Origin of the sequence: Bacillus sp. FSL W8-0770 (assembly GCF_038008705.1) — a bacterium.
GTDB classification, from domain to species: domain Bacteria; phylum Bacillota; class Bacilli; order Bacillales; family Bacillaceae_G; genus Bacillus_A; species Bacillus_A cereus.
Genome location: NZ_JBBOZR010000001.1, coordinates 4,870,687 through 4,928,357, shown reverse-complemented (window position 1 = coordinate 4,928,357; position 57,671 = coordinate 4,870,687). Strand labels below are relative to the sequence as shown.

Sequence of the window (57,671 nt, the reverse complement as noted above, 5' to 3'; positions counted from 1 at the left end):
AAGGAGCGACATCACTTCATAGTGGTATGGAGTTATTAGCACAAGGTGAAAAAACGTTACAATCAGGAATTAGTGAATTAAGTGCTGGTACAAATGAATGGGTGAATGGAAATGAAAAACTTGCTGAAGGGCAAGCGAAAGCGGACAATGCGGCAAATAGTGTAAAACAACAATTAGAAGAGTACGTGAAAAATCATCCGGAAGTGCAGCAAGATCCCGCTTTTCAAAAAATTGTTGCTACGTCTAATGGACTAGCTAAAGCAACAAGTACTTTAAATAATAGTCAACAACAATTGACACAAGGTGCGAAGAAGCTAACTGATGGTCAACATAAGATTGAAGAAGGCATGAATACATTCGGAGTTAAGTTAAATGAAGCTACTGCTGGAACGAAAAAGATAGCAGATGGTGCATCGAATTTGGCTGATGGATTTACGAAGTGGGGAAATGGATTTACATCATTGCAAGAAGGTGTAAACCAGCTTGCGAGTGGTGGAACGGAGCTGAATAACGGTGCTAGTAAATTAACAAATGGACTTGTTAAACTTGATGATGGTGCGAAAGAACTTTCTACGAAATTAGGAGAGGGCGCAGAGAAGATAGCGGATGTTCGTAATGATGATGCACGCAATACGATGTTCTCAGAGCCAGTTCAGTTAGTGAAGTCAACAGTTTCTGACGTTCCTAACTACGGCTCAGGCATTGCACCATATTTCTTATCACTTGCATTTTATGTTGGCGGAATTATGGCATCGAATATTTTACCTCTTGGCCGCAGACAAAACATGAAGGTAAGCGGAACGGTACATTTTATTAATAAACTAGGATTGGTATATTTAATTGGACTTATTCAAGCTCTACTCGTAGATGTAGTTGTGCTAGGTGTTATGAAATTAGAAGTCGCAAGTGTGCCACTCTTTGTTTTATCAAGTATTGTTATTTCCTTTACGTTTATGACATTTATTCTTATGCTAGTAACAGTATTTGGTCTTGTTGGAAAGTTCTTAGCGGTAACGCTTCTTGTCCTGCAATTAGCGACGAGCGGAGGTACTTTCCCAGGAGAATTAAACATAGCTGTTCTTAGCAAAATTGGACAGTTTCTCCCAATGTCTCATTCTCTTAGAGGATTACAAGATGTTATCTCTTTAGGAGATTGGTCGCAATTACAAATGCAAATTTTAATATTGTTATGTTATCTCGTTGTTGCCGGTGGAATTGCTTGGGTCACGAGCCATATACAGCATAGAGAAACGAATGCAGAACAAGTTTCTTAAAATGAAATAAGCTATCCGATTTTTTCGGATAGCTTATTTTTTATTTGCGTTCCATTACTGCAAAGTAATTATTTTCATTATCAGCAAAGTTGAATGCTCTACCAGTAGGTAAATCTACAACCTGTCCAACTGTGACATTTTTCTCAGAAAGATCTTTATATAGACGGTCTAAGTCATTTGAGAAGAACATAAGTGAAGGCGTATTTAGGTTTAGTTCAGGTTGCATCTTCGCGATTAACGCTTTATCGTGAAGGACGATGCTTGTTCCTGCTTCTTTCGCCGGTGCAATTTCAATCCAGCGGAATCCGTTTCCGTTATTTTCTTCCGCAATGATTTGGAACCCTACTTTTTCTGTCCAAAATTGTACTGTTTCGTCTTGGTTATTTACATATAGCATAATTTGTCCAACTTGATTAATCATAGGTGTCTCTCGCTTTCTTTTTATATGCGTATTATTATATCAAATATATGGCTTGAATAGTTTTTTATGATTTTTTCGTAATACAACCTTCGTCCATTTCATCTTTGTTGTAGGAGAAGGCCCTGTAATCCAAGTATGAAATGGTATTGTGCTACAAATGACCATTGTTGAAATAGAGATAATGGCCGTTAACACAAATAGTAATAGGGCATATAATATAGTATTTTCTTGCAGTGTGAATAAGGAAAGAAGTTTTGTGCATAGTTGCAAGAAGAATAAATGAGCTAAATAAGCACCATACGTGTAATTACCAATGAAACGTAACGTTTTATATAAGAAACCACGACGCTGTACTATCATAATAGATAACACATACAGTATGATAATTTCGCATACGATATATAAAAACATAGATGGTTTTAAATAGGTAGAAACAGTTAAATGAATAGAGTTTGCTCCGTAAAAACTAAACAACTCATAATTGATGAATAAAAATAAGATGAAAAATAATATTGTTATAAGCGGGATATGTTTCATGACGAATAGACGCCAAGTTTTTAGTGCTACAGCGGCAATGCCGCCCATAACGAAATAGAATGAGTAGAATAGAAATGATCGATCTGTATAATGTAAAATTGTTGAACTTGTTAATTTTTCTCCATTAAAAATATAGTGAGAAGAGAACCACATTAATAGAAAATATAGGCAAGCGAAAAAGGTCATATATTTATATATGTCTTTTTTATTTTCTGTTCGTTTTTGAAACCAATAAAAAAGTGTGCATAGTAAAGGGAACAATAAGTGAATTTGGAACATCATAATAACGTACCAAAGATGGGGAGCGGCTGTTCCGAGTAATAAACTTTTTATTCCACTTTGTAATGTAATAAGATCGTTTGTTGTTAATAAGTAAAGAATAGACCAAAAGAAATACGGAATGAGTAAGTGTATCGCTTTTTCGGAAATATATTCTTTATATACTAATTGCTTTGTATAGTGACGAATTAAGTGAAATCCAACGATAAATATGAATGCTGGTGCTGAGAATTTTGCAAGATTAAATAGCATGCCCATAATGAGGGATTGCTCAAGTAAGACATTTCCTTGATTCATTGTATATAATAAGGAACTTTGCAAAACGACAGCGAGAAATGCAATGCTTTGCAAAACTTTAAATTCTGGTGCGCTTTGTGTCATTATTTCCATCTCCTGTTCCATACATGATTATAGTACGGAGAATGGATAATGGATGTGGAATATTTGTGAAGGTTTTAACAAATTTGTGGCGGAATGGATTAACAACAAAGAAAGAGGATGCTCGTTTGGAGCATCCTCTTTGTATTTATTAAGCAAATTTGTTTTTGATCCAGTTCTTACCTTCTACAAGGCGAGCTGTCATTACGGCACAAGCGTTATCTGCTGTTACGTTTAACATCGTTGCAGGAGGATCAATGATTGTACTGATTGCTGCGATAATTGGCAATGCTTCTGGCGGGAAGCCATATAAAGAAACGATTAACATTTCACCAATCATACCGCCGCCTGGAATAGCGCCCATTACTGTTCCTACTAATAGAGAAACAACAAGTGCGATTGCTAATGTTTTCGGTCCTTCGAATTCCATGTTGAAAATACCGAATAAGAAAGCAATTTTTAATACGCCGCCTAAAACAGAGCCGTCTTTATGAAGAGTAGAACCAAGAAGGACAACTGTTTCACGAACGTCTGAAGAAATACCCATTTTCTTTGTTGCTTCTAAGTTTGCTGGAATACTTGCGGCACTACTACAAGTTGCAAGTGATGTAACTGTAGGAGAGACCATGTTCTTCCAAAATACTTGTACACCTTGTTTGCGACCTGCAAGGTATGCATAGAATGTGAAGAATACAAAGAAATAAATGAGAGAAGCAGGATAGTATACCATTGCTGCTCGGAAGTAAGTTCCAAGAAGTTGTGGTCCGAATTCGCCAACTAATGCTGCGAAGTAAGCAGCAAGTCCGATTGGAGCGTAGTACATAATGAAAGATACAACCTTCATTGAAATCTCTGCACCAGCTTGTAGGAATGTAGCAAATGGCTTTCCTTTTTCGCCAACTGCTGAAGTTGCAATCCCCATTAAGATAGAGAAGAAAATAAGAGCTAACATATTTTCACGAGATAGTAACTTCGAGAAGTCAGATACTGTTAAAATACCGACGATTTGATCTGCAACACTAACAGCTTTGCCGGCTTTGTCAGGTTGTGTTAGTTCTAGTACAACACCTTGTGCTGGCGGGAATACTTTCACGACAATAATCATAAAAATAGCAGCTAAAATACTTGTAAATAAGAAAGTCCCAGCCATACTAGACATAATTTTACCGAAACGTTTTAATCCATCCATATTAGCAATAGACGATGCGATGCTAAAGAACACTAGAGGTACAACAATCGTAAACATTAAGTTTAAGAAAATGTCACCAAGCGGCTTTAAAGCAACTGCATCGGCACCCATGAAATAACCAATGAAACCACCAATTAGGATAGAAGATAATAAAATAAGTGGAAAGCGATATGCCTTCATAAATATATCCTCCTATCAATTAAAAAAATCATACTGAATCATTATAGCGAGTTAGGGGCCCCTTTACTAGGAGAATACGGATAAATGGAATAGCGTGAAAATCAAGAAATTTTTGTTTTTAAGCTCGGCATACAGCAGGAAATCTAGACATATATATTTGTAACCTAGTGGTGGCAAGGAGTGCACCATAACTTAGGTAGAGAAAAAGGGGGAGGGAAGCGGGATGAATATTTTACTTTGCTGTGCAGCGGGAATGTCTTCCAGTTTGATTGTTACAAAGATGGAGAAAGCAGCAGAGGCAAGAGGGATAGAAGTAACAATCTGGGCAGTATCAGGTTCTGAAGTGAATAGTCATATTGATAAAGCTGATGTCCTTTTACTTGGACCGCAAGTACGTTATTTATTACCGAAAATGAAAGAACTATGTAAGGATAAAGGGATACCTGTTGATGTCATTCAATCTGTTCATTACGGACTTTGTAATGGAGAAGCTATCTTGCAAGCAGCTTTGTTAATGAAACCATGAGGAGAGTGGGATAGATGATACGGTTTTTAGAGAAGTATGTGATGCCGGTAGCAGGGAAGGTTGCAGAGCAGAGGCATTTACAAGCAATTCGAGATGGAATTATTTTAACGATGCCTTTCTTAATTATTGGATCGTTTTTCCTCATTATTAGTGCACTGCCGATACCGGGATATAACGATTTTATGGCAGGTTTGTTTGGGGAGAATTGGCAGCGAGCTTTAGGGTATCCAGTTAGTGCAACTTTTAATATAATGGCTTTAATAGCTGTTTTTGGAATCGCTTACAGACTTGGAGAGTATTATAAAGTAGATGCTTTAGCATCCGGGGCATTGTCGCTTGTGACGTTTTTACTTGCGACTCCATTTCAAGTTGCATATATTATACCAAGTACAAAAGAAAGTGTACTTGTAGAAGGCGCTATCCCAGCTGCATTAATGGGAAGCCAAGGGTTATTTGTAGCAATGATTATTGCACTTATATCTACTGAACTTTATCGGTTTATTGTACAAAAAAAGATAATTATAAAGATGCCAGAGACAGTTCCACCAGCTGTCACGCGTTCATTTGCAGCACTTGTTCCAGGATTTATTGTTGTAACAGTTATTTGGATTTTACGCTTAATTATAGAAAATACTTCTTTTGGCAGTATCCATAATATTGTAGGACAAATTTTACAGGAACCGCTTAGTGTACTTGGTGCTAGTCTTTGGGGCGCAATAATAGCAGTTATTCTCGTTCATGTTCTTTGGTCTTGTGGAATTCATGGTGCTACTATTGTTGGTGGTGTAATGAGCCCCGTTTGGTTATCGTTAATGGATCAAAACCGAGTTGCTTTTCAAGCTGGGCAAGATGTACCAAATACGATTACGGCACAGTTTTTTGACTTATGGATTTATATGGGCGGTTCTGGTGCAACGCTTGCTCTAGTTGTCGGAATGTTACTATTTGCGCGAAGTCAACAATTAAAAAGTTTAGGGAGATTGTCAATTGCACCTGGTATATTTAATATTAATGAGATGGTAACTTTTGGTATGCCGATTGTGATGAACCCACTTTTACTAATTCCATTTATATTAGTTCCAGTCGTGCTAACAATTGTTTCTTACTTTGCAATGGAATGGGGATGGGTTGCACGTCCGAGTGGGGCCGCTGTACCTTGGACGACACCTATTCTTTTTAGTGGATATTTAGGATCGGGCGGGAAAATTTCAGGTGTTATTTTGCAACTTGTTAACTTTGCGCTAGCATTCTTCATTTATTTACCGTTCTTAAAAATATGGGATAAACAAAAACTGGCGGAAGAAAAGGGGGAGTAAAGAACTACAATGGATACGATAGAGACGAAAGCTTTTCATTTAATCTTGCATGGGGGAAACGCGAGAAGTTGTTCAATGGAAGCAATTGATTGTGCGAAGCGTGGGGAGTTTACAGAAGCTGAAGCTAAATTACAAGAAGCACTAGAGGAATTAAAGGAGGCGCACCGTGTACAAACGGAGCTTATCCAGAAAGAGGCTGGTGGCGAAAAGACCGAAGTTACTCTTTTAATGGTACACGCGCAAGACCATTTAATGAATGCAATTACGGTGAAAGAATTAGCGAGTGAGTTTGTAGAGTTATATAGGAAGATGTCGGTGGATGAATGAACCTTGCTTATGCAAGGTTTTTTTATTTCACTAAATAGTGGGTTAAAATAATGAATTATTTTTCATTGAAAAAGTTTTTTTAGTGTTTTTTCATATTAAACACAACTAGACGACTAAACACTAATCTATTTTCATACAGTTATGTGTTAAAAGCGTGTTGTTTTATAACACACTGTGTGTTTTTTGGACGACACACTAATTGAAAGCGTTAACACACAAAGAAAATGCTCGAAAAAGCACTGATTTTAGTGGTTTTAAAAAGTTGGCACGCTAATTGCATTAATAAATAGCGTAAAGAAAAATAAATAAACATAAATTTTTTATACTACACAAGGGGGATTTTCAAATGAATATTTTATTATGTTGTTCAGCAGGGATGTCTACAAGTTTACTAGTTACAAAAATGGAAGCGGCTGCAAAAGCTCGCGGTCTAGAAGGAAAGATTTGGGCTGTATCTGGGGATGCAGTAAAAAACAATATCGACCAAGCAGATGTGTTATTACTAGGACCACAGGTTCGTTACATGCTCTCTTCAATGAAAACGCTTGCTGACGAGAAAAATGTTGGAATCGACGTTATCAATCCAATGCACTACGGCATGATGAATGGAGAAGCAGTTTTAGATCACGCATTAACACTTAAAAAATAATTAGGGGGGAAGCGAAATGCAAAAGTTTATTGCATTTATGGAGAAATATTTAGTTCCAGTCGCAGGTAGAATTGGATCGCAGCGCCACTTAGTTGCAATCCGTGACGGATTTATCGCAGTTATGCCTCTTATTTTAGTTGGATCATTTGCAGTACTTATAAATAACTTACCAATTGATGCTTTCCAAAACTTTATGAAGGGCACATTTGGTGACGCTTGGAAAGATGTCGGTGGCGGTATGTGGACTGGTTCCTTTGCTATACTCGCCCTCATAGTCGCAGTTGGGATAAGTTACAATTTAGCGAAATCTTACGGCGTCGATGCGTTGTCAGCAGCAATCATTACATTCGGTGCATTAATTATTATTTCTCCGACAACGCCAAAAGAAGGCGGTATTGATTTAGCGTGGACAGGGGCACAAGGTCTATTCGTTTCCATTATAGTGGCTCTTCTTGTAACAGAAGTGTTTAGATTCTTTGTTCAAAGGGATATTACAATTAAAATGCCAGATGGTGTTCCACCGGCAGTAATGAAATCATTCGCAGCGTTAGTTCCAGCATTCGTTATTTTGATTGTAACAGCAGGTATTCAATTAGCTGTGAAACTTGCGGGAACAAGCATTCATAAAATGGTATTTGAAACAATTCAATTACCATTACAAGGTTTAGCGGGTACATTACCAAGTGCAATTATTATTGCTCTACTTATTCACGTATTATGGTTCTTCGGATTACATGGTCCAAATATTATTGGGGGGATTATTGACCCAATCTATTTACCAGCATTAGAGAAAAATATGAAATTATTTAATGATGGTATGTCTGCATATGACGTACCGCATATCTTCACAAAACCATTCTTTGATGTATACGTATATATCGGGGGATCGGGTGCAACGTTAGCATTCTTAGTGGCAGTAATGCTTGTAGCGAAAAGTGCGCAGCTTCGCGGTGTAGGCCGTGTATCTATCGGTCCTGGTTTCTTTAATATTAACGAACCAGTTATTTTCGGTACGCCAATTGTATTAAACCCAACGTTAATTATCCCGTTCGTACTTACACCAGTTGTATTAGTTATTACTTCTTATACAGCAATCACTTTAGGATGGGTACCAAAAACAGTTGCGTTAGTTCCATGGACAATGCCACCAATCTTTAGTGGTTATCTTGTATCGGGCGGAAGCATCGCTGGTGCAGCACTACAAGTGGTGAACTTTGCTATTGCGGTAGTAATTTACTATCCATTCGTATTAATGTGTGACCGTACTTATGTACAGGCTGCAAAAGCTGAAACAAAAGGAAGCGACAATTCAGTATCACTTTAAAAAATATTATTCTGGCGAGTTCCTATAGCTCGTCAGAATAATTACCTTTATATCATGTTCAAAAAGATGAAAAACATCTATATGAACACTAAACTATCATTAATAAATTCATACTTTAATAGACATGTTCAAACTGAAGGGGTATTTAAATCGGTTGAACCTTATAGAGAGGGCGGTAATTATGATGACTACAGCAGAACAAATTCCATTCCAATTGATTTTAAATAGTGGTAACGCACGAAGCTTTGCGATGGAGGCACTTCAATTTGCCAAACAGGGGAAAATGGTAGAAGCAGATGAAGCGATGGTAAAGGCGAAAGAAGCGATTAATGAAGCGCATCATTTCCAAACAGAGCTCATACAATCAGAAGCAAGAGGAGAAAAAACAGAGGTTAGTGTTCTTTTAATTCACGCACAAGATCATTTAATGAATGCGATTACAGTGAAAGAATTAGCAGCAGAGTTTATCGATCTTTATAAAAAGCTTGAAGCGAAAGGGGAATAAAGCATGACTGGAATTAAAATTGCTACAATCGGCGGTGGATCTAGTTATACACCAGAGTTAATTGAAGGATTTATTAAGCGTTATGATGAGCTTCCTGTTCGTGAAATTTGGTTAGTAGATATTGAGGCAGGAAAAGAAAAGTTGGAAATAGTTGGTAACTTAGCGAAACGTATGGTGAAAAAATCAGGTTTACCAATCGAGGTACATTTAACACTTGATCGCCGTGAGGCATTAAAAGATGCAGACTTCGTAACAACACAACTTCGCGTTGGTTTATTAGAAGCACGTGCAAAAGATGAAGCAATCCCATTAAAATATGATGTAATCGGTCAGGAAACAAATGGTCCTGGTGGTTTATTTAAAGCGTTGAGAACGATTCCTGTTATTTTAGATATTTGTAAAGATATGGAGGAGCTCTGTCCGAATGCATGGTTAATTAACTTTGCAAATCCAGCTGGTATGGTAACAGAGGCAGTTCTTCGTTATACAAATATTCAAAGAGTAGTTGGTCTATGTAACGTTCCAATCGGAATTCGTATGGGTCTTGCAAGATTACTTGAAGTAGATGCGAGTCGTGTTCACGTTGATTTCGCAGGTTTAAATCATATGGTATACGGACTAGATGTATACTTAGATGGCGTAAGTGTAATGGACCGTGTGTTAGAGCTTGTGACAGATCCAGAAAAACAAATTACGATGGAAAATATCGCAGCGCTTAACTGGGAGCCAGACTTTATTCGAGGACTTCGTGCGATTCCATGTCCATACCATCGTTACTACTACAAAACACGTGAAATGTTAGAAGAAGAAAAAGAAGCTTCTGTTGAAAAAGGTACACGTGCAGAAGTAGTAAAACAATTAGAAAATGATTTATTTGAGTTATATAAAGACCCGAATTTAGATATTAAACCACCACAATTAGAAAAACGTGGCGGAGCTTATTATAGTGATGCAGCATGTAGCTTAATTACGTCTATTTACAATAATAAAGGTGATATCCAGCCTGTTAATACACGAAACAACGGAACAATTGCAAGCTTACCACATGATTCAGCTGTTGAAGTGAACTGTATTATTACGAAAGAAGGCCCAAAACCAATTGCAGTTGGAGATCTTCCAGTACCAGTTCGCGGTTTAGTACAACAAATTAAATCATTCGAGCGCACAACAATTGAAGCTGCTGTTACAGGGGATTATCATAAGGCGCTGCTTGCTATGACAATCAATCCGCTTGTACCATCAGATAAAGTTGCAAAACAAATTTTAGATGAAATGTTGGAAGCACATAAAGAGTATCTTCCACAGTTCTTTAAAAAGGTAGAGAAGTAAAAGCGGCGCTATTTAGCCCGCTTTTTTTATTCTATTAGGAGGTATTATGATGATTAAGTTAATTGTAAATGCAGATGATTTCGGTCTTACAGAAGGTACAAATTACGGCATTATTGATGGTCATATAAATGGACTTGTAAATTCAACGACGATGATGATGAATATGCCAGGAACAGAGCATGCGGTACGCTTAGCGAAAGAGTATAACCTACTCGGAGTAGGCGTACATCTCGTATTAACAGCAGGGGAGCCACTTCTTGGAGACGTACCATCACTTGTAGGTAGCGACGGATCGTTTCATAAACAAAGTGTTGTAAGGGAAGGGAATATAAATCCAGAAGAAGTTGAGAGAGAGTGGACTGCTCAAATTGAGAAATTCCTATCTTACGGATTAACACCAACTCATTTAGATAGTCATCATCATGTACACGGATTACCGATCTTACACGATGTTCTTGAGAGATTAGCAGCTAAATATAATGTTCCAATTCGTCGTTGTGGGGAAGATAGAGCGGTGCATCCATTTTCTGATGTATTTTACAGTGACTTTTATGCGGATGGTGTGACGGAAGATTACTTTGTGAAGTTAAAAGAAAGAGTACAAGGTGAACAAACGGTAGAAATTATGGTTCATCCAGCTTATATTGATCCAGAGCTTGTGAAGCGTTCTTCTTACGTAATGGATCGTGTGAAGGAATTGCGTATTTTAACAGAGAGTGAGTTGCCTGAAGGGATAGAACTTGTGAAGTTTTAATAGAAAAACGACGGCTACATCATGCCGTCGTTTTTTATTTACAAAATGGATAGAATATATCCGCCAAAAGCTCCAAGTATAACGATAACCCAAGGTGGTGTTTTCCAAAAAGCTAGTAAGCAAAAAAGAAGCGAAGCGAAAACGAAATCTGAAGCATTTATAATTGTACTCGTCCAAATGGGATCGTAAAAAGCGGCAATTAAAATACCGACAACAGCGGCATTGACTCCAAGTAGTGCGCCTTGTATGAATGATATTTTTCTCACGCTGTTCCAAAATGGTAAAACACCAATAACGAGTAAGAAAGCAGGGAGGAAAATTGCAATTGTTGCGATTGTTGCCCCAAGCGTCCCGTTTAACACTGCTCCTATATAAGAGGCGAATGTAAATAGTGGTCCTGGTACTGCTTGTGTTAATCCGTATCCAGCTAGGAACTGTTCTTTCGTCATCATGCCGTTTTGTACGAACTCACCTTCAAGAAGGGGCAGCACGACGTGTCCTCCTCCAAATACAAGTGCGCCAGAGCGATAGAAACTATCAAATAAAGCGATGTAATAAGAGAACGGCCTTAATATTGGTAGCAGTAGTAATAGTCCAAAGAATAAGACGAGGCAAGAAACTGCTATCTTTTTTGAAATAGGTACTCTTATATTTTGAGATTGGCTAATTGGTTGGTTGCGATATAAAAACCAACCGATAAAGCCACATATTATAATAAGGATGACTTGTGTCCAACTACTTGGCCATAATAAGGCGATTGCGGCAGTTACAATCGCAATCGTTGCACGATTTCGATCTGGAGTTAACTTTCGCGCCATTCCCCATATGGCATGAGCGACAATAGCGACTGCTACAAGTTTTAGTCCATGAATCCAGCCAGCACTTCCAAGATCGAACTGATTAAGGAATGAGGCGAAGAAAACTAAAACAAGGACAGACGGTAAAGTGAATCCAATCCATGAAATAATAGCTCCTAATAGACCGCCCCGTAATAATCCAACCCCCATACCGACTTGACTGCTGGCAGGACCGGGAAGGAATTGACATAGTGCTACTAAATCTCCATAGCTTCGTTCATCCATCCATTTTCTTTTTTGCACGTATTCGTGGTGGAAATAACCAAGATGAGCGACAGGACCGCCGAATGAAGTAAGTCCTAATTTAAATGAGACGAGAAAAATCTCTAATAATGTGTGAAAGGTGTATTTGTTTTTTTTCAAAATAACCTCCTAGAATGTTTTTGCTATGTGCATTATACAAGAAGTGGTAAAGCAAAAGGAACAAATCTAATGTAAAGATTTTGTGAATCTTTTCTTTGTAATTAAAATTGAAAAAGTCATAAATGATTATGTCTAAACCATAAAGTAGTAGAAGTAGTGCTGGGAAATTTATATAAGGAGAATGCCTTATGACAACACATTTCTTTGCCAGGTTAACAGGTAAGAGGGAAGTGCCTCCTGTAAATACAGAAGCTTTTGGGGTAGCAGAGTTTATTTTTAGTGATGATTTAACGAAATTGCATTACAGAGTAATACTAAAAAATATAGAAAAGGTTACATCGTGTCAAATTCATTTAGGGAAGTCTACTCAAATTGGTCCTGTTGTTTTATATTTGTATGGTCCACTGGAGCAAGGGATTAGCTTGAACGAGGGAAGTATTACTGGTGTAGTGAATGTGGAGGATTTTGAGGGACCTTTACAAGGGAAATCATTTGTACATTTACTTCAAGAAATTATTCAAGCAAATGTATATGTTAATGTCCATACGAAATCACAAAAAAGAGGAGAAATAAGAGGGCGAGTTAGAAAAGTAAAGAAATAGAGGAAAAGGCTGTCCATATGTTGGAACAGCCTTTTCTCATTATATAAGGTGCTAGTTTTAGCAATTATTGTCGGTAAATCGATATATTTTGAAAATCGCTGATATAATCTGAGTTGCGCCGATATATTTTGAAAATCGCTGATATAATCTGAGTTACGCCGATATATTTTGAAAATCGCTGATATAATCTGAGTTACGCCGATATATTTTGAAAATCGCTGATATAATCTGAGTTGCGCCGATATATTTTGAAAATCGCTGATATAATCTGAGTTGCGCCGATATATTTTGAAAATCGCTGATATAATCTGGGTTGCGCCGATATATTTTGAAAATCGCTGATATAATCTGAGTTGCGCCGATATATTTCAATAATTGCTGATATAACTCGCGTTACGGTCGATATTTTTAAAAACTGCCTCGATTAATTTTTCACAGGTTGATTTTTAATAAAGAAGTCCATAACGTAAAATACTTCGTCATCTGGTATTTGTATTTCAAATGTATTTTCAATTGGTTGCAACGCTTTTTTTACTTTCATATACATCCAGTACTCATCTTGTCTTCTTTTCTCTTTATCAGGGTGAGGAAGAAGGCTTTCTCCTTTTTGAAGACGGTCAACCATACAGCTCATATGCAGAATAACACCCATTAAGCTATCAGGAGTTAGCTGTAAGGAAATTAATTCTTGGATTGTATTTAATGCGTAACGAATTGTTTTGATTAGTAATGCTCCATCGTTACGCTGCATTTGTTGTTCAAGAATATCCGCCATTTTTGCATATGTTTCTTCATACGTAATTAATTCTTGAATGGGCTGAATCGCTGTGTAGTTTACGATGTCTTGGAAATGATATGTTAAGCATGGTACTTGCACATCGAAATTCGTGACGATACAAATGATGTTACGCTCTTTTTTTATGTTCTCAATCATTTTCGTTAAATCTTTTTCATGGACGATACTAATCGGAATAATTTCAATTAAGTCTTTATCAAATCGTAAATAGTTCTCTAACATTTTTTGAATAGCTAAAGCACTTCCTTCACCAGTTAAGCAAGCTGTTAAAATAACAGATTTCATTGGAGAGAGAGGTTTTTTCTTTTCTTCTTGTACGTTTAAGTAAAATGGTGTTAAATTTTTTACTGTTTCATACAGCGCATCTAATGAATAACCGAGCTGAGCTTTTCGAGCTGCTTCTAGTGCGTGTGGTGTGCTCGTCATCGAGAGAACACGTACAGGAATTTTGAATTCCGTTTCTAATATGTCACCGATATAAGCAAGTGAACCCATATCAACAAGTAAGAGAAGCCCATTTACATTTTGTAGTGTTTTCATATACACTTTCACACGTTCCAAGAAATCTTTCGGTGATTCGTGTAACGGCATATCAATACCGGTTACTTCCTCAATGCCGAGAAGTTCGTTTGCAACGTTTGCCATTTCAGTTGCGATGCCATTACCGTGTGCTAATATTAATACTTTTACTTCTGTTTGTGAGGCAGGAATTGGATCAACAACGAAGAACATTGTTAAAAAGCCAGCTTCATCAATAGGCATTGTTATTTGTAATTCTTCCTCCAGTAGTTGAATGCATTGCATAGCTACGGAAAAAGCTTCTTTATATTTCGTACGAATTTGATTTAATTGTGGGTGATGTATTTGTTTTCCGCTTTGTAAACGTTGTAGAGTTGTCTGTACATGTAAACTTAAAGCGAGAAATACTTTTTCATCAAACGTCTTAGATAAATGCTTTTCAGCAAGTTCCGCTATTTTTTCACATACGGAAACGATATTACGATCCACAATTTTAAAAACATTTTCATGGCTTGTTTTTTTTGATATTTGGTTAAAATATTGTACGAAAAAGCTTTGAACATCATTTTCTATTAGTAATTCTAATTCTTCCTCTTCAATACCACGTGCTTGAAGTTCTTCGTATTTATAATCAATATAATCGTAAATAGAAGAGCGTTTTTCATCTTCTGTTTTATGATTACTCCAACCTTCCTCACCTGTAAATACAAATGTTTCATTTGGTATTTGGTATAAGTGACGGCTCTTCCTTTCAATGAACAACCCTTCTTTCATATACCAAGGTAAATCTGTACTTGAAACATAGACAGAATCACGTTTCTTTGTGACCAAATCAGAATAGGCTTTCGCACAGGCAATTTGAACATCTGTTTTTAATTGACCAATGTTATTGGGACAATTGTAAAAGACGAAAGCACGCATTGCATTTGGGCTAACGTGAATGTCTTTTCGTAGACGAATTGCTTCATTTGTGAAAAATAGCTGTAGTAAAGCAAAGCGCTCTTTATGTGTACGCTCACGAAGTGGTGGCAGCGTAACAGTCATTGGTATACGTCTTGTAAATGTTTTTAATAAAAATGAATTTGGTTCTTCTGTTGTTGCAGTAATGATTAATACTTGTGCTTTACGTTCGTTCTCTGTTTCTCCAAGGCGGCGGTATACTCCGCGGTCAATAAAGGTGAAAAGCATTTCTTGTCCCTCTGGAGGCAGGCGATGTACTTCATCTAAGAAAAGAATTCCTTCATGTGCTTTTTCAATTAACCCTTTTTGATCACTTGCTCCTGTATAAGCTCCTTTTTTAATCCCAAATAATTGCCCGAGTAGTAGCTGTGGATTATTTGCGTAATCAGCACAGTTAAAGACGATAAATGGTGCATCTTTGGGAAGCTGTTCAACTTCAATTGCATATTCGTGCATTAAAGAAGCAAACATAGACTTTCCGACCCCTGTTTCTCCCAGTAGTAAAGTATGCATACCGTTTGGAGGATAGAGAATAGAAGCTTTCGCTTTTTCAATTGCAATTTTAAGGCTCGTATTTTCAATTGCAAATGTATCTAATGAAGTTATGTCTTTTGAATGCGTTTCCAACGAAGTGTTCGTTTCTATGTAAAAACGAACAGGTCGCGTATTTGTTTTTAATAAACGTTTATCTTTTACAAGTTTGTTTAAATCGCTACTTACATTGGCACGATCTAGTTGCAGAAATGTAGCGAGTTCTGATGCGGTTACACCTTCTGTATAATTGCCTTTTTGTATTGCGTTAAAAATGAGATTTATTCGTTTCATTTCTATTCACCTCGAAACTTCATCACTATTTAAAATTTTACACAAAAATGGGAAGGGTGGGAAGAGAAAAATAAAACAGCTTTAGCACATAGGCACTAAAGCTGTTACAATCTTGTGTCTTTCCAAAAATTCACCTTGAGATGAGAAGAAGGATTATAGGGAAGAAGTTTGTATCCTTGTGACTGTAAATAATCAATTACTTTTGGCAGTATTTGTACGGTTACACTCGAATCATGCATTAAAATGACTTCGACTTGTTCATCACTTTGATTACGTACTCTTTCGAGTATGGCAGAAGGATTGTCATAGCTTTTCCAGTCGTATGTATCGATCGTCCAATCCCACATTTTATACTGGGCCGATACAAGTGCGTCACGGTAATTCTTTTTTAAGTAAGGCATACTACCATATGGAACGCGAACGAGATGTGTATTTAATTTCGTAACTTGCTGGACAATGCTTTGTGTTTGCTCCATTTCTGCAATTAAAGTGGAAGGGTCACCAGTGTAAAGGCGTTTTACATCATGTGACATGCTGTGGAGCCCGATATAATGTCCTTCTTTAATTAATCGTTGCATCGTTTTTGTGTAATGTGGCACTTTTCCGCCAATAACAAAGAAAGTTGCTTTTCCGTTCTTTTCTTTTAAGATGTTTAAAATTTGTGTAGTATATTTGTTTGGCCCGTCATCAAATGTTAAGTACGCAATTTTTTGTGTAGGAGAAGTTGTTTCAGTATTTGGATGATATTCAGCAGGAATAACAGTTGTTGCTTCAGTATTAGATGATACGTACATAGTAATCGTTAAAAATAAAATAATACATTGAAATACTCGCTTGATCATAACATTCACCCTCAGTTTGACAATCAAGATGTAAAAAAGAAAACTTGATACTTTTCTTATTATGTATATCTTTCTCCAATAGAGGAACTCTCAAACAATCTATATTTTGGAAATATAAAATGAGAATAAAAAATAGCATCCTCTTATAAGAAAGAGGATGCTATTTGAATATTTCATAATTGAAAAGGCTATACTACAATTAGTCTTCTCGTTTTTTCACTTTTTTATAAAAGGAAATGATTGGTTTGTAGCGTTCATGTACAAGCCCGATTATTTCAGCGATGATTTCTGTGAAGAAAATCAAAGCGAAAAGAAGAATAATGGATAGCCATAACGTTGCACTAGTGAAAATAATGGCATTTACACTAAAGAAAATACCGAATGCGTATATAATTAGTACCGTTTTGCGATGAGAGAACCCCATTGCAAGTAAGCGGTGATGTAAATGCGATTTATCTGGTGCTGAAATAGGTTTTTTATTTACGATACGACGGATGATTGCAAATATCGTATCAAATATAGGTACACCTAAAATGATAATTGGAACGATAAAACTGAATAACGTTACACTTTTGTATAATCCAAGTAACGATATAACAGAAATACAGTATCCTAAAAATAGTGCTCCTGTATCTCCCATGAAAATTTTTGCTGGATGGAAGTTGTAGAATAAAAATCCAATTGTACTTGCTAATATAATTAATGCGAGTGGCAATATAATAGCTGTTCCAGTACCCCATGGGCTAGTGAAGGCCATATATGCTAGCGTTGCAAGTACGATAGATGAAATCCCAGCAGATAATCCATCTAAGCCGTCAATTAAGTTGATTGCATTCGTAATACCTACAAGCCAAAATACTGTAATTGGATAAGCAAGCCATCCAAGTTCAGTATCCCCAAGGAATGGGATATATAATACTTGCACTAATAATCCACTTTTTACAATCATAATGGCAACTAACAGTTGTCCACCGAATTTTACTCTCGCAGATAACTCGTACATATCATCTAAAATTCCGATGATTACAATGATAATCGCACCTAGCGTTATCGATAACATTCTTTGTTCATATAAGCCGCCGACAACAAATCCTACTGCTACACCAATAAATATTGCCAACCCGCCAAGACGTGGCATAATCTTTTGGTGCACTTTACGTGCGTTTGGCTTATCTGTCGCTCCTATTTTAAAAGCTAATTTAATAACTAAAGGAGTAACGACGAGTACAGTGATGAAAGATGCCAAAATGGCATAAATCACTTGTGAGTCCATTAATACCCCACCCTTTATAGTCTAACGTAATTTTTTTTGAAAATATATTTATCTGAAAATTATGATGTTTATTTACAGGCTCATAACATATGGTATCACAAAAAGATTAGAATTCAATCTTTTTTTCTTTTTACGGTTAATGGAAGCGGATAGAATATATGACAATTGTATATAGAATGTTGAATCATATAAGAAGGTTAATCTTACTGGGCTTTGGAATGTAACATTTCCTCTTTTTCTTCAATAGTGAATACTTTTATTTCAGTATTATAAGTGTTGCACGTAGAAATGAGTAAGTTTCGTGTTAAAATGTGGGAATTTATCACGCGTGAACTGGCAGCCGGATTCTCACTGATTAAGTTTTACTTTATAGTGCATTTAATTTTACAAAAACTTTAAAAAAAATAAGGGAAGTAATTCATATAATGAAGAAGGAAAAGGGTTTTCTCATTTTTAATATGAGAGGGGGAAGCACAGGGAGAGTTCTATATTTCATATCTTTTCTATTGTAAATTCCTGTGCGAAAAGGAAATGAAAATTACGATAGTAGGTACTGGATATGTTGGATTGATTACAGGAGTAGGATTGGCAAAATTAGGGCATTCAGTTACATGTTTTGATATAGATGATGAAAAAATTGAACGGATAAAACAAGGGGATTTACCTATTTATGAGGCCAGATTACATGAATTAATAAATTATGCATATGAGAATAATGCTTTAACTTTTACATCAAATAAAGAAGAGGCATTTGATGATGTAGAGTTTATATTTATTGCAGTTGGAACACCACCGTTATTAGATGGGACGGCAGATTTAACGTATATTCAGAGTGCTTGTAACGATATTGGATTATATGCGACGAACGATATTATTGTTGTTACGAAAAGTACAGTTCCAGTAGGCACAAATGATGTAATGAAGGGATGGATTGAGGAGAAGTTAAAAGGGAGGCATACAGTACATATCGTATCGAATCCAGAGTTTTTGCGTGAAGGTTCAGGTATTTATGATTTCTTTCATGGAGATCGTATTGTAATTGGAGCGGATAGTAAGGAAGTAGCAAGAAGAGTAGAGAGTTTGTATAGTGAATTATGTTTAGAAACGTATGTTACAGATATTAAAAGTGCAGAGATGATTAAATACGCGTCGAATGCCTTTTTAGCTACAAAGATTAGTTTCATTAATGAAATTTCAAATATATGTGAGAAGGTAGGTGCGAATGTATTGGATGTTGCCAAAGGGATGGGAATGGATAAGAGAATCGGTGCATCTTTTTTAAATGCGGGCATTGGCTACGGAGGATCGTGTTTTCCGAAAGATACGAAAGCGCTGGTGCAAATTGCGGGAAATGTTGCTCATGATTTTCGTTTGTTAAAAGCAGTTATTGAAGTAAATAATAAGCAACAGTTGCTATTGATTGAAAAAGCGAAAAAAGTTATGAACATGAATAAAAAGCGGATTGCAGTTCTTGGCGCATCCTTTAAACCGAATACGGATGATATTAGAGAGGCATCATCTCTTATTATAATAGAAGCATTAATTAATATAGGTGCAGATATTGTTCTTTATGACCCAAAAGCAATTCAATATGTAAAGAATATATTTGGAGATGCTATACAATATAGTAGATGTATAGATGAATCGATTAGAGATGCGAGTGCGGTTTTTATCGTAACAGAATGGGGAGATATTCAAACTTATCCGTTAGAAAAGTACGTACAACTTATGAGGGAGCCTATTTTATTTGATGGGAGAAATTGTTATACTGATGAAGATGTTAAGAAACAAAAGATAGATTATTACTCGGTGGGAAGAAAAAGTATTTGTAATAGAAAAGTTTCTGTTATGCGTTAAAAAGGGATGTACTCATGTATATTTTTATATGTCATAATAGAAGCTGTAATTAGTGAAAGAAAAGAGGCAATCACATGACTGAACGTTTAAAAGTAATGACAATTTTCGGGACACGTCCAGAAGCAATTAAAATGGCACCTCTTGTATTAGAGTTGCAAAAACACCCAGAAAAAATTGAATCGATTGTGACTGTAACAGCACAACATCGCCAAATGTTAGATCAAGTATTAAGTATCTTTGGAATTACGCCAGATTTCGATTTAAATATTATGAAAGACCGCCAAACTTTAATTGATGTTACAACGCGTGGTTTAGAAGGTTTGGATAAAGTAATGAAAGAAGCGAAGCCGGATATTGTACTTGTACATGGTGATACAACAACAACATTTATTGCAAGTTTAGCTGCTTTTTATAATCAAATTCCAGTAGGTCATGTTGAGGCGGGCCTTCGTACGTGGGATAAGTATTCTCCATACCCAGAAGAGATGAATCGTCAATTAACAGGTGTAATGGCGGATCTTCATTTCTCACCGACAGCAAAATCAGCAACGAACTTACAGAAGGAAAATAAAGATGAGTCACGTATTTTCATCACAGGAAATACAGCGATTGACGCGCTACAAACGACTGTAAAAGAAACATATAGTCATCCTGTACTAGAGAAACTTGGAAATGATCGTCTTGTACTTATGACAGCTCACCGCCGTGAAAACTTAGGTGAACCGATGCGTAATATGTTCCGTGCAATTAAGCGTCTTGTTGACAAACATGAAGATGTACAAGTTGTGTACCCTGTTCATATGAACCCTGTTGTTCGTGAAATAGCAAATGAAATTTTAGGTGAACATAACCGTATTCATTTAATTGAGCCGCTAGATGTAATTGATTTCCACAATGTTGCAGCTCGTTCATACTTAATGTTAACGGATTCTGGTGGTGTACAAGAAGAAGCTCCATCACTTGGTGTACCAGTTCTTGTTCTTCGTGATACAACAGAGCGCCCTGAAGGTATTGAAGCAGGTACGCTGAAATTAGCAGGAACAGACGAAGAGACAATCTTTGGTCTTGCTGATGAGCTGTTATCAGATAAAGAAGCTCATGATAAGATGGCGAAAGCATCTAATCCTTACGGTGATGGTCGTGCATCAGAGCGTATTGTAGAAGCAATTTTACAGCACTTTAATAAGTAAATAAAAAAGGCCCAATCGCATAGATTGGGCCTTTTTGTTACGGCTGATTGCGCATAATCCACTCTGCATGAGCATTTGTAGAAGGTGGCGGATCAGTTGGTGTTTTATTTTGGTTTGTTGCTTTTTTTGTTTGTTCGTTAGAATTAGAATTTGAATCAGGACTTGAGTTGTTTTTTGTAGTTGGTTTTTTTGCTTTTTCTCCTAATTCTTTTTCAATTTCGTTACGCACCGTTTCTACACTGATTGGATCTGGAAGGAAGTAATAAATACCACCTATCTTTTTGTCTTCGCCTTCAAGCTTTAACGTTTGCATTGTAGAAGGATCAAATCCAGAAAGTTTATTGTAAAGAGCAAGTCCGTCTGAAATAGGAATGTCGGTTTTTATATATTTTCCAACGACAGCTGTTAAATCTTTAATTTTAAATACAGTAGAGGTGGAGTTTAGCTTTTGGGCAACAGCGGCCAGTAATTGTCTTTGTCTAGCAGCTCGACCATAATCGCCATTTGGATCTTGCTTTCGCATACGGACATAAGCAAGTGCTTCTTCACCGTTTAAGTTTTGCTGTCCTTGCTTAAATTGAATTTTTTTGTAGTAATCCACGTCAGAGCGCTCCCAGAAATCGAAGGGTACGTCAACGGTAACGCCGCCAACAGCATCAACGATACCTTTAAAGCCTTGGAAATCAATTTTAATATAATGGTCTACAGGAACTTTTAGAAAACCTTCTACAGTTTTGATTGCCATTTCCTCTCCACCGTAAGCATGGGCGGCATTAATTTTGTCTTCTTTTCCCTTTCCGACAATCGGAACGCGGCTATCACGAGGAATGCTCATAAGCGAAATCTTTTTAGTTTTCGGATTGACTGTTGCAAACATTAATGAGTCTGTACGACCATTTTGACCATCTGTCGCATAATCTTCTATACCCATAATGAGAATTGTAAAAGGTTCCTTTGTAATTTCTACATCTTCGTTTCTTAAATCCGATTTTTCACGAGTAAAACCACTATACATCCCCATAAGAGAAGAGTAAGAATTTAACACATAAACTCCTATGCTGCCAAATAAAAATGCGAAAATAAGGAAGAAGAAAAGTTTCCTTCTTCGCTTCTTTTTTATTCTGCTATTTTGGAGATGATAATAACGTTCTTCCATATATAATCTCCTTAGTTCGTTAGTTCATTTGTAGGGAAGTAATTCACTACATTAATCTTTGAAGGTGATAAATGGGTTATGCTTAGATAACATCTTGTTCTAAGTACAACATATCTCCTTCTGTAATTGTACATTTCCCGTTTGTTAATTCAATCATCCAATCTGTAAATGCTTGTTTGCCGTCTTCTTCTACATACGTATCAAATGTGACATTTTCTAGATAATGAATATCTTTAATGGCATATTTTGAATTGCGTAATTCATTTTCCACTTTGCCAAGTAATGTGTAATCAATCTCGGTTTGCATCACACGCATTAGTTTTCGCTGGACAACACCGACATGATTAATGCCTTCGCTTGTACACTTTCCATATGCACGAATTAATCCACCTGCGCCAAGTTTAATGCCACCAAAATAGCGTGTTACGACGACGACGGTATCTTTTAGTCCGCGTTTTTTTAGTACCTCTAACATTGGTACGCCAGCTGTACCGCTAGGCTCACCGTCATCATTTGCCTTTTGAATATGATCTTGTTCGCCAATTAAATAAGCGGAACAATTATGTGTTGCATTCCAATGTTGTTTTTTTATTTTTTGTATAAATTCTTGAGCCTCTTCCTCAGTCGTTGCTCGGCTAATATAACAAATAAATCTTGATTTTTGAATGACGATTTCGTGTTCGCCGTAGTCTTTGATTGTTAAATATTGTAATAGCACTTGTGTACGCCCCTATCTATCAAAATGACTAGTACTTTCCATTTTAAAAGCGAGCCTTTTTATATTCAAACATTTTTTCTAAATATGCTGAAGTTTTTGGTGAGTATTTTATCTTTTTGTTGTAATTTGTCGAGATGGTAGGTATAATTTCAACCGGCATTTTCATGTATGGATGCACCATTTGTAGTTTTCGTGTAAAATTAGGAAATAAAACTTTTTATAAGGCAGGTACGAAAATGAAAATAGCTATTGTTACTGATAGTACGGCATATATACCGAAGCAAATTCGTGATGAACTCAATATATATATGATTCCATTAAACGTTGTGTTTGGAACAGAATCTTATCAAGAAGAAGCTGAAATTTCAGCAGATGATTTTTATGTGAAAGTACGTGAACAAGAGGAACTTCCAAAAACTTCTCAACCAGCAATCGGAAAGTTTGTTGAGCTATATGAAGAACTAGCTAAAGATTATGATGCAGTTATTAGTATTCACCTATCAAGTGGAATTAGTGGTACATATCAAACATCAACGACAGCTGGACAGATGGTAGAAGGTATTGATGTATACACGTATGACTCTGAAATTAGTTGTGAAGTACAAGGATTTTATGTGCGTGAAGGTGCAAAGTTAGCAAGTGAAGGAAAGAACCCGAAAGAGATTATCGCTCGTTTTGATGAAATGAAGAAAACGATGGACGCTTATTTTGTAGTTGATGATTTACATCATTTACAACGTGGTGGTCGATTAAATAGCGCGCAAGCTTTCATCGGCAGTCTGTTACAAGTGAAGCCAGTTTTATATTTTAGAGATAAAATCATTATTCCGTTTGAAAAGATTCGTACACGTAAAAAAGCATTAAAACGTATCATTGAAATTTTTGATGAGCAAGCAAGTAAAGGTGTACCTATGGAAGCAGTTATCATTCATGCGCAACGTGAAGAAGAAGCGAATGAATGGAAGAAAGAATTAGAAGCAAAATATCCTCACGTCACAATTCGTACAGGTTATTTTGGAGCTGTAATTGGTACGCACTTAGGTGAAGGTGCATTAGGTCTTGGATGGTATACGAAGTAATAAAGATATAAAAGCTCTCTTTTTAAGAGGGTTTTTTTACGGATATGTTACGTTTAGTTGACAAGTTAATATTTGGAAATGGTAAAATGTACGTAAAATAAAATAATGAGGAAAGTTTTATAACTTACTTTTTACAAGAAACTATATTATAATAGAAGAGAGGTGAAACATATGGAGCATAATTCTTGTTTATGTCCAAAGTTTGAGTCAGCTTTTACTCTGCTTAGTAAGAAGTGGACTGGCTTAATTATTAAATCTTTGCTTGAAGAGTCGAAACGTTTTAGAGAAATCGCAGATATTATCCCAAATATGAGCGATCGTATGTTGTCAGAGCGTTTAAAGGAATTGGAAAGCGAGGGCATTGTAGTTCGTAATGTCTATCCAGAAGTACCAGTTCGAATCGAGTATGGCTTAACTGACAAGGGAAAAGCGTTAGAAAGTGTTATGGATGAGGTCCAAAATTGGGCTGAGAAATGGATGAAGTAGCATTTCATCTGTATTCGTATATTTAATAAAACGTAAGGAATTCCTTACGTTTTTTCTTTGTTTATAGAAGTGAGAAAAGTATATAAATTTCTACACATACATACAAAAATATACGCATTTTGCGCTAGAGCTACATATAATATTACATTTGTTTTACAAAAACGTAACATTAGCAAAAAAAATCCCGAATTATGGTATAAATTTTATAGGTTATATACGGAAAAAGAAAAAAGAAAGCGGTGTAAAAAATAAAATGAAAAAGCTAAAAATGGCATCTTGTGCATTAGTTGCAGGATTAATGTTTTCTGGGCTAACACCAAATGTATTTGCAGAAGATAAAATTTCTGATGTGAAATCACAAATTAACACGCAAAATGACACTTTACATAAACAACAACAAGAACGTGATGAATTACAAAAACAAATGAATGACTTAAACAAAACAATTCAAGGTTTAGATAAATCTGTTCAAGAGAATGCTGCAAAGCTTGATGAAACAATGAAAAAAGTTGCTGATACTGAGCAATTAATTGAAAAGAAAAATAAAGATATTGCAGAATTACAAACAAAGATTGCAAAACGTGAAGAGTTATTAAGAAAGCGTTTAGTTGCACTTCAAGAACAACCAAATACGAACGTTGTAACAGAAGTTCTTGTAAACTCTAAAAACGTTGCAGATTTAGTTGATCGTTTAACTTCTGTTTCTAAAATTCTTGAGTCTGATGAAGATATCATGAAAACACAACAAGAAGACCAAGCTAGTGTAAAAAAAGATGTTGCAACGGTAAAAGAAAAACAAAAAGAATTAAAAGAAGCACAAGCTCAAATTGAAACTGCTAAGAAAGAACTTGACGCTGAAAAAGAGAAAAAAGCAACAGCGGTAAACGATTTAAGCGGTAAAATGGATACAGTTGTAACTTCAATGACAAGTACGGAAGGTCAATTGAAAGAGCTTGAGAAACAAGCATTACAATTACAACGTATTGCCGAAGAAGAAGCACAAGCAAAAGCTGCACAAGAAGCTGCTGCTCAAAAACAAGCAGAGCAAGCTGCTAAAGCTGCGCAAGCTCAACCAGCACAAGCACCTGCAGAGCAAGCTGCACCAGCAAACAATGGTGGACAAGCTCAAAAAGAAGAGCCTAAAAAAGAAGCACCTAAAAAGGAAGAGCCTAAGAAAGAAGAGCCTAAAAAAGAAGCACCTAAACAAGAAGAGAAAAAACCAGCTCCAAATGTGGGTGGCGTAATTGGTAAAGCGCAAAGCTACTTAGGTTTACCATATGTTTGGGGAAGTGCATCTCCATCAAACGGTGGTTTTGACTGTAGTGGATTCATTTCTTACATCTTTGGTGTAGGTCGTCAAGACGTTAGGGGTTACTGGAACTCAGTTTCTAAAGTAGATAGCCCACAACCAGGAGACTTAGTATTCTTCCAAGGTACTTATAAAGCAGGTCCATCTCACATCGGTATTTACGTTGGTAATGGCCAAATGATCCATGCTAGCGATAAAGGAATTGCGTACGGTGATATTAACAGTTCGTATAACAAAAAACATTTCTTAGGATACGGTCGATTCTAGGATTTATAAAAGAATAAAACATGTGTATAAAGTCGATAGCTTACTATTTTATAAGTAGGTTATCGGCTTTTTTAAGTTTTTACGAGATGATGAGAAAGGTTTATAGTAGTGCTGGAGGTGATTGTTGATGCTAGCGGGGAAACAGTTGCTATTAGAAGAACTTTCTTCAGATTTACAGAGGGAATTAAACGATTTGAAAAAGAAGGGAGAGATCGTATGTGTACAAGGTGTAAAAAAGAAGAATTCTAAATATATGTGCCAACGCTGCGGAAATGTAGATCGGCGGCTATTTGCGTCGTTTTTATGTAAAAGGTGCAGTAAAGTGTGCGCATATTGCCGGAAGTGTATAACGATGGGGAGAGTAAGTGAATGTGCTGTACTTGTTCGCGGGATTGCTGAAAGAAAGAGAGAAAAGAATTCAAATTTGTTACAGTGGAACGGGACGTTGTCTACTGGCCAGAATTTGGCGGCGCAAGGGGTTATAGAGGCTATTAAGCAAAAAGAATCATTTTTTATTTGGGCTGTATGCGGGGCTGGGAAAACAGAGATGTTGTTTTACGGAATTAACGAAGCGCTTCAAAAAGGAGAAAGAGTTTGTATCGCAACGCCGAGAACGGATGTTGTTCTGGAATTAGCACCGAGATTGCAAGAAGTATTTCCATATATAAAGGTAGCGGCTTTATATGGAGGGAGTGTGGATAAAGAAAAAGATGCAGTACTAGTCGTTGCGACTACGCATCAATTATTACGTTATTATAGGGCGTTTCATGTCATGGTTGTAGATGAGATAGATGCTTTTCCATATTGTGCAGATCAAATGTTACAGTACGCGGTAAAACAAGCGATGAAAGAAAAAGCGGCGCGTATTTATTTAACTGCGACTCCAGATGAAACGTGGAAGCGAAAACTTAAACAAGGTAAACAAAAAGGTGTTATTGTTTCTGGACGATATCATCGTCATCCTTTGCCAGTTCCTTTATTTTGTTGGTGCGGGAATTGGAAAAAAAACCTCATTCATAAAAGAATTCCTCGAGTTTTACTACAGTGGTTACAAACATACTTAAATAAAAAATTCCCTATTTTTTTATTCGTCCCCCATGTGCGATATATAGAAGAAATAAGCTTGTTGTTAAAACCATTAAACAATCGAATTGAAGGTGTATATGCAGAAGATCCAGGGAGAAAAGAAAAAGTAGCGGCTTTCAGAAAGGGCGAAATCCCATTATTAGTTACAACGACAATTTTAGAGCGAGGCGTAACGGTGAAAAATTTGCAAGTTGCAGTTTTAGGGGCGGAAGAAGAAATATTTTCAGAAAGTGCGCTCGTACAAATCGCGGGCCGAGCAGGGCGGAGCTTTGAAGCACCGTATGGAGAAGTCATTTATTTTCACTATGGCAAGACAGAGGCGATGGTGCGCGCGAAAAAACATATTCAAGGTATGAATAAAAATGCGAAAGAACAAGGATTGATCGATTAATGCATTGTTTACTTTGTGATGAGTGTTTTGTAGAAAAGATTAGTTGGTACACTTTTTTTTGTAAAGTGTCATAGAAAATATATATATGTGATAGATGTGAGCAGAAACTTTCCTATATTATAGGAAAAATTTGCATGGAATGTGGGCGGCCTTTAGAATTTGTTCCTGCCTCATTTCAAGAAGACGGTATTTGTATAGATTGTATAAGGTGGATGAAAGAGGAGGAGTATCGTTCTTTTAAAAACCGTTCGTTATATATGTATGATGATGAGATGAAAGAAATAGTAGCGCAGTTTAAGTTTCGGGGGGATGCAGAGTTAGTGCACATTTTTTATCGTCCTTTTCAAAATTTATTTCAAAAGCATTTTGCCAATGTTTCAACTGTTATCGCTGTTCCGCTTAGTAAGGGAAGGGAAATTGAACGTGGTTTTAATCAAGCTGAGTTATTAGCAACTTGTTTGCCTGTCAAAATTTCTTATCCATCATTAAGAAGAAGGGAAACAGAAAAGCAAAGTAAGAAGACACGTAAAGAAAGGGTGTCAGGAAGCAATCCTTTTTATTTTCAGGGAGAAGAGATGTTTTCTGGGCAACATATTTTACTCGTTGATGACGTGTATACGACAGGGATTACAGTTAGGCAAATCGGAAGTTTGTTATATGAAAGAGGGGCAAGAGAAGTATCTAGTTTGACACTTTGTAGAAGTTAATATGGCAGTGTCGAAAGGGATAATAAAAAGGCGATAAGTCTTCTTTGACTTCATATGTTGTCATTCGTTATAGTCAAAATATGGGGCGAATGCCCTGATTTTTAGAGTGAAGGGAATGGAATGAACATGCAAGGAAGAGTGAAATGGTTCAATGCAGAAAAGGGATTTGGGTTTATTGAGCGTGAAGATGGTGACGATGTATTTGTCCATTTTTCTGCTATTCAACAAGATGGATATAAGTCATTAGAAGAAGGGCAACAAGTAGAGTTTGACATTGTAGATGGAGCACGTGGACCACAAGCAGCTAATGTTGTGAAACTGTAGGGGATATTGTTTTTGGAAGAGAAAGCTGCGTTTGTGGCAACGTTATATATATGTAGTAGAACCTCTTGTTTTTCGCAAGGGGTTTTTGTTATAGGGTAAGTTGTCAAAAAGTTGTTTCTTTTCTGTAACGAATTGTCCACAGAAACATTCGTTATTCACGATGTTAATAGGATAAAATAAAGATAGAAACGATGCATCTTTTCATTTCAACAAAAAACGATAAAAAAATTGCAATTCTACTAATTTTTTTAAAAAAGTTAGAAGGAGTTTTTAAGCCAATGTCGAAATTATAATACATAGGCTTGAAAGGAGGAATTCATCTATGAAATTCAACATTCGTGGTGAAAATATTGAAGTAACTCCAGCATTAAAGGAATATGTAGAGAAAAAACTAAGTAAGTTAGAGCGTTATTTTGATACATTCCCAGAGATTAAAGTTAATTTAAAAGTATACTCTGACAAGCAACGTGTCGAGGTAACAATACCATTTACTGATTTATTACTTCGTGCAGAAGAAACTAATAGCGATATGTACGCTGCTATCGATTTAGTAGTTGATAAAATTGAGCGACAAATTCGTAAACATAAAACAAAAGTAAATCGTAAGTTACGTGAGAAAGGTTCTATGAAAACGAACTTTATCCTTCCAGAAGCAGTAGCTGTTTTGGATGAGGTAGAAGAAGATGAATTAGAACTTGTACGTACAAAACGATTCGATTTAAAACCGATGGACGTTGAAGAGGCAATCCTACAAATGGATATGCTAGGACATAATTTCTTCGTCTTCACAAATGCTGATACAAACGAAACTAATGTTGTATATGGCCGTAAAGATGGGAAATACGGTTTAATCGAAACTAAATAATAATTCGAAAGCGCAGCCGAAATGGCTGCGCTTTTTTTGTATTTTTCGCAGCAAGGTTAAAAAAGTTTTATAAGTAGCCGATTTCATTAAGAAATGATTTTTAGGCGGTATTTCCTCAAAACAGCAGGAGAAAATTCGAAATTTAGAGAGGTGAGTTACTCTTTATTATTTGGAACAAGCATAGGAATATAGCTACCTTTACAAGTAATTCTTTGCTAGGGATATAGTATTGTTTTTAAAAATTTAACGAAATGTTCGCAAGTGTAAAAGTAATATTAAATATTCTGAAATCCATTGAAGGTGTGTTGAGGTGTTGTTACCATAATATTGTATTATATTGATTTTGTTCCTTCAGTGGAAAAATACAATCAATATAATGCTACAAATTATCGGAGGTGCTTTTAGTGGGAATTAAGAAAAAAAGTCGTTTTATGTTTGGATCTGTTTTATCGTTAGGTATTTTAGCTAGTACTTTCGCTTTAACCGAACCGGCTAAGGCTAGTACAAGGGATGACCATGTGAATTTTACCTTTAGACTTTGGAGTCCATATGATTATACTAATGCACGTCCTAAAGAGACGCCTACCTCTATGTATATGCGTGTGAAGAGCAGTGAGAAGGGCGGAGGTTCTTTCAATGTTTGGACAGAAGCAGATAAAAATAAAAATGCAGAAGATAGAAAATGGGTAAATGTTTCAGGTAAGCATGAAGGAACAGTGATACCAGGTAGAACATATATTTTTCAAAATTATGCATATGAAATCCATGGGGAAAATGTGCCTGTGAGATTTGGTGGTTATTCTAGAGAAAATAATGCTTATCCTACTGCTTGGAGTCCTGATAGTGTAAGACCTAGTGGACCTTACATTGAATATTGATTTAGAAATTATTTATTTTATAGTACTAGAAAAAGTCGTATAGTTTCAAATCCGGATTATACGACTTTTCCTGCTATTTCATTTTTAAAATAGGAGGAGCTGTAATGAGGTTTATTTCAAAATATATTTTAGTTTGTTTTTTTATATTGAGTATTAGTTTCTTAGTTTCTTGTCAAAAGAAAGTAGATGAACCTATTGTACATATTGAAGATACTTTAACGGAAAAAGATAATTTGAAAAGTATTGAATTAAAAGGAATTAACAAAAATACTATTTTTGAACAAGTGTTTTTGGAAAGTGAAAATGGTGATGATTTCTTTCAAGGACAAATAGAAAAAAATGATAGTTTAATAGAGGATAAGCTTTCAAATAAAAAATTGAAATTAGGAGTTATACCAGAAAATTATTATGTTTTTTTGACGGGTGTTACGAATAAGAAAAAACCAACGTATCTCTTGGGACGGATTGAACAAACTGATGGAGAAGTAATTCAGTGGAAACAAGAAGTTAAGAGTGTAAAAAGAAAAGGCACAAATGATGTTTATCAGTATGAAGTTGAGTTTCCTAAATTTGAAGGAGAGAGAGCAAATGTTTCTTTTCGTTACATTTGGTTAAATAAAGAAAAGAAATGTTATGGTGTTGCGGATCAATTGTTCATATTAAAAAAGATTTAAATTTAATGGTTTATGGAGGAGCTATAGATGAGTTACTTTTTAGGAAGGATTTTAAAAGGTAGGATGTTTTGGTTGTCTTTATTTATTATGTTAGTAATTGTTATTGCTCAATATATTGCTATGTTTGTGACAACTAAAGGATTTAACGATGCTGGGATTATAAAGGTATCCCCATATTTATCTAATATTTTATATTTTAATAGATTATCGTTTTATAGTGAGTTTTATTTACTTATATTTCCTATGCTTTCCGCAATGGCTGTAGCAGGGATTTATAGAATTGATAAAAATTATGGATTTATTTATCCTGTTATTTCTAAGATGGGAACATGTTATTATTTTAAGCTGCTTTATTTTATTAATTTTATTGTATCTTTTTTTATTATAAGTGTCCCTTTACTATTTAATTTTTATTTATATGTGATGACTTATCCAACAGTTGCTCCGCATCCAATATTAAATTATATGGCTTCTACTGTTTCGCCAACAGCTCAATTTCATATAGTTTATTATAAGTACCCTACTTTATATTTTCTAATGTATGTATTTTTAAATGGTTTATACGGTGCGGTTTTTTCGAGTTTAGCTTTATCAGTTTCGTTTTTTATAAAACGAGTTTATTTTATTTATTTAGTTCCATTTATTTTACATATTTTTTGGCTTGGTATTGGAAAAGGGATTCTCAATCCTAAAGATTATTTAATTAAAGATTTTGGCTTTTTTGAATTACAAATTTTTCTTAGTGTACTGTTATGTATTTGGTTTTGTTCTGTAGTTCTTTATTTACGGGGGAGTAGGAAGCATGTTCTTTTATAATGTTATGAAAGAAACTATAAGGATGAAATATGTTTGGTTAAGTATTCTTTTTGTACTTAATGTTAGTATCATTGGTTGCTTGTTCAATTATTTTGAACCCGGAATTGTAAAAGAGAAAATGAACGAATTGGAAGCTTTGTATAAGGTTATGTCGTTGTATAATTTGTCGACTATATTTATTCCTTTGACAATTGTTTTTTCTGTATATTCTATGTCGAACTTTTTTAGTATTTATGTTGTTTACAGAGTGAATAATGCATTGAAATTAGTTTCTATATATTATTTAAAATTATTCGTTTTTGTTTACTTTTTTGCTGGGAGTATGATTTTACAGTTGTTTTTGATGTCAACTATGATGGCTGTAACTAGTGTTGATGTAAATTATCCATTATTATTTTGCATTCAATTATTTGCGAGTGTTTTTATATGTATGATAAGTGCTTTATTGCAATTATTTTTACCTAGTTTACTTGTAATAATATGTATGATTACTGCTGTTTTATTAGATAGATTTATATTACATGGATTTTTATTTACAAATGCTTTTTATATAAATGTCTTTGAAGATGCTACTGGTTTATTTATACGCTTATTTGGCTGTTTTTTTATCTTTTTTATAAGTGTATGGATTTTATCTAAAAAAAGTTATATTTCTATGAATGATGAGACAGAGGTGGTCTAGTTTACATTATGATCTTATATTATTTGTTAAAAAGAGATTTATATGTAAGGTTTCGAGATTCCATCAAGATAATGGTTTTTTTATTCTTAATTTACGCTATTATTGCAATTGCTTTTTTATACAATCAGCCTCTTAGTAATGGTAAAGAATCTGTATTAGTAGATGTTACCTTTTATCAATTTTTTCATGGAGTAGACTTTGTGGATTTATCTTATTTTTATAAGGAGGGGCGATTTTCTATCCCTTTTTATTGGATATTCTTTCAAATCACTCCTTTGTTGCTTGTAGGGGATTTTGCTTTTTCAGATATTCAACAGAATGGTGTTTATTTATTTCCTCGTGTTAAGAAGAAGCATTTTCTGTGGTTAACGAAAATATTATCTTTGTTTTTTTATATAATTATTATTTGGATTGGTATGTATTTTATTTGGTTTAGCGCTTACTATTTGCTTTCTTTAGGCGAGTATAATTTTTTAAATTTATATAGTCAATTTCCTTATAAGATATTAGGTACTATGCTAATTCAAATAATTATAAGCTTTTTATTAGCTTTGATTTTTGAGTTCTTAACTTTTTATATACCGATAACTATTGTTTTTGTACTAATGTTGTTGTACCTATTTTTGTCTATTTTCTTTCATAGTATTTATTTTTTAGGCTCTTTTGTTATGCCAAATCGTTGGTATTTTGTTGATCACAGTTCAATTCAATTGACTTTAGGTAATAATCAGTCTATTCAATATAATGATTTACTTTTAATGGGAGTAGTAATTGTTGTTGTAATGATTTTATTAGGTAGTTTTTGTTTTAAAAAACTAGATGTGATAGGTGAATAATTTATGGACAATTATATTAAATGTGAATGTATGACGAAAAGATTAAAAGGAAATATTGTGTTAGATAATATTAGTTTGGCAGTAAAAAAAGGCGAATTTTTAGTTTTGAAGGGGCATAATGGCTCTGGTAAAACGATGATTTTACGCGCTATATCAGGGTTAATGCGTTTGAATTCTGGAGTTGTTTATATAGATAATGAAATAATCGGAAAACAAAAGCAATTTCCTGATTCTATGGGAATATTGATTGAATATCCAAGTTTTATTCCAGGGTATACTGGTTTTCAGAATTTGAAATTTTTATCATCGATTAACAATAAAATCTCCGATGAGGAGATTTATAATATTATTCAAAGGGTTGGACTTGATAAAACAGATAAGAGAAAGTATAAAAGATACTCTTTAGGTATGAAACAACGTTTAGGGATAGCGCAAGCTTTAATGGAACAACCAAAATTACTGTTATTAGACGAGCCAACTAATGCTTTAGATAGTGATGGGATAAAAGATGTTTTAGATATTTTGAAAGTAGAAAAAGCCAAGGGAACGACTATTGTTGTAGCCAGTCATGATGTGCATGTTCTAGATAATGAAATGGTAGATCGTATTGTACATGTTAATAATGGAAAGTTGGTAGATTAAGAGTGACGAGAAAACATATCTTAATAAGTATTGGATTGTGTCTGTTGCTATGTATATTTGCTAGTTTATTAAGATTTAAAACATTAAATCTTAATAATGAATCTTATAAAGTGGTAAAAGATGAGTTTTTATCTAATAGAACTTTTGAAGATGGGCAAGGAGTTACGTTTCATGCACTCAATCCTCTTGATCCTACAAAAGTTTATGATCCCTATGAAGACCGTGAAGTAGTGACGTATGTTTTACCTTTAGATATTACAAATACAACAAATCGAGATATTAACTTGCTTAGTAATAAGTCTATTTCCGATACAATGTTTTATTCTAAAATAGGTGAGTTTTATAATTTAATCCCTTATTCAATGGAATTACCTAAAAAATATCAGTTTGATCTTGTAATACCTGCTGGTAAAACAGTACGAGGGTATATAGGGACAAATTATTTTATAGGAGATGACCCTTATGAAAATTATAAAAACTTTTCAAATGAATCAACTAAAGTGAAATTCATTTCTTGTATAAAGGATAAGAAAGGGAAATATCATGAATTAGAAATACCGATAAATTAATAAAATTTATGATTGATACAGCTATATTTTAATGGTGTTTGTAGATCTTGCAACATAACAATATCTTTTAAAGTCGGAGTTTTTTTGTAGGTGTAAGTATCTATGGATGCTGCACCTGCAAAGTTTCCGGCTTTTTGTAATTGTTGATTTAGATTTTATTAAGGAACTTCTGGTAGTCATATTCTTTAAAAGGAAACTTGAAAGAATATGACTTAGATTTAATACGAAATTTGTAACGTGAAATTGAAATAGCGAGACAGAGAAAAGGAACGTAACAAATGAAATAAAAACTTTTTTTGAATATAAGGCCCGACATCTTGCCGATTGTTGTCATAGTTATAAGACAAGTGTTACAATTATCATTAGGTATATACATTTTAGTTTTTTTAATTAGGAGAAAAATTGGCATAACATACATTTGATTTTTATAACGACTGATTGTAATAGAGAAAAAGAAAAACAATCGGAAGTTTTATTTTAATAAAAAGAGGAGCGTATTTCCTATGATCGGTATTTTAAAAAAGGTGTTTGATGTAAATCAACGCCAAATTAAACGTATGCAGAAAACAGTTGAGCAAATTGATGCATTAGAGTCATCTATTAAGCCACTAACTGATGAACAATTAAAAGGAAAGACGCTTGAATTTAAAGAACGTCTAACAAAAGGTGAAACAGTAGATGATCTACTACCTGAAGCTTTTGCGGTTGTTCGCGAAGCGGCAACTCGTGTTCTTGGAATGCGTCCATATGGCGTACAGTTAATGGGTGGTATTGCCTTACATGAAGGGAATATTTCTGAGATGAAAACGGGTGAAGGTAAAACGTTAACATCTACATTACCTGTATATTTAAATGCTTTAACAGGAAAAGGTGTTCATGTTGTTACAGTCAATGAATACTTAGCACAACGTGATGCGAGCGAAATGGGACAACTTCATGAGTTCCTTGGCTTAACGGTAGGAATTAACTTAAATAGTATGTCACGCGAAGAGAAACAAGAAGCTTATGCTGCTGATATTACGTATAGCACAAATAATGAGCTTGGATTCGATTACTTACGTGATAACATGGTTTTATATAAAGAGCAGTGCGTTCAACGTCCACTTCACTTTGCTATTATCGATGAAGTCGATTCTATTTTAGTCGATGAAGCACGTACGCCGCTTATTATTTCAGGACAAGCTCAAAAATCAACAGAGCTATACATGTTTGCAAATGCATTTGTTCGTACGTTAGAAAATGAAAAAGATTATTCATTTGATGTGAAAACGAAAAATGTAATGCTAACAGAAGATGGTATTACGAAAGCAGAGAAAGCTTTCCATATTGAAAACTTATTCGATTTAAAACATGTAGCACTTCTTCACCATATTAATCAGGGACTTCGTGCACACGTTGTTATGCACCGTGATACAGATTATGTTGTACAAGAAGGCGAAATCGTAATTGTAGACCAATTCACTGGTCGTCTTATGAAAGGTCGTCGTTATAGCGAAGGATTACACCAAGCGATTGAAGCAAAAGAAGGTGTAGAAATTCAAAATGAAAGCATGACGCTTGCAACAATTACATTCCAGAACTACTTCCGTATGTATGAAAAATTATCTGGTATGACTGGTACAGCGAAAACAGAGGAAGAGGAATTCCGTAACATTTACAATATGAACGTTATTGTAATTCCGACCAACAAACCGATTATTCGTGACGATCGTGCCGATTTAATCTTTAAATCAATGGAAGGTAAGTTCAATGCTGTTGTTGAGGATATTGTAAATCGTCATAAAAAAGGACAACCTGTTCTTGTAGGTACAGTTGCAATTGAAACTTCAGAGCTTATTTCAAAAATGTTAACGCGTAAAGGTGTACGTCATAACATCTTAAATGCGAAAAACCATGCTCGTGAAGCAGATATCATTGCAGAGGCTGGTATGAAAGGTGCTGTAACAATCGCGACGAACATGGCAGGTCGTGGTACAGATATTAAGCTTGGAGACGATGTGAAAAACGTTGGTTTAGCAGTTATCGGTACAGAGCGTCACGAAAGTCGTCGTATTGATAATCAGTTACGTGGTCGTGCTGGTCGTCAAGGGGACCCTGGTGTTACGCAGTTCTACTTATCGATGGAAGATGAATTAATGCGCCGATTTGGTTCAGATAATATGAAAGCAATGATGGACCGCCTTGGTATGGATGATTCTCAGCCGATTGAAAGTAAAATGGTTTCTCGTGCGGTAGAATCTGCACAAAAACGTGTTGAAGGAAATAACTATGATGCACGTAAGCAGTTACTGCAATATGATGATGTACTTCGTCAACAACGTGAAGTTATTTACAAACAGCGTCAAGAGGTAATGGAGTCTGACAACTTACGCGGCATTATTGAAGGTATGATGAAATCTACAGTAGAACGTGCTGTTGCCCTTCATACACAAGAGGAAATTGAAGAAGATTGGAACATTAAAGGTCTTGTTGACTACTTAAATACAAACCTTCTTCAAGACGGAGATGTAAAAGAAGAAGAATTACGTCGCCTTGCTCCTGAGGAAATGAGCGAACCGATTATCGCGAAATTAATAGAGCGATACAATGAAAAGGAAAAGCTTATGCCAGAAGAGCAAATGCGTGAGTTTGAGAAGGTTGTTGTATTCCGCGTTGTAGATACGAAATGGACAGAGCATATTGATGCGATGGATCACCTTCGTGAAGGTATTCATTTACGTGCTTACGGTCAAATCGATCCACTTCGTGAGTACCAAATGGAAGGGTTCGCGATGTTCGAGTCAATGGTTGCCTCTATTGAAGAGGAAATTTCTCGTTACATTATGAAAGCTGAAATTGAACAAAATTTAGAACGTCAAGAAGTTGTTCAAGGTGAAGCTGTTCATCCTTCTAGCGATGGCGAAGAAGCAAAGAAAAAGCCAGTTGTAAAAGGTGACCAAGTGGGCCGCAACGATTTATGTAAATGTGGTAGCGGTAAAAAATATAAAAACTGCTGTGGTATCGTTCAGTAATATAGGACGGTAGCTTTGGCTGTTTTGCAAACTTTTATATCAAAAATGTATAATTAAGAAGGATTAAACTCTCTCCGTAATAAGTGGAGAGAGTTTCCCTTGTTTTCATACGAAAGTAATAGCAATTACATAGAGGTGAAGGAAATGGAATTAGTAGAAATTAGACAGGAATTAGAGAAAATGGCTAAGCGATTAGCGGCTTTTAGGGGGTCTCTTTGACCTCCCTACTAAGGAGAAACAAATTGCAGAATTAGAAGAAAAAATGATGGGCGCAGGATTTTGGGATGACCAACAAGGCGCACAAGCTGTAATTAATGAAGCGAATGCGTTAAAAGATATGGTTGGAAAGTTCCGTCAGTTAGATGAGACGTTCGAAAATTTAGAAATCACGCATGAGCTTTTAAAAGAAGAGTATGATGAAGATTTACATGAGGAATTAGAATCAGAAGTAAAAGGCTTAATTCAAGAAATGAATGAGTATGAGCTTCAGTTACTATTAAGTGATCCTTATGATAAAAATAATGCGATTTTAGAATTACATCCAGGTGCAGGTGGAACTGAGTCACAAGACTGGGGTTCTATGTTATTACGTATGTACACACGCTGGGCTGAAAAACGTGGATTCAAAGTAGAAACGGTTGATTATTTACCAGGTGATGAAGCTGGTATTAAGAGTGTAACTTTATTAATTAAAGGTCATAACGCTTACGGTTACTTAAAAGCAGAGAAAGGTGTACATCGTCTTGTACGTATTTCACCATTCGATTCTTCAGGGCGCCGTCATACATCGTTCGTATCTTGTGAAGTTGTACCAGAGTTCAATGATGAAGTTGAAATCGAAGTACGTACAGAAGACTTAAAAATTGATACGTACCGAGCAAGTGGAGCTGGTGGGCAGCACGTAAATACGACAGATTCAGCAGTTCGTATTACACATACACCGACAAATACGGTTGTAACATGTCAGTCGGAGCGTTCTCAAATTAAAAACCGTGAGCATGCGATGAAAATGTTAAAAGCGAAATTATATCAAAAGAAACTAGAAGAGCAACAAGCAGAATTAGATGAAATTCGCGGAGAGCAAAAAGAAATCGGATGGGGTAGCCAAATTCGTTCTTACGTATTCCACCCGTATTCTCTTGTAAAAGACCATCGTACAAATACGGAGGTTGGTAACGTACAAGCTGTTATGGATGGAGAGATTGATCCATTTATTGATGCTTACTTACGTTCTCGTATCTAATAAGCGAAAAAAAGCCAACGAAATTGTTGGCGCATGCTGAGGACAATAGAGGATATAAAGAATTTGATTCTATTTTTATAGATGAAGTAAAGAGGAAGAGAAGTTGGAAACGACAACTTCTCTTTTTGATGGGATTATATGTAGATTACAATGCTGTATATTGTTTTGTAAAAAGTAGAGAATAATAAAATAGAGCGGTAATAGGGTAAAGATTTATATAGAACTTTTCTAATTTTTCTTTTAAAAAGGATACTTTATAGAAGTTTTTTAAGTTGTTCACAGAATTGAAACAACTTATGAAAGCTTTATTTTATCAAGGTTCTCACTGTATTTTTGAGGAATATGAAATACACCTTAGTTTTTCTATATAAAGATAATGCTTATAATGAAAATGAGTGTGTTAGGAATAAAAAGAATATCAACAATGGGGAGCGATAGAAGTGAAAAAGAAATTGTTGGCTATTGCGCTAGGGACATCGGTTGTTTTTGCTTTAGGAGCATGCGGAAATAAAGAAGAGAGTAAGTCTTCGAAACAGTCTGCAAGCACAGACAGCGCAGAACAAATTTTCCAAAGAAGTTGTGCGGGATGTCACGCAACAGATTTATCAGGGGCAACTGGACCTGATTTAAGAAAAGTAGGCGGTAAGTACGACGCTGCAGATATTGAAGAGATTATTAAAAAAGGCCGTGGTTCAATGTCACCAGGACTTATTCAAGGTGAAGATGCGAAAAAAGTATCTGAATGGTTAGCTGAACATAAATAAAAAGGTGAAATGGGCGAGTTGATAATATAGTCAGCTCGTTTTCCTTTTTTCTGGTATGTAACATAACTGTAACAAAAATGTATCCAAATTGGAAACCGTTTGATGTTACAATGGGGTTTGTAGAATTTTGCTGAAATATATTACATAGAGTGGTATTGCTTATGAGAAAGCATAAGTAAACTACCTTCAACAAGGATGACTAAATGAAAATGAAGGATGTCTTTTATTTTCAGATGTACAGAAAAGTATTTCGAAAAAAATCATTAAGTATTGGGTGATAAATAATGATAAAAATGACGAATGTTTATAAGGAGTACCCGAATGGTATGAAAGCCATTGCTGGTCTTACAGTTAACATTAAACAAGGTGAATTCGTATACGTAGTTGGACCGAGTGGAGCCGGGAAATCTACATTTATTAAAATGATGTATCGTGAAGAGAAACCATCTACAGGATCTATTAATGTAAATGGACTTACTATCGAAACATTGGCAGAAAGAGACGTTCCGTATTTTCGTCGTCAATTAGGCGTAATTTTCCAAGATTTTAAATTGCTACCTAAATTAACGGTATATGAGAATGTTTCGTTTGCTTTAGAAGTAATTGAAGAAGAACCGGATGCAATTCGTGAGCGTGTAACAGAAGTGCTAGGTCTTGTAGGCCTTGAAGATCGTGCAGACGCACTTCCAAGTGAGCTTTCAGGTGGGGAGCAACAACGTGTGGCTATTGCAAGAGCAATTGTAAATAGACCAAAGGTTGTAATTGCCGATGAGCCAACAGGTAACTTAGATATTGAAACAGCTCTTGATATTATGAATATTTTTACTCGCATTAATGAGCGCGGCACAACGATCGTTATGGCGACGCATAATGCAGATATCGTAAATACAATCCGTCATCGTGTAATCGCGATTGAAGGCGGAAAAATTGTTCGAGATGAGATTGAGGGAGGATACGGATATGAAGGCTAAGACCCTTAGTCGACATTTGCGAGAAGGTGTAAAGAATCTATCACGTAACGGATGGATGACATTTGCTTCTGTTAGTGCAGTAACAGTTACATTATTACTTGTAGGTGTCTTTTTAACAGCGATTATGAATATGAACCATTTTGCCACGAAAGTAGAGCAAGATGTAGAGATTCGTGTACACATTGATCCAGCTGCAAAAGAAGCGGATCAAAAGAAATTAGAAGAAGATATGAGTAAGATTGCAAAAGTAGATTCTATTAAATATTCTTCTAAAGAAGAAGAGTTAAAACGTTTAATTAAAAGCTTAGGTGATAGTGGAAAAACGTTTGAGTTATTTGAACAAGATAACCCACTTAAAAACGTATTCGTTGTAAAAGCAAAAGAACCAACCGATACAGCGACAATCGCGAAGAAGGTTGAAAAAATGCAGTTTGTTAGTAATGTTCAGTACGGAAAAGGACAAGTTGAACGATTATTTGATACTGTAAAAACTGGTCGTAACATTGGGATTGCGTTAATTGCTGGTCTTTTATTCACAGCGATGTTCTTAATCTCTAATACAATTAAAATTACAATTTATGCTCGTAGTACAGAAATTGAAATTATGAAACTTGTTGGTGCAACAAACTGGTTTATTCGTTGGCCATTCTTGCTAGAGGGATTATTCTTAGGAGTATTAGGATCAATTATTCCAATTGGCCTAATTCTAATTACGTATAATTCGTTGCAAGGTGTGTTTAATGAAAAACTTGGCGGAACAATTTTCGAGCTTCTACCATACAGTCCGTTCGTATTCCAATTAGCTGGTTTACTAGTGTTAATCGGTGCTTTAATCGGTATGTGGGGAAGTGTAATGTCAATTCGTCGCTTCTTAAAAGTATAAAAAGTTGCAAACATAATTCGTACAAGCTTATCATATAGTAGAAATAGGTAAAGGCATCACACACTGTGTGATGCCTTTTGCTACACCACCTGTGTGTTTTGGAAAGGGGAATTCCGCATTGAAACGTAGAGTTGCAATTATTGGAATGGTTGTTGCATTTTTAATTGGTGCTGGCGGAATGTTTGCAGGCATGTCTGTATTTGGGGTTAACCCATCAGAAGTAACGCAAACAATTTCGAGTGGGAATGCTAGCACTGCGCAAGGGAATTTGGCAAAAATTAATGAGGCGTATGCACTAATTGATTCACGTTATGTGGAAGACGTGAAAGATGAAAAGTTAGTTGAAGGTGCAATACAAGGTATGTTGTCTACGCTGAAGGACCCTTATTCCACGTATATGGATAAAGAAACAGCCAAACAGTTTAGTGAATCGCTTGATCCCGAATTAGAGGGGATTGGGGCTGAGGTGAACAAGACGGACGGTAAGCTTATTATCGTATCGCCAATTAAAGGTTCACCAGCAGAAAAGATAGGAATTAAACCGAATGACCAAATTTTATCTGTAGATGGAAACAGTGTGAAAGACTTATCACGTGAAGAAGCAGTATTAAAAATTCGTGGTAAAAAGGGAACGACTGTCGCAATTGAAATTAAACGTGCGGGAGTAACTGATCCGATCGTATTTAAAATTAAGCGTGAAAAGATTCCAATCTTTACAGTATTTAGTTCTGTGAAGCAAGAGAGTGGAAAAGATATCGGTTATATGCAAATCACTTCTTTTGCTGAAAATACAGCGAAAGAATTTAAGGATCAGTTAAAAGAGTTAGAGAAGAAAAATATAAAAGGCTTAGTTATTGACGTGCGTGGTAATCCTGGTGGCTATTTAAATAGTGTAGAAGATATACTAGGGGAAATTATGACGAATAAAAAGCCGATGCTACAAGTAGAGCAGCGAAATGGTGAGAAGAAGAAATTCTCTACGGAACTGAAAGAGAGAAAACCATATCCAATTTCAGTATTAATTGATAATGGAAGTGCTTCTGCTTCAGAGATTTTAGCGGGTGCGCTAAAAGAAGGAGAAGGATACGATTTAATTGGTGAAAAGACATTTGGTAAAGGTACTGTCCAGCAAGCTGTTCCATTTAAAGACGGCAGCAACATTAAATTAACGATGTTTAAATGGTTAACACCGGATGGGAACTGGATTCATAAAAAAGGAATCGCGCCAACAGTAGAAGTGAAGCAACCAAATTATTATCATGCGACACCAATTCAAATTGAAAAAACACTTTCATACAATTCAAATGATGTACAAGTAAAACATGCTCAAGAAATGCTTAAGAGCTTAGGGTATGTACCAGGTCGTGAAGATGGATACTTTAGTAAAGAGACAGAATCGGCTCTGAAAGCATTCCAAAATGCAAATGAGATGGAAGCGACAGGACAGCTTGATAAAAAGACAGCTGAAGCGATTCAAACTAAAATTATCGAAAAAATTCGTTCTGGAGAAAATGATCTACAATTACAGTCAGCATTAAAATTAATGGCAAAATAAGAAGAAATACAGGCAGTTTGCTGCCTGTATTTTTTTGTGTTAAACAAACGTTTGTTTAGTTATGATAATATAAAAAGAAAGAATGATATAAATGGTGGTGAATGAGTTCATGGAGGCGTGGATTTTTGAAATAATGCGGGCAGTTGGACGTTTTTTCTTACACCCTGCTGTCTATATATTTGTAATAAGTAGTATCTTCGTTGGATACTTACGTATGTTAAGAGAACGAAAAGATTTTTCTTTTAAAGTTTATGATATTTGGTTTGAACTGCGAACCTCTCTCTTTGCAGGGATTGGATACGGATTAGTAGTATCTATTGTTACAATTGGGCTTGGACTTGTTGTTTCTAAAGCGAGCTTATGGGCCATTTTAATTTGGACGTTACTATTTGGATTAACGGCTATGTATCGATATTTATCGGCGGCTTATACATTTAGCATTGCGATTGTATGTGTTCTATTATCTTCTAAGCTACCAGTTTCCTTTTTACAGCTTCGAGAAGGTGAAGAGAGTACCATTGTATCCCTTGTTATTTTACTAGGCGTTATGCTTATTGTAGAAGGCTTATTGATTTCTAAAAACGCAGTAGGATATTCGACGCCGAGGATTAGGAAGGGGAAGCGTGGATTAAAGATTGGTTTACACGAATCAAAGCGTTTATGGATCGTTCCTATTTTTATTCTTGTACCGGGTGATGCGGTAACGCAGTTTATTTCATGGTGGCCTGTCGTTTCAATCGGTTCAAATACATATTCTCTATTCCTCGTTCCATTTTTAATTGGATTTATGAGAAAGATTAAAAGTTATGAGCCGACGGAAGCTTTATTATTTACAGGAAGACGTGTTTATGGATTAGCAGGACTTGTGCTCGTTTTAGGAATCGCAAGTTATTGGTGGCACGTACTTGCAATTATCGCGATGGGAGTCGCAATGCTTGGGCGTTTCACAATCTCGATGCAAGAGAAAATTGCCGATGAAACAAGACCAGCATATTTTGCTGCACGCAATGATGGGCTCGTTGTACTAGATACAATTCCAAATACAATTGGAGCAGAGCTAAAATTACTGCCTGGAGAAATTATTACGAAAGTAAATGGAGTCATTCCAAAAAGCGCCGAGGAATTTTATGATGCGCTTCAAACGAAGACGACAGGAGCATTTTGTAAATTAGAAGTATTAGATACAAATGGTGAGCTTCGTCTTGCACAAACTGCATTATATGCTGGTGGACATCACGAATTAGGTATTGTATTCGTTGAACAGGAGCATGAGTGGGATTCGGAAGCGATGTAATAGAAGGAATGGTATCACCTTGTGGTGGTACCTTTTTTATTTTTGGGGGAGGGGAGAGTAGTTAGTAAATGAAATTTATATCGGCGATTATCCGAATATATCAGCGCAACTTGAAATATATCGGCGATTTTGCAAATATATCAGCGCAACTCGAAATATATCGGCGATTATTCGAATATATCGACTTTCCAGCAAAAAACGACAACTATCGCAAAGCTTATTTTCAGTTTCATAGACGGATAACTTGAATAATTATTTGATAATGGTTATCATTTAGGGAGTCTTTTTAATTTTGGAAAATGGAGGTAAGATATGCTGCGTAAATTTTTCTCGTACTATAAACCGTATAAAGGTTTATTTATACTCGACTTTTCTTGTGCGGTTGTCGCAGGATTATTAGAACTCGGCTTCCCGCTTATCGTAAATCAATTTATTGATAAGTTATTGCCAGGGCAAAACTGGACGCTTATTTTATGGGCTTGTTTCGGTTTACTCGCAGTTTATATGTTAAATGCAGGCTTACAATATGTCGTTACATATTGGGGACATATGCTTGGTGTTAACATTGAAACAGATATGAGGCAGAAATTATTTGATCATATTCAAAAGCTATCATTCAGATTTTTTGATAATAATAAAACTGGTCATTTAATTTCACGCCTTACAAACGATTTAATGGAAATTGGGGAAATTGCTCACCATGGACCGGAAGATTTATTTATCGCCGTAATGACTTTAGTTGGGGCATTTTCATTTATGATGATGATTAACTGGAAGTTAGCGTTATTAACGTTCTTCGTCATTCCATTCCTATTATGGTTAGCACTTTACTTCAATAAAAAAATGACAGGTACATTTAGACGTTTATTCTCAGACGTTGCTGATTTTAATGCATGCATTGAGAACAATGTTGGGGGAATTCGTGTTGTACAAGCATTCGGAAATGAAAAGTTTGAGAAAGAGCAATTTGCTGTCAACAACGCTCGTTTCCGTACAACGAAATTAATGGCGTATAAAATTATGGCGTTAAATTCATCGATTAGTTATATGCTCATGCGGCTCGTAACGCTCTTCGTCTTAATATGCGGTACATGGTTTGTTCTGCAAGGAGAATTAACGTACGGTGGATTTATCGGATTCGTTCTATTAACGAATATTTTCTTCCGCCCAATTGAAAAAATTAACGCGGTAATCGAAAGCTATCCGAAGGGAATCGCCGGTTTTAAAAGATATGTAGAGCTTCTTGAAACAGAGCCTGACATTGTAGACTCTAAAGATGCAATGGAAGTTAAACATGTACATGGTGATATTCAATATAACAACATTACGTTCGGATATGAAAACAAAGAACCAATTTTAAATGACATTAGTTTGAAAATACATGCAGGTGAAACGGTTGCGTTCGTTGGACCATCAGGAGCTGGGAAAACGACTTTATGTAGCCTATTACCACGTTTTTATGAGCAATCATCTGGATCGATTCAAATTGATGGAATTGATACGAAAGATATGACATTATCTTCACTTCGTAAGCAAATTGGAATTGTGCAGCAAGACGTGTTCTTATTTTCAGGAACAATTCGTGAAAATATCGCTTACGGAAATTTAAAGGCATCAGAGGCTGAAATTTGGCAGGCAGTAAAACGTGCGCAGTTAGAAGATTTAATTTACTCACAGCCGGACGGTTTAGATACTGTTATCGGTGAGCGCGGCGTGAAACTTTCAGGTGGACAAAAGCAGCGTCTAGCTATTGCTCGTATGTTCTTAAAAAACCCACCAATTTTAATATTGGATGAAGCAACTTCTGCACTAGATACAGAGACGGAACTTGCGATTCAAAAATCGCTTGCTGAACTATCTGTTGGTCGTACAACATTAGTTATCGCTCACAGACTTGCAACGATTAAAAATGCAGATCGCATCGTCGTTGTAAATAAAGATGGCATTGCAGAACAAGGTTCACATAATGAATTAATTGAGCAAGGTGGAGGATACAGTAGGTTATACGAAGCTCAGTTTAGTTCGTAAATATAATTTGTACTGAATTAGTGCACCATAAGTAGGTAAAAATCTCATATGGGAGGCTATAAAGTATGATTGTAACAACAACGTCTACAATTCAAGGAAAAGAAATTATTGAATATATTGATATTGTCAATGGAGAAGCGATTATGGGCGCGAATATCGTTCGTGACCTTTTCGCTTCTGTTCGTGACGTTGTCGGCGGTCGTGCTGGCGCTTATGAAAGTAAATTAAAAGAAGCACGCGACATCGCAATGGAAGAGATGAAAACTTTCGCAAGACAAAAAAATGCAAATGCAATTGTTGGTATCGACGTGGATTACGAAGTAGTTCGCGAAGGTATGTTAATGGTTGCGGTGAGCGGGACTGCTGTCCGCATATAAAGTAAAAAGCCGTGCTGATGCACGGCTTTTTACTTTATATGTCGAAGTTTCAATATTTCTTGGGAAATGTGGAAGGCCCCGTCGATATATAGGGAAGACATTAGAGCGCTTCTTTACATTTTTGAATTTGAGTTAATAATTTTGCGTATTCTTGTTCGAGAGATGTGATGTCATCGTGATGATTTGGAATGGAAATCCGGCCGATGACTTCTGTTAATTTTGTTTGTAATCGTAACAATTCTTGCTCAGTAACGTTTACAGAAGCTCCGGTGGTTCTTTTTGTGTATTGCTCGTAATTACCGTGGAAGATTCTTGGTTCACTCTCATCTACTTGTAGAATATGGTCTGCAACAGAGCGAATAAAGGCACGGTCATGGCTAATGAAAAGTATTGTGCCAGGATATTCTTGTAACATGGTTTCTAATTCTTCTTGCGTCGCTAAGTCTAAATAGTTTGTCGGTTCATCTAGCAGAAGCATATTATAGTTTCCTAAAAATACTTTTGCGAGTGCAACCTTCATTCGTTCACCCCCGCTTAGAACGTGCACAGGTTTATGAACATCCTCACGGCGGAATAGAAGTCGTGCAAGTATTGTGCGAACGAATGCTTCTGTATAGTTTGTTTCTTCTAGAACATTTTCTAAAATGGTTTTATCTGTTTTTAAAATAGATAATGTTTGTTCGAAGTATCCAATTTTACAACTTTTCGATAGCTGCATGCCACGCTCGTTTGTGAGAAGCATGTTGAACAAAGTGGTTTTGCCGCTTCCATTTGCCCCTAAAACGGCAAGCTTTGCACCAGGGGCAATAGTTCCATTCATATTTTTAAATAGTGTGCGGTCGCCTATTTTCTTTGTTGCTTTATTGAATTGTACTGCCACCTTACTATGAATGGGAGTATGGTATTGCACGTCAAATTGAGCTTGAGAAAGATCCTTTGGCTTTTCCTTCTTTTCTAGTTTTTCGAGACGTGTCTCTAATGCCTTCGCTGCTTTGCTAACCTGTTCTTGGCCATGAGCCCCACTTAACCTATAAAGTCTAGATTCAGATGAACTGAACCGCGTTGGGATTTTTGTCATGTTAGAAGCACGTTGCTTTCTTTGTAGAATGGACTGTTCTAAACGATTTTTTTCTTGTACATATTGCTCATATTCTGCTTGTTTTTGTATTCGTTCACGTTCTTTTTGTTTTCGATAGTTTGAATAATTCCCTTTGTACTCTTGAATAGTACCGTCTTCAATTTCAATAATTTTGGTACATATATTATCTAGAAATTCACGATCATGCGATATTAAAACAAGTGCTCCTTTATAAGATGAAAGTGCCTTTTCTAATTGCTCTGTACCGACCATATCTAAGTGGCTTGTTGGTTCATCAGCGAATAAAATGCCTGCATTTTGTTCGAGAGCATGGGCGATCTTTAGCCGCATTCGTTCACCGCCGCTCATTGCGTCGGTAACGTTTGAAATACTCCATTTTCCTTTTGCAAGAGAAGAAGCAGTTTCCGGTAGTTCTTCGCTAAGCTGAGGAATGATGCTGATAGAACTATGATGAGTTACTATGCCTCTGTCAGCTTCTATTTCTTTACTTAATATTTGTAATAACGTAGATTTACCAGCTCCGTTGACTCCGACAATTCCTATGCGATCCTGTGCTTGAATTTCCAGTGATGGTAATGTAAATAGTGTGCGATCACCAAAGCTCTTTTCAATATTACTTGCGAATAAAATAGTCATAAAAAAACCTCCCTAGTTTCACTAGAGAGGATAAACGTCGCCCTTGTATGTAAAAAATCGTACATAAATAAACGATTTTTTACATGATCGTTTCGAAAGAAAGTATCGACAAATGGACAGACTAATCCCCTGCTAGTTTTCATCATTTTTGTTCACTATTTGTGATGGATGAAATAAATAAGAGAATTAGAACTTCATTGGTCAAAGTACCTTCCTTTCATAATATTACTTTTATTGTATGCGCATACAAAAGGGTTTGTCAAACTAATTTCTATTTACTATTTTTGAATTTATTATTATACAATTGTGCTTTTGCCAGCGCCTCAGCATCGTTTTTAATTTCATCCAGTCCATTCGCATTCCCAATAACATAACCTTCAAATGAAGAGCCAACAAAATCAAAGATATATTGGAATTGAGCAATAAGCGGTAATGCTTTTAGCTTTGGGTTGTCCCCGCCAACGATGACAACGTACATTTTTTTGCCTTTCATTTTTTCTTTGAAATGAAGGGATGTATCGCGCAAGCTTTGTGACCAGCGATCAACAAAGTTTTTCATATGTCCACTCATTCCATACCAATATAATGGTGTAGCAAAGATAATTGTGTCGTGCTCTAGCATGCGGTTGGTTAACTGCTTATAGTCATCATTTACAGGTTGGAATCCTGCTGCATCATGACGTTGGTCTGTAATAGGATAGACGGTATGATCACGCAAATAAATTTGTTCTGTTTCAATGCCCTCTATCATCATATGTGTTAAAGCTTCTGTATTTCCGTTTTGTCTTGAACTGCCATGTATAACAAACATGTAATCATCCCTTTTCTTTTGCTTGTTTTAGGAGTGAAACGTGTTTTTGCAAATTTGTTTGGATGTTGGAAAGCAATGAGATTTGCTTTGTTACTTCATTGAGTTTATCTTCGTAAAGTGTAAGGATACTGCTGCACGGATTGTCGTACAGGTGCGGTTCAATTTCAAGGCAGCGCAGCATCCTTGCCGTCTCTTCTAAATTTAAGCCAATTTGTAAGTACATTTGAATAAGCTCCACTTTTTCGATGGCAATTTCATCAAAATCACGGTAGCCATTTGCAAGGCGTTTCGAAGGGAGTAATCCCTTTTCTTCGTAATGTCTTAGTGATCTTTCACTAACGCCAGTTTCTTTTGATAATTCTCCAATTCGCAATGTATTTCACTCCTTTTACATGTATTGTAAACCTTCACACTAATGTGAAGGTCAACTCTGTTTTTTTGCAAAAGAATGTACATGATTTAAGAACACTTGAATGGCTTTAGATGGAATGAAATATTTACCGCGCACGATGGAGAATGGACGGATTAGTTGTTCATTGGGAACTTCGACGTGGAATAGTTCTTTTGCCAATAGCTCTTTCCGTACAGTCCAATCAGAAAGGATAGCGATGCCAAGCCCGGCACTAACAGCTTCCTTTACGCTTTGTATACTACTGAATGTAAAGAATCGTTTCATTTTTAAATGGTGTTGATGAATAAAGCGGTCACTATAAGCGCGTGTACCAGAACCACTTTCTCTTAATACCCATACTTGATCTTGGAGTGTACTTTCATTTATTTCATTTGTGCGGAGCAATGGATGATTTGGCGGGACGACGAGCTTCATTTCATCTTGCATAAATGTTTCAACATCTACGTCGGCGTATACGACTTGTCCTTCCACTAGGCCGATATCAATTTGATTAGAGCGAAGGCTTTGCAAAACGTCTTCTGTATTTGAGATGAAAGTATGAACTTCGACGTGTGGATTTTCATTCGCATAGTTAGCCAGTATTTTTGGAAGTAAGTATTCGCCAATTGTAAAACTAGCACCAATGCGAAGTGTTCCTGTTACAACGTTATGTAGTTCATTAATTTCTTGTTTAGCATCTTCGTAAAGAGAGAGCATTTGCTTTGCATGTATATATAATATGTTTCCAGCTTCAGTAACTTGGACGTGCTTCGGGGAGCGTTGAATAAGTGTAGTGCCAAATTCGTTTTCTAAGTTGCGTATATGCATACTTACTCCAGGCTGTGAAAGGTTTAATAATTCTGCTGCACGGGAGAAGTGTTTCTGTTCAACGACAGTAACAAAAATTTTTAAAATGTCTACGTTCATATAATGGGCTCCTTTCTTTTTCTATTATCTTATCATAAGTATTTCTAATGATAGAGATTTGGTATTGGTATTAAACTTATTATAGAAACTCTCTTATAATGTAAGTAGAAAGAACATGCATGTTCCAATACGATTATTGGAGTGGTTCAAAATGGAACAAACACTTGTTATACAAAAGAAGAAGCGTTTTGGATTTTCGCAAGGAATTGGGATTACATTATTAATCGCAATTGCCGCGAAATATTTAGCAGAGCTTCCATTTTTAAATATTATGGGACAATTAGTAATTGCTATTCTAATTGGGATGGTTTGGCGTGCGGCAATTGGAGTCCCTCAAGATGCGATTGCAGGGACGAACTTTGCGAGTAAGAAGTTGCTGCGCTTTGGAATCATCTTACTTGGAATGCGATTAAATCTTGTTGATATTGCGAAGGCAGGGCCGAAAGTATTGGTCATCGCAGCGGTTGTTATTACATTTACGATTTTCGTTGTATATGGACTAACGAAAGTATTTAAGGTAGAAAAGAAACTTGGGATTTTAACAGCATGTGGTACAGCAATTTGCGGGGCGGCAGCGGTCGTGGCAATTGCGCCGCAAGTGAAAGCAAAAGATGATGAAACGGCAGTTGGGGCTGCAATTATTGCTATTTTAGGTACGATATTTACGCTTATTTATACGTTATTATATCCAGTGCTTGGCCTATCTCCATATGGTTACGGTGTATTCTCAGGGGCCACGCTGCATGAAATTGCTCATGTTATCGCAGCCGCGGCGCCAGGAGGAAGTACGGCTATAGACATCGCAGTTATCGTGAAGCTAACGCGCGTTGCAATGCTCGTACCAGTAGCAATTTTAATTGGATTATGGTTTGGAAAGAGTGAAGGAAGCAAGGAAAAAAGATCGTGGCGCGACCTTCCAATTCCATGGTTCATTTTCGGATTTTTAGCGATGAGTGCCGTGCATTCGCTCGGGATTATTCCAGAAGTTGTTGCGGGATACATTGTTGTCATTGCTTATATGCTAATCGCAATGGCGATGGCAGGACTTGGTTTAAATGTAGAGTTTAAAACGTTCCGTAAGTTAGGAAGCAAAGCGTTCGTGGCGGGGCTGATTGGCTCGGTTTGCTTATCGGTTCTTGGATACGTTCTTGTATATGCGCTAGGATTTATGTAGTAGAGGAGAAAGCTGTTCCCGAAGGTATTTGGGGACAGCTTTTTCTTATGATTATAGTAGCGCTACGGATGTCGATATATTTGAAAAATCGCCGATATAAATGAAGTTGCGCTGATATATTTGGGAAATCGCCGATATAATTTAAGTTGCGCTGATATATTTAAAAAATCGCTGATATAAATTGAATTACTCTTGTACTTCGTTAGAGTAGATGTTTAATGAAACATTTTTCTAAAATTTGTAAAGATATCTTTACTTATAACTGGAAAATATTTATAATTTAAGTAAAGATATCTTTACTTTTGAAGGTGGAGCCTATGGGTGTAAAAAATAAAATAAAAGAGTTAAGAAAGCAAAATCATATAACGCAAGTTGAAATGGCAAAGGCGATGCAGGTGACGCGGCAGACGATAGTGGCGATTGAAAACCATCATTACAATCCGAGTCTAGAGTTATCTTTAAAAATCGCCAAGTATTTTGGAGTGAAGGTGGAGGAAATATTTACGCTGGAGTAAGGAGAAAGAAAATAAATGATAAGCTTGAGAGATTTCAATTAGAGTAAACGTTTAAATATATAAGGATTGGTTTTGATTTATTAATTAGCATCGCATCAACGAGCGTGTTAGCAACAAGGAATAATAGATAGAAAAAGGGGAACTGGGATGGGATTACCGGTGTTATGTGTCGCTACAGCTATATTTTCGCTTCTTTGGGGAATGCAAAACTTTTCTCGTAATCCAGTACCGAGTATTTGTATTATGCTTGGCACTGTAGGTTTATCATATTATTTATTAGTGTCAGCTCATTATCATAAAACAGCAACGAGTGTTGTCGTTGGAGCACTTATTTTATTTTGTGGGCGCGCTGTACAAAAAGGATTACTTCCGTAAAAGCTGTTTATACGAAGAGTATAAACAGCTTTTTGTATTTTTTTAACAAAAGTATTGAAAGTGACGTTACGTCATCTTTTATAATGAAGGGGAAGAGGTGATGGTAGTGATTTCAATACGACGATTGACGAAAGAAACAGGGGTAACAGTACGTACATTACGTTATTATGATCAAATAGATTTATTAAAGCCGAGCGGGAAAACAGAAGGCGGTCATCGTTTATATAGTGAAGCTGACGTAATACGTCTCCAACAAATTTTATTTTTAAAGGAAATGGGATTTTCATTAAAAGAAGCTGCGAATATGTTAGTAAAAGGTGAGCTGGATTTAAAAAATTCGCTTGAAAAACAACTTCGGTTTGTACAGGAAGAACAAAAGAAATTTAATCGAATGGAGCGTGTTTTACAAGCAGTTGTTTATTCGGTAGATGTAGAGGGAGAACTTGATTGGAAAGTTATGTTTGAACTTATTCAGCTTTCAAAACAGTCTCCTCGTATACGTGAAATATTTCAAAATGAAGTATTTTCAAAGGAAGAACAAAAATTGCTTCAGAATTTGCCAAATATGAGTGAGGAAGATCCGAATGTTTTAGAATGGGTAGATTTATTAAAGCAATTTCGCACTTTTATGAAAGATTGTAAAGAAACTGCAAATGATGAGGTACAACGGGCAACGAAGAGATTAATGCAGAAGTGTTTAGAAATGGCCAATGGTGATGAAGCATTTTTAGATAAGTTATGGGAAGTTAGAAAATCGAAGGAAGATTCACAGAAAATGAGCATGTATCCAATTGAAGAAGAACTTTTAGTATATATGGATGAGGCTTTTCGTATTTATGATGAAAGGGAGAAGGATAAATGAGTATACTTGCAGAATATCGTTGGTATTTTTTAATTGGGGCAGAAATTGTATTTTGGTTATCAGCTATCGGTTTCTTTTTACTTCGCTACGGATTCCGTTTGAAAAGAGCAAGCTTTATTATGGGGATTGTACTACTCATAAATGAAGTGTTTATTTTAACTTTAGGGGTAGTGGACTATTATCAAACAGGAAAGTTCTCTAACTTTCAGATTATTACTGTAATCATTTTATTGTATGCAGTTTTCTACGGGAAAAAGGATTTAAAGAAGCTTGATATATTTGTACAAAAATCAGTTGCGAAATGGCGTAATGAACCGGCGCCTATTATTGAAGAACAGGTAGAATTAACAGGTATGGCCTATGCAAAGCAGGAAATAAAAAATTGGGTATTACATCTTGTTTTATTCGTTGGTGTGCACATATTCTTTTTCTTCGCGTATGGATTTATTCCATTTGAACAATGGGGTAATTGGTTAGAATCGGGAATCGTTTTAAATAAAGCTGCAAGTCGCGTGAGTCAAGTGTGGGCGATTATATTTTTAGTTGATACAGCGATTTCATTTTCATATGTGATTTTTCCGAAGAAGGAGAAAGGAAAAGAAAAGCTACTTTCATAATTGAAAATAGCTTTTCTGGTATACAAATAATTTTTATAGGAGAGGATGACAATAGGAAAAAGAACCAGTTTTATAAGTCTATTTCTCTTTAGTTTAGTAGCATGTTCACCATCTAGCACTACAATTGATAAGAAGAATGATGTCATTGTAAAGGGAGCAGGAATTCTCAATCTAGATAAATTTGAAAAGTTCGTTTTGAATGTCGAGCAAAGGGAAGTTGATAAAATAAGAATTGTACAGTATACCCTTGAAGGGGATCCGATTTTTCAAACGTTAGAGTATAGTGGGAACGATATATTTTATGTGTCAGATAATAGAAAAGACAAATTTGCTGGGAAGGATAAAGGGTTATATAAAGATAGTTGTAAAAGTATTATTAAAGAGCAGCGCGAATCAGAAAGTACTTATCGGCTAATAGATTGTATGAATGAAGCTGGGCGCAATGGATATGACTTAGTATATGTACCTAAAAAATAGAACTAGTAGAGGAAGGAGGTATTTACTCCTTCCTTTTTTTATGTGTATATTGTCGAAAACTTTACCGAATATCTGTTCGTTTTTTTAGGTTTTTTATAGGTATTCGTGGTAAAATAATAATACAGATTTTTATGAGGAGGTCGGATTTTCTTGGAACGTCAATTTGAAATTGTCTCAGCGTATTCCCCGCAAGGTGATCAGCCGGTAGCTATAGAGAAGCTTGTAGAGGGAATTAATAGTGGAAAGAAAAAGCAAGTGTTGCTTGGAGCGACAGGAACGGGTAAGACATTTACGATTTCAAATGTCATTAAAGAAGTGCAAAAGCCAACACTTGTTATGGCTCATAATAAAACGTTAGCAGGGCAGTTGTATAGTGAGTTGAAAGACTTTTTCCCGAATAATGCAGTTGAATATTTTGTTAGTTACTACGATTATTATCAGCCAGAAGCGTATGTACCACAAACAGATACGTTTATTGAAAAAGATGCGCAGATTAATGATGAAATTGATAAATTGCGTCACTCGGCAACGTCTGCATTATTTGAACGGGACGATGTAATTATCGTTGCGAGTGTTTCGTGTATATATGGCTTAGGTTCTCCAGAAGAATACCGCGAGCTAGTTGTTTCGCTTCGAGTTGGTATGGAAAAAGACCGTAATCAATTGCTTCGTGAACTTGTTGATGTACAGTATGGACGTAATGATATTGATTTCAAGCGTGGTACATTCCGTGTACGCGGAGATGTAGTTGAAATCTTCCCGGCATCACTTGATGAGCATTGTATTCGAATTGAGTTTTTCGGTGATGAAATCGATCGTATTCGTGAAGTAAATGCGTTAACAGGTGAAGTATTAGCAGAACGTGATCATGTAGCAATCTTCCCAGCATCTCACTTCGTTACACGTGAAGAGAAAATGAAGGTCGCTATTGAAAATATCGAAAAAGAATTAGAAGAACGTTTAAAGGAGTTAAATGATAACGGTAAGTTGTTAGAAGCGCAGCGTATAGAGCAACGTACACGTTATGATTTAGAAATGATGCGCGAGATGGGCTTTTGTTCAGGTATTGAAAACTACTCCCGTCATTTAACACTTCGTCCAGCGGGGGCAACGCCGTATACGTTATTAGACTATTTCCCGAAAGATTTCTTAATCGTTATGGATGAGTCGCACGTATCAGTACCGCAAGTAAGAGCGATGTATAACGGTGACCAAGCACGTAAACAAGTGCTTGTGGATCATGGATTCCGTCTGCCATCAGCTTTAGATAATAGACCGCTCATGTTTGATGAGTTTGAGGAGAAAACGAATCAAGTTATTTACGTTTCAGCAACGCCAGGACCGTACGAGTTAGAGCAGTCACCAGAAGTAATAGAACAAATTATTCGTCCAACAGGGCTTTTAGATCCACCAATTGATATACGACCAATTGAAGGGCAAATTGACGATTTATTAGGAGAAATTCAAGATCGCATTGCAAAAAATGAACGTGTATTAATTACGACTTTAACGAAGAAAATGTCAGAGGATTTAACGGACTACTTAAAAGATGTAGGAATTAAAGTTAACTATCTTCACTCTGAAATTAAAACGTTAGAACGTATTGAAATTATCCGTGATCTTCGCCTCGGTAAATTTGATGTACTTGTCGGTATTAACTTATTGCGAGAAGGATTAGATATTCCGGAAGTATCACTTGTAGCTATTTTAGATGCTGATAAGGAAGGATTTTTGCGTTCAGAACGTTCATTAATTCAAACAATCGGTCGTGCCGCGCGTAATGAAAACGGCCGCGTTATTATGTATGCAGATCGTATAACGAAATCTATGGGGATTGCGATTGAAGAAACGAAGCGTCGTCGTAGTATACAAGAAGCTTACAATGAAGAGCATGGTATTACACCGAAAACGATTCAAAAAGGCGTTCGTGATGTTATCCGTGCAACGACAGCAGCTGAAGAAACAGAAACATATGAAGCAGCACCAGCTAAGAAGATGACGAAAAAAGAGCGTGAAAAAACAATTGCGAAGATGGAAGCAGAGATGAAAGAAGCAGCAAAAGCGTTAGACTTCGAGCGTGCAGCTGAACTAAGAGATTTACTATTAGAATTAAAAGCGGAAGGGTGAAAAGAGTGAGTAAGAGCAAGGATTTTATCGTTGTAAAAGGTGCTAGAGCACATAACTTAAAAAATATTGATGTAACCATTCCGAGAAATCAGCTTGTCGTTGTAACGGGATTGTCTGGTTCGGGGAAATCATCATTAGCATTTGATACGATTTATGCAGAAGGGCAGCGCAGATACGTAGAATCATTATCTGCGTATGCGCGCCAGTTTTTAGGACAAATGGATAAGCCGGATGTGGACACGATTGAAGGATTGTCACCAGCGATTTCAATCGATCAAAAAACGACGAGTCGTAATCCACGTTCAACTGTCGGAACGGTAACGGAGATTTATGATTATTTACGTTTATTATTTGCGCGAATTGGTACGCCAATTTGTCCAAATCATGGGATTGAAATTACATCACAAACAGTAGAGCAGATGGTAGACCGTGTTCTTGAATATCCTGAACGTACGAAATTACAAGTGTTAGCTCCTATCGTGTCTGGGCGTAAAGGTGCACATGTGAAAGTACTTGAAGATATTAAGAAGGAAGGATATGTTCGTGTACGTGTTGATGGTGAAATGCTTGATGTATCTGAGGATATTACGTTAGATAAAAATAAGAAGCATTCCATTGAAGTTGTAATTGACCGTATTGTTGTAAAAGAAGGAATCGCAAGCCGTCTTGCTGATTCACTTGAAAGTGCATTAAAGCTTGGCGGAGGCCGAGTGTTAATTGATGTAATGGGAGAAGAGGAACTTCTATTTAGTGAACATCATGCTTGTCCGCATTGTGGTTTTTCAATCGGAGAATTAGAGCCGCGTATGTTCTCATTCAACAGTCCGTTCGGAGCATGTCCTTCTTGTGATGGACTTGGTTCAAAGCTAGAGGTAGATTTAGAGCTTGTTATCCCGAACTGGGATTTATCATTAAATGAACATGCAATTGCACCTTGGGAACCGACAAGCTCACAATATTACCCGCAACTTTTACAA

55 protein-coding genes and 1 pseudogene (2 of these 56 only partly in view) are annotated in these 57,671 nt (G+C 36.0%); 43 read left to right on the top strand and 13 right to left on the bottom strand.

Going from position 1 to position 57,671, the window contains the following annotated elements; translation table 11 throughout:
* Positions 1 to 1,274, top strand: the 3' portion of a protein-coding gene (locus NST27_RS25495; protein ID WP_000676208.1) for a YhgE/Pip domain-containing protein. 727 nt of this gene lie to the left of the window's left edge; 1,274 of the gene's 2,001 nt are visible here — the last part of the coding sequence; its start codon lies beyond the left edge, outside the window; it ends in the stop codon at positions 1,272 to 1,274.
* 40 nt (positions 1,275 to 1,314) lie between these two features.
* Here the strand turns inward: NST27_RS25495 and NST27_RS25490 are convergent, their stop codons facing one another.
* The 3 genes from NST27_RS25490 to NST27_RS25480 all read right to left on the bottom strand — a co-directional run bounded on the left by NST27_RS25490 (position 1,315) and on the right by NST27_RS25480 (position 4,258).
* A complete protein-coding gene (locus NST27_RS25490) occupies positions 1,315 to 1,695 on the bottom strand; it encodes a VOC family protein (protein WP_000610162.1) in 381 nt (126 codons plus the stop codon).
* Positions 1,696 to 1,734: 39 nt separating this feature from the next.
* Positions 1,735 to 2,892: an acyltransferase gene (locus tag NST27_RS25485; RefSeq protein WP_000194317.1), complete on the bottom strand. Its 1,158-nt coding sequence runs from the start codon at positions 2,890 to 2,892 to the stop codon at positions 1,735 to 1,737.
* Between the two features lie 148 nt (positions 2,893 to 3,040).
* The gene (locus tag NST27_RS25480; protein ID WP_000649376.1) at positions 3,041 to 4,258 is read right to left on the bottom strand and encodes a dicarboxylate/amino acid:cation symporter; all 1,218 of its coding nucleotides are present in this window, start codon (positions 4,256 to 4,258) and stop codon (positions 3,041 to 3,043) included.
* A 223-nt stretch (positions 4,259 to 4,481) separates the two neighbouring features.
* On the opposite strand from NST27_RS25480, the gene NST27_RS25475 reads away from it, so the two are divergent.
* The 8 genes from NST27_RS25475 to chbG all read left to right on the top strand — a co-directional run bounded on the left by NST27_RS25475 (position 4,482) and on the right by chbG (position 10,988).
* Positions 4,482 to 4,784 (top strand): PTS sugar transporter subunit IIB, encoded by a 303-nt coding sequence (locus NST27_RS25475; protein ID WP_001023554.1) that lies wholly within the window; start codon positions 4,482 to 4,484, stop codon positions 4,782 to 4,784.
* 14 nt (positions 4,785 to 4,798) lie between these two features.
* Positions 4,799 to 6,100 (top strand): PTS cellobiose transporter subunit IIC, encoded by a 1,302-nt coding sequence (gene celB, locus NST27_RS25470; protein ID WP_000617782.1) that lies wholly within the window; start codon positions 4,799 to 4,801, stop codon positions 6,098 to 6,100.
* A gap of 9 nt (positions 6,101 to 6,109) precedes the next feature.
* Positions 6,110 to 6,427 carry a PTS lactose/cellobiose transporter subunit IIA gene (locus NST27_RS25465; protein ID WP_000379645.1) on the top strand — a complete coding sequence of 106 codons (318 nt, stop codon included), beginning with the start codon at positions 6,110 to 6,112 and terminating at the stop codon, positions 6,425 to 6,427.
* Between the two features lie 346 nt (positions 6,428 to 6,773).
* Entirely contained in the window at positions 6,774 to 7,076 is a 303-nt protein-coding gene (locus NST27_RS25460; RefSeq protein ID WP_001023563.1) for a PTS sugar transporter subunit IIB, read from the top strand.
* 16 nt (positions 7,077 to 7,092) lie between these two features.
* Positions 7,093 to 8,400 (top strand): PTS cellobiose transporter subunit IIC, encoded by a 1,308-nt coding sequence (gene celB / locus NST27_RS25455; protein WP_001168848.1) that lies wholly within the window; start codon positions 7,093 to 7,095, stop codon positions 8,398 to 8,400.
* Positions 8,401 to 8,581: 181 nt separating this feature from the next.
* A complete protein-coding gene (locus NST27_RS25450; protein WP_000989059.1) occupies positions 8,582 to 8,905 on the top strand; it encodes a PTS lactose/cellobiose transporter subunit IIA in 324 nt (107 codons plus the stop codon).
* Between the two features lie 3 nt (positions 8,906 to 8,908).
* Positions 8,909 to 10,234, top strand: a complete 1,326-nt coding sequence (gene celF, locus NST27_RS25445; protein WP_000145762.1) for a 6-phospho-beta-glucosidase — start codon at positions 8,909 to 8,911, stop codon at positions 10,232 to 10,234.
* Between the two features lie 49 nt (positions 10,235 to 10,283).
* The gene (gene chbG / locus NST27_RS25440; protein WP_000593488.1) at positions 10,284 to 10,988 is read left to right on the top strand and encodes a chitin disaccharide deacetylase; all 705 of its coding nucleotides are present in this window, start codon (positions 10,284 to 10,286) and stop codon (positions 10,986 to 10,988) included.
* A gap of 38 nt (positions 10,989 to 11,026) precedes the next feature.
* Here chbG and NST27_RS25435 read toward each other — a convergent pair whose 3' ends face one another.
* Positions 11,027 to 12,208, bottom strand: a complete 1,182-nt coding sequence (locus tag NST27_RS25435) for a chromate transporter (protein ID WP_000739826.1) — start codon at positions 12,206 to 12,208, stop codon at positions 11,027 to 11,029.
* 188 nt (positions 12,209 to 12,396) lie between these two features.
* Here NST27_RS25435 and exsM point away from each other — a divergent pair, with 188 nt between their 5' ends.
* Positions 12,397 to 12,810 (top strand): exosporium regulatory protein ExsM, encoded by a 414-nt coding sequence (gene exsM, locus NST27_RS25430; protein ID WP_000207046.1) that lies wholly within the window; start codon positions 12,397 to 12,399, stop codon positions 12,808 to 12,810.
* 424 nt (positions 12,811 to 13,234) lie between these two features.
* Here exsM and NST27_RS25425 read toward each other — a convergent pair whose 3' ends face one another.
* The 3 genes from NST27_RS25425 to NST27_RS25415 form a co-directional block, all read right to left on the bottom strand.
* A complete protein-coding gene (locus tag NST27_RS25425; RefSeq protein ID WP_000822372.1) occupies positions 13,235 to 15,910 on the bottom strand; it encodes a PRD domain-containing protein in 2,676 nt (891 codons plus the stop codon).
* 104 nt (positions 15,911 to 16,014) lie between these two features.
* Complete coding sequence (locus NST27_RS25420; protein WP_000597152.1) at positions 16,015 to 16,752, bottom strand: polysaccharide deacetylase family protein; 738 nt, start codon at positions 16,750 to 16,752, stop codon at positions 16,015 to 16,017.
* Positions 16,753 to 16,951: 199 nt separating this feature from the next.
* Complete coding sequence (locus NST27_RS25415; protein WP_000378319.1) at positions 16,952 to 18,025, bottom strand: glycosyltransferase family 4 protein; 1,074 nt, start codon at positions 18,023 to 18,025, stop codon at positions 16,952 to 16,954.
* Between the two features lie 531 nt (positions 18,026 to 18,556).
* Here NST27_RS25415 and NST27_RS25410 point away from each other — a divergent pair.
* Positions 18,557 to 19,882 carry a UDP-glucose dehydrogenase family protein gene (locus NST27_RS25410; protein ID WP_000704919.1) on the top strand — a complete coding sequence of 442 codons (1,326 nt, stop codon included), beginning with the start codon at positions 18,557 to 18,559 and terminating at the stop codon, positions 19,880 to 19,882.
* A gap of 74 nt (positions 19,883 to 19,956) precedes the next feature.
* Entirely contained in the window at positions 19,957 to 21,072 is a 1,116-nt protein-coding gene (gene wecB / locus NST27_RS25405) for a non-hydrolyzing UDP-N-acetylglucosamine 2-epimerase (RefSeq protein WP_000140145.1), read from the top strand.
* 37 nt (positions 21,073 to 21,109) lie between these two features.
* Here the strand turns inward: wecB and NST27_RS25400 are convergent, their stop codons facing one another.
* A complete protein-coding gene (locus NST27_RS25400; protein WP_000392785.1) occupies positions 21,110 to 22,228 on the bottom strand; it encodes an LCP family protein in 1,119 nt (372 codons plus the stop codon).
* A gap of 82 nt (positions 22,229 to 22,310) precedes the next feature.
* The gene (locus NST27_RS25395; RefSeq protein ID WP_000926669.1) at positions 22,311 to 22,946 is read right to left on the bottom strand and encodes a YigZ family protein; all 636 of its coding nucleotides are present in this window, start codon (positions 22,944 to 22,946) and stop codon (positions 22,311 to 22,313) included.
* Between the two features lie 236 nt (positions 22,947 to 23,182).
* Here NST27_RS25395 and NST27_RS25390 point away from each other — a divergent pair, with 236 nt between their 5' ends.
* From NST27_RS25390 to NST27_RS25280, 23 genes and pseudogenes are all read left to right on the top strand, one after another.
* Positions 23,183 to 24,025, top strand: coding sequence for a DegV family protein (locus tag NST27_RS25390; protein WP_000684725.1), 843 nt, complete (start codon positions 23,183 to 23,185; stop codon positions 24,023 to 24,025).
* A 171-nt stretch (positions 24,026 to 24,196) separates the two neighbouring features.
* Positions 24,197 to 24,511: a winged helix-turn-helix transcriptional regulator gene (locus NST27_RS25385; protein ID WP_000400857.1), complete on the top strand. Its 315-nt coding sequence runs from the start codon at positions 24,197 to 24,199 to the stop codon at positions 24,509 to 24,511.
* Positions 24,512 to 24,659: 148 nt separating this feature from the next.
* Entirely contained in the window at positions 24,660 to 26,087 is a 1,428-nt protein-coding gene (locus NST27_RS25380; RefSeq protein WP_000499468.1) for a C40 family peptidase, read from the top strand.
* Between the two features lie 127 nt (positions 26,088 to 26,214).
* The gene (gene comFA / locus NST27_RS25375) at positions 26,215 to 27,564 is read left to right on the top strand and encodes an ATP-dependent helicase ComFA (RefSeq protein WP_047387211.1); all 1,350 of its coding nucleotides are present in this window, start codon (positions 26,215 to 26,217) and stop codon (positions 27,562 to 27,564) included.
* Positions 27,564 to 28,271, top strand: a pseudogene (locus NST27_RS25370) (ComF family protein). The gene comFA and the pseudogene NST27_RS25370 overlap by 1 nt, the downstream one beginning before the upstream one ends.
* Positions 28,272 to 28,397: 126 nt before the next feature.
* Positions 28,398 to 28,595: a cold shock protein CspC gene (gene cspC, locus NST27_RS25365; protein ID WP_001990088.1), complete on the top strand. Its 198-nt coding sequence runs from the start codon at positions 28,398 to 28,400 to the stop codon at positions 28,593 to 28,595.
* Between the two features lie 322 nt (positions 28,596 to 28,917).
* Complete coding sequence (hpf, locus tag NST27_RS25360; RefSeq protein ID WP_000671186.1) at positions 28,918 to 29,460, top strand: ribosome hibernation-promoting factor, HPF/YfiA family; 543 nt, start codon at positions 28,918 to 28,920, stop codon at positions 29,458 to 29,460.
* A gap of 404 nt (positions 29,461 to 29,864) precedes the next feature.
* Positions 29,865 to 30,338: a hypothetical protein gene (locus NST27_RS25355; RefSeq protein WP_061662022.1), complete on the top strand. Its 474-nt coding sequence runs from the start codon at positions 29,865 to 29,867 to the stop codon at positions 30,336 to 30,338.
* Positions 30,339 to 30,442: 104 nt separating this feature from the next.
* Positions 30,443 to 31,012: a hypothetical protein gene (locus NST27_RS25350; RefSeq protein WP_001211058.1), complete on the top strand. Its 570-nt coding sequence runs from the start codon at positions 30,443 to 30,445 to the stop codon at positions 31,010 to 31,012.
* Positions 31,013 to 31,039: 27 nt separating this feature from the next.
* Positions 31,040 to 31,828 (top strand): hypothetical protein, encoded by a 789-nt coding sequence (locus tag NST27_RS25345; RefSeq protein ID WP_000120044.1) that lies wholly within the window; start codon positions 31,040 to 31,042, stop codon positions 31,826 to 31,828.
* Entirely contained in the window at positions 31,815 to 32,510 is a 696-nt protein-coding gene (locus NST27_RS25340; protein WP_000466510.1) for a hypothetical protein, read from the top strand. The genes NST27_RS25345 and NST27_RS25340 overlap by 14 nt, the downstream gene beginning before the upstream one ends.
* Positions 32,511 to 32,581: 71 nt before the next feature.
* Positions 32,582 to 33,346 (top strand): hypothetical protein, encoded by a 765-nt coding sequence (locus NST27_RS25335; protein ID WP_047387325.1) that lies wholly within the window; start codon positions 32,582 to 32,584, stop codon positions 33,344 to 33,346.
* A 3-nt stretch (positions 33,347 to 33,349) separates the two neighbouring features.
* Complete coding sequence (locus NST27_RS25330; protein ID WP_047387204.1) at positions 33,350 to 33,988, top strand: ATP-binding cassette domain-containing protein; 639 nt, start codon at positions 33,350 to 33,352, stop codon at positions 33,986 to 33,988.
* A gap of 41 nt (positions 33,989 to 34,029) precedes the next feature.
* The gene (locus NST27_RS25325) at positions 34,030 to 34,557 is read left to right on the top strand and encodes a hypothetical protein (RefSeq protein WP_047387321.1); all 528 of its coding nucleotides are present in this window, start codon (positions 34,030 to 34,032) and stop codon (positions 34,555 to 34,557) included.
* Between the two features lie 503 nt (positions 34,558 to 35,060).
* Positions 35,061 to 37,568 (top strand): preprotein translocase subunit SecA, encoded by a 2,508-nt coding sequence (gene secA / locus NST27_RS25320; RefSeq protein ID WP_000579387.1) that lies wholly within the window; start codon positions 35,061 to 35,063, stop codon positions 37,566 to 37,568.
* 144 nt (positions 37,569 to 37,712) lie between these two features.
* A protein-coding gene (prfB, locus tag NST27_RS25315) for a peptide chain release factor 2 (protein WP_096001716.1) occupies positions 37,713 to 38,811 on the top strand; the annotation gives its coding sequence in 2 pieces (ribosomal slippage) (positions 37,713 to 37,784 and positions 37,786 to 38,811; 1,098 coding nt in all).
* Between the two features lie 440 nt (positions 38,812 to 39,251).
* Positions 39,252 to 39,575, top strand: a complete 324-nt coding sequence (gene cccB, locus NST27_RS25310; RefSeq protein WP_000727971.1) for a cytochrome c551 — start codon at positions 39,252 to 39,254, stop codon at positions 39,573 to 39,575.
* Positions 39,576 to 39,859: 284 nt separating this feature from the next.
* Complete coding sequence (ftsE, locus tag NST27_RS25305; protein WP_000594321.1) at positions 39,860 to 40,546, top strand: cell division ATP-binding protein FtsE; 687 nt, start codon at positions 39,860 to 39,862, stop codon at positions 40,544 to 40,546.
* Positions 40,536 to 41,429: a permease-like cell division protein FtsX gene (gene ftsX, locus NST27_RS25300; RefSeq protein WP_000645027.1), complete on the top strand. Its 894-nt coding sequence runs from the start codon at positions 40,536 to 40,538 to the stop codon at positions 41,427 to 41,429. Before ftsE ends, ftsX begins: the two co-directional genes overlap by 11 nt.
* A 118-nt stretch (positions 41,430 to 41,547) precedes the next feature.
* Positions 41,548 to 42,984: a S41 family peptidase gene (locus NST27_RS25295; protein ID WP_000830313.1), complete on the top strand. Its 1,437-nt coding sequence runs from the start codon at positions 41,548 to 41,550 to the stop codon at positions 42,982 to 42,984.
* Between the two features lie 109 nt (positions 42,985 to 43,093).
* A complete protein-coding gene (locus tag NST27_RS25290) occupies positions 43,094 to 44,278 on the top strand; it encodes a PDZ domain-containing protein (RefSeq protein ID WP_000388615.1) in 1,185 nt (394 codons plus the stop codon).
* Positions 44,279 to 44,590: 312 nt separating this feature from the next.
* On the top strand, positions 44,591 to 46,306 hold the full coding sequence (locus tag NST27_RS25285) for an ABC transporter ATP-binding protein (RefSeq protein ID WP_000944620.1): 1,716 nt from the start codon (positions 44,591 to 44,593) through the stop codon (positions 46,304 to 46,306).
* A gap of 65 nt (positions 46,307 to 46,371) precedes the next feature.
* The gene (locus NST27_RS25280; protein WP_000637523.1) at positions 46,372 to 46,683 is read left to right on the top strand and encodes a heavy metal-binding domain-containing protein; all 312 of its coding nucleotides are present in this window, start codon (positions 46,372 to 46,374) and stop codon (positions 46,681 to 46,683) included.
* A gap of 100 nt (positions 46,684 to 46,783) precedes the next feature.
* Here the strand turns inward: NST27_RS25280 and abc-f are convergent, their stop codons facing one another.
* The 4 genes from abc-f to NST27_RS25260 all read right to left on the bottom strand — a co-directional run bounded on the left by abc-f (position 46,784) and on the right by NST27_RS25260 (position 50,547).
* Positions 46,784 to 48,418, bottom strand: a complete 1,635-nt coding sequence (gene abc-f / locus NST27_RS25275; RefSeq protein ID WP_000153779.1) for a ribosomal protection-like ABC-F family protein — start codon at positions 48,416 to 48,418, stop codon at positions 46,784 to 46,786.
* Between the two features lie 271 nt (positions 48,419 to 48,689).
* Positions 48,690 to 49,229, bottom strand: coding sequence for a flavodoxin family protein (locus NST27_RS25270; protein ID WP_047387201.1), 540 nt, complete (start codon positions 49,227 to 49,229; stop codon positions 48,690 to 48,692).
* A 4-nt stretch (positions 49,230 to 49,233) separates the two neighbouring features.
* Positions 49,234 to 49,602: a MerR family transcriptional regulator gene (locus NST27_RS25265; protein ID WP_047387198.1), complete on the bottom strand. Its 369-nt coding sequence runs from the start codon at positions 49,600 to 49,602 to the stop codon at positions 49,234 to 49,236.
* A gap of 51 nt (positions 49,603 to 49,653) precedes the next feature.
* On the bottom strand, positions 49,654 to 50,547 hold the full coding sequence (locus NST27_RS25260; protein ID WP_001099988.1) for a LysR family transcriptional regulator: 894 nt from the start codon (positions 50,545 to 50,547) through the stop codon (positions 49,654 to 49,656).
* Between the two features lie 151 nt (positions 50,548 to 50,698).
* Here NST27_RS25260 and NST27_RS25255 point away from each other — a divergent pair, with 151 nt between their 5' ends.
* The 8 genes from NST27_RS25255 to uvrA all read left to right on the top strand — a co-directional run.
* Positions 50,699 to 51,721: a YeiH family protein gene (locus NST27_RS25255; protein WP_000438437.1), complete on the top strand. Its 1,023-nt coding sequence runs from the start codon at positions 50,699 to 50,701 to the stop codon at positions 51,719 to 51,721.
* 317 nt (positions 51,722 to 52,038) lie between these two features.
* Positions 52,039 to 52,236 (top strand): helix-turn-helix transcriptional regulator, encoded by a 198-nt coding sequence (locus NST27_RS25250; protein ID WP_000538364.1) that lies wholly within the window; start codon positions 52,039 to 52,041, stop codon positions 52,234 to 52,236.
* A gap of 147 nt (positions 52,237 to 52,383) precedes the next feature.
* Entirely contained in the window at positions 52,384 to 52,611 is a 228-nt protein-coding gene (locus tag NST27_RS25245; protein ID WP_047387195.1) for a hypothetical protein, read from the top strand.
* Positions 52,612 to 52,711: 100 nt separating this feature from the next.
* Positions 52,712 to 53,473, top strand: coding sequence for a MerR family transcriptional regulator (locus NST27_RS25240; protein WP_047387192.1), 762 nt, complete (start codon positions 52,712 to 52,714; stop codon positions 53,471 to 53,473).
* On the top strand, positions 53,470 to 54,090 hold the full coding sequence (locus NST27_RS25235) for a hypothetical protein (protein WP_000025223.1): 621 nt from the start codon (positions 53,470 to 53,472) through the stop codon (positions 54,088 to 54,090). The genes NST27_RS25240 and NST27_RS25235 overlap by 4 nt, the downstream gene beginning before the upstream one ends.
* Positions 54,091 to 54,135: 45 nt before the next feature.
* Positions 54,136 to 54,567 (top strand): DUF4362 domain-containing protein, encoded by a 432-nt coding sequence (locus tag NST27_RS25230; RefSeq protein WP_047387188.1) that lies wholly within the window; start codon positions 54,136 to 54,138, stop codon positions 54,565 to 54,567.
* A 150-nt stretch (positions 54,568 to 54,717) separates the two neighbouring features.
* Positions 54,718 to 56,694, top strand: a complete 1,977-nt coding sequence (uvrB, locus tag NST27_RS25225) for an excinuclease ABC subunit B (protein ID WP_000441053.1) — start codon at positions 54,718 to 54,720, stop codon at positions 56,692 to 56,694.
* Positions 56,695 to 56,699: 5 nt separating this feature from the next.
* A protein-coding gene (gene uvrA, locus NST27_RS25220; RefSeq protein ID WP_000045558.1) for an excinuclease ABC subunit UvrA crosses the window boundary here: on the top strand, positions 56,700 to 57,671 show its 5' portion. Its footprint extends 1,905 nt past the window's final position; 972 of the gene's 2,877 nt are visible here — the first part of the coding sequence; its start codon is at positions 56,700 to 56,702; its stop codon lies off the right edge, out of view.

Excerpts from the sequence above, each read along its gene's own strand:
- exsM (WP_000207046.1), top strand. The coding sequence starts at position 12,397 with ATGACAACACATTTCTTTGCCAGGTTAACAGGTAAGAGGGAAGTGCCT.
- NST27_RS25475 (WP_001023554.1), top strand. The coding sequence starts at position 4,482 with ATGAATATTTTACTTTGCTGTGCAGCGGGAATGTCTTCCAGTTTGATT.
- hpf (WP_000671186.1), top strand. The coding sequence starts at position 28,918 with ATGAAATTCAACATTCGTGGTGAAAATATTGAAGTAACTCCAGCATTA.
- NST27_RS25450 (WP_000989059.1), top strand. The coding sequence starts at position 8,582 with ATGATGACTACAGCAGAACAAATTCCATTCCAATTGATTTTAAATAGT.
- NST27_RS25230 (WP_047387188.1), top strand. The coding sequence starts at position 54,136 with ATGACAATAGGAAAAAGAACCAGTTTTATAAGTCTATTTCTCTTTAGT.
- NST27_RS25385 (WP_000400857.1), top strand. The coding sequence starts at position 24,197 with ATGGAGCATAATTCTTGTTTATGTCCAAAGTTTGAGTCAGCTTTTACT.
- NST27_RS25340 (WP_000466510.1), top strand. The coding sequence starts at position 31,815 with ATGTTCTTTTATAATGTTATGAAAGAAACTATAAGGATGAAATATGTT.
- celF (WP_000145762.1), top strand. The coding sequence starts at position 8,909 with ATGACTGGAATTAAAATTGCTACAATCGGCGGTGGATCTAGTTATACA.
- NST27_RS25400 (WP_000392785.1), bottom strand. The coding sequence starts at position 22,228 with ATGGAAGAACGTTATTATCATCTCCAAAATAGCAGAATAAAAAAGAAG.
- NST27_RS25390 (WP_000684725.1), top strand. The coding sequence starts at position 23,183 with ATGAAAATAGCTATTGTTACTGATAGTACGGCATATATACCGAAGCAA.
- NST27_RS25335 (WP_047387325.1), top strand. The coding sequence starts at position 32,582 with ATGGTTTTTTTATTCTTAATTTACGCTATTATTGCAATTGCTTTTTTA.
- NST27_RS25490 (WP_000610162.1), bottom strand. The coding sequence starts at position 1,695 with ATGATTAATCAAGTTGGACAAATTATGCTATATGTAAATAACCAAGAC.
- NST27_RS25330 (WP_047387204.1), top strand. The coding sequence starts at position 33,350 with ATGGACAATTATATTAAATGTGAATGTATGACGAAAAGATTAAAAGGA.
- NST27_RS25235 (WP_000025223.1), top strand. The coding sequence starts at position 53,470 with ATGAGTATACTTGCAGAATATCGTTGGTATTTTTTAATTGGGGCAGAA.
- celB (WP_001168848.1), top strand. The coding sequence starts at position 7,093 with ATGCAAAAGTTTATTGCATTTATGGAGAAATATTTAGTTCCAGTCGCA.
- wecB (WP_000140145.1), top strand. The coding sequence starts at position 19,957 with ATGACTGAACGTTTAAAAGTAATGACAATTTTCGGGACACGTCCAGAA.
- NST27_RS25425 (WP_000822372.1), bottom strand. The coding sequence starts at position 15,910 with ATGAAACGAATAAATCTCATTTTTAACGCAATACAAAAAGGCAATTAT.
- abc-f (WP_000153779.1), bottom strand. The coding sequence starts at position 48,418 with ATGACTATTTTATTCGCAAGTAATATTGAAAAGAGCTTTGGTGATCGC.
- NST27_RS25350 (WP_001211058.1), top strand. The coding sequence starts at position 30,443 with ATGAGGTTTATTTCAAAATATATTTTAGTTTGTTTTTTTATATTGAGT.
- NST27_RS25480 (WP_000649376.1), bottom strand. The coding sequence starts at position 4,258 with ATGAAGGCATATCGCTTTCCACTTATTTTATTATCTTCTATCCTAATT.
- NST27_RS25415 (WP_000378319.1), bottom strand. The coding sequence starts at position 18,025 with ATGGACTCACAAGTGATTTATGCCATTTTGGCATCTTTCATCACTGTA.
- ftsX (WP_000645027.1), top strand. The coding sequence starts at position 40,536 with ATGAAGGCTAAGACCCTTAGTCGACATTTGCGAGAAGGTGTAAAGAAT.
- cspC (WP_001990088.1), top strand. The coding sequence starts at position 28,398 with ATGCAAGGAAGAGTGAAATGGTTCAATGCAGAAAAGGGATTTGGGTTT.
- comFA (WP_047387211.1), top strand. The coding sequence starts at position 26,215 with ATGCTAGCGGGGAAACAGTTGCTATTAGAAGAACTTTCTTCAGATTTA.
- NST27_RS25260 (WP_001099988.1), bottom strand. The coding sequence starts at position 50,547 with ATGAACGTAGACATTTTAAAAATTTTTGTTACTGTCGTTGAACAGAAA.
- NST27_RS25485 (WP_000194317.1), bottom strand. The coding sequence starts at position 2,892 with ATGACACAAAGCGCACCAGAATTTAAAGTTTTGCAAAGCATTGCATTT.
- NST27_RS25420 (WP_000597152.1), bottom strand. The coding sequence starts at position 16,752 with ATGATCAAGCGAGTATTTCAATGTATTATTTTATTTTTAACGATTACT.
- NST27_RS25270 (WP_047387201.1), bottom strand. The coding sequence starts at position 49,229 with ATGTTTGTTATACATGGCAGTTCAAGACAAAACGGAAATACAGAAGCT.
- NST27_RS25280 (WP_000637523.1), top strand. The coding sequence starts at position 46,372 with ATGATTGTAACAACAACGTCTACAATTCAAGGAAAAGAAATTATTGAA.
- NST27_RS25240 (WP_047387192.1), top strand. The coding sequence starts at position 52,712 with ATGGTAGTGATTTCAATACGACGATTGACGAAAGAAACAGGGGTAACA.
- secA (WP_000579387.1), top strand. The coding sequence starts at position 35,061 with ATGATCGGTATTTTAAAAAAGGTGTTTGATGTAAATCAACGCCAAATT.
- NST27_RS25465 (WP_000379645.1), top strand. The coding sequence starts at position 6,110 with ATGGATACGATAGAGACGAAAGCTTTTCATTTAATCTTGCATGGGGGA.
- NST27_RS25255 (WP_000438437.1), top strand. The coding sequence starts at position 50,699 with ATGGAACAAACACTTGTTATACAAAAGAAGAAGCGTTTTGGATTTTCG.
- NST27_RS25290 (WP_000388615.1), top strand. The coding sequence starts at position 43,094 with ATGGAGGCGTGGATTTTTGAAATAATGCGGGCAGTTGGACGTTTTTTC.
- NST27_RS25410 (WP_000704919.1), top strand. The coding sequence starts at position 18,557 with ATGAAAATTACGATAGTAGGTACTGGATATGTTGGATTGATTACAGGA.
- NST27_RS25245 (WP_047387195.1), top strand. The coding sequence starts at position 52,384 with ATGGGATTACCGGTGTTATGTGTCGCTACAGCTATATTTTCGCTTCTT.
- NST27_RS25460 (WP_001023563.1), top strand. The coding sequence starts at position 6,774 with ATGAATATTTTATTATGTTGTTCAGCAGGGATGTCTACAAGTTTACTA.
- NST27_RS25250 (WP_000538364.1), top strand. The coding sequence starts at position 52,039 with ATGGGTGTAAAAAATAAAATAAAAGAGTTAAGAAAGCAAAATCATATA.
- ftsE (WP_000594321.1), top strand. The coding sequence starts at position 39,860 with ATGATAAAAATGACGAATGTTTATAAGGAGTACCCGAATGGTATGAAA.
- NST27_RS25345 (WP_000120044.1), top strand. The coding sequence starts at position 31,040 with ATGAGTTACTTTTTAGGAAGGATTTTAAAAGGTAGGATGTTTTGGTTG.
- NST27_RS25285 (WP_000944620.1), top strand. The coding sequence starts at position 44,591 with ATGCTGCGTAAATTTTTCTCGTACTATAAACCGTATAAAGGTTTATTT.
- chbG (WP_000593488.1), top strand. The coding sequence starts at position 10,284 with ATGATTAAGTTAATTGTAAATGCAGATGATTTCGGTCTTACAGAAGGT.
- celB (WP_000617782.1), top strand. The coding sequence starts at position 4,799 with ATGATACGGTTTTTAGAGAAGTATGTGATGCCGGTAGCAGGGAAGGTT.